The sequence below is a fragment of the Arthrobacter sp. zg-Y895 genome (assembly GCF_020731025.1).
Lineage (GTDB): Bacteria > Actinomycetota > Actinomycetes > Actinomycetales > Micrococcaceae > Arthrobacter_B.
In genome coordinates this window covers 57,042-113,990 of record NZ_JAJFZY010000008.1, presented here as the reverse complement: position 1 = coordinate 113,990, position 56,949 = coordinate 57,042, and the positions used below count along the sequence as shown (strand labels likewise).

General features: G+C 65.3%; 50 protein-coding genes and 4 tRNA genes (2 of these 54 running past the window's edge). 18 read left to right on the top strand and 36 right to left on the bottom strand.

Translation table 11 applies throughout. The features are described from left to right. The 6 genes from LJ760_RS13495 to LJ760_RS13470 form a co-directional block, all read left to right on the top strand. Positions 1 to 961, top strand: the 3' portion of a protein-coding gene (locus tag LJ760_RS13495) for a phosphate/phosphite/phosphonate ABC transporter substrate-binding protein (protein ID WP_227921130.1). The gene continues 44 nt to the left of window position 1, outside the view; only the last 961 of its 1,005 coding nucleotides appear in the window; its start codon lies off the left edge, out of view; the stop codon is at positions 959 to 961. 59 nt (positions 962 to 1,020) lie between these two features. Then, a complete protein-coding gene (gene phnC, locus LJ760_RS13490) occupies positions 1,021 to 1,809 on the top strand; it encodes a phosphonate ABC transporter ATP-binding protein (protein ID WP_227921129.1) in 789 nt (262 codons plus the stop codon). Beyond that, entirely contained in the window at positions 1,806 to 3,494 is a 1,689-nt protein-coding gene (gene phnE / locus LJ760_RS13485) for a phosphonate ABC transporter, permease protein PhnE (RefSeq protein ID WP_227921128.1), read from the top strand. The genes phnC and phnE overlap by 4 nt, the downstream gene beginning before the upstream one ends. Then, on the top strand, positions 3,494 to 4,774 hold the full coding sequence (locus LJ760_RS13480) for a cytochrome P450 (protein ID WP_227921127.1): 1,281 nt from the start codon (positions 3,494 to 3,496) through the stop codon (positions 4,772 to 4,774). Before phnE ends, LJ760_RS13480 begins: the two co-directional genes overlap by 1 nt. Positions 4,775 to 4,786: 12 nt before the next feature. Beyond that, a complete protein-coding gene (locus tag LJ760_RS13475) occupies positions 4,787 to 5,755 on the top strand; it encodes a PaaX family transcriptional regulator (RefSeq protein ID WP_227921126.1) in 969 nt (322 codons plus the stop codon). A gap of 90 nt (positions 5,756 to 5,845) precedes the next feature. Continuing rightward, positions 5,846 to 7,261, top strand: coding sequence for a hypothetical protein (locus LJ760_RS13470; protein ID WP_227921123.1), 1,416 nt, complete (start codon positions 5,846 to 5,848; stop codon positions 7,259 to 7,261). 96 nt (positions 7,262 to 7,357) lie between these two features. Here the strand turns inward: LJ760_RS13470 and nrdF are convergent, their stop codons facing one another. The 4 genes from nrdF to nrdH all read right to left on the bottom strand — a co-directional run bounded on the left by nrdF (position 7,358) and on the right by nrdH (position 11,363). Next, positions 7,358 to 8,332: a class 1b ribonucleoside-diphosphate reductase subunit beta gene (gene nrdF / locus LJ760_RS13465; protein WP_227921120.1), complete on the bottom strand. Its 975-nt coding sequence runs from the start codon at positions 8,330 to 8,332 to the stop codon at positions 7,358 to 7,360. A gap of 54 nt (positions 8,333 to 8,386) precedes the next feature. Continuing rightward, positions 8,387 to 10,525: a class 1b ribonucleoside-diphosphate reductase subunit alpha gene (nrdE, locus tag LJ760_RS13460; RefSeq protein WP_227922734.1), complete on the bottom strand. Its 2,139-nt coding sequence runs from the start codon at positions 10,523 to 10,525 to the stop codon at positions 8,387 to 8,389. Next, the gene (gene nrdI / locus LJ760_RS13455) at positions 10,522 to 11,019 is read right to left on the bottom strand and encodes a class Ib ribonucleoside-diphosphate reductase assembly flavoprotein NrdI (protein WP_227921118.1); all 498 of its coding nucleotides are present in this window, start codon (positions 11,017 to 11,019) and stop codon (positions 10,522 to 10,524) included. Before nrdI ends, nrdE begins: the two co-directional genes overlap by 4 nt. Positions 11,020 to 11,117: 98 nt before the next feature. Continuing rightward, entirely contained in the window at positions 11,118 to 11,363 is a 246-nt protein-coding gene (gene nrdH, locus LJ760_RS13450; protein ID WP_146361766.1) for a glutaredoxin-like protein NrdH, read from the bottom strand. A 450-nt stretch (positions 11,364 to 11,813) separates the two neighbouring features. Here nrdH and LJ760_RS13445 point away from each other — a divergent pair, with 450 nt between their 5' ends. The 4 genes from LJ760_RS13445 (at position 11,814) to LJ760_RS13430 (ending at position 15,629) form a co-directional block, all read left to right on the top strand. After that, a complete protein-coding gene (locus LJ760_RS13445; RefSeq protein WP_227921116.1) occupies positions 11,814 to 12,752 on the top strand; it encodes a LysR family transcriptional regulator in 939 nt (312 codons plus the stop codon). A 40-nt stretch (positions 12,753 to 12,792) separates the two neighbouring features. Next, entirely contained in the window at positions 12,793 to 13,893 is a 1,101-nt protein-coding gene (locus LJ760_RS13440) for an FUSC family protein (RefSeq protein ID WP_227921113.1), read from the top strand. Positions 13,894 to 14,003: 110 nt separating this feature from the next. Then, on the top strand, positions 14,004 to 14,882 hold the full coding sequence (locus LJ760_RS13435; RefSeq protein WP_227921111.1) for an NmrA family NAD(P)-binding protein: 879 nt from the start codon (positions 14,004 to 14,006) through the stop codon (positions 14,880 to 14,882). A gap of 321 nt (positions 14,883 to 15,203) precedes the next feature. Then, positions 15,204 to 15,629, top strand: a complete 426-nt coding sequence (locus tag LJ760_RS13430) for a hypothetical protein (RefSeq protein ID WP_227921109.1) — start codon at positions 15,204 to 15,206, stop codon at positions 15,627 to 15,629. 62 nt (positions 15,630 to 15,691) lie between these two features. Here LJ760_RS13430 and LJ760_RS13425 read toward each other — a convergent pair whose 3' ends face one another. Together LJ760_RS13425 and LJ760_RS13420 are read right to left on the bottom strand one after the other, a co-directional pair. After that, positions 15,692 to 16,765: an App1 family protein gene (locus tag LJ760_RS13425; RefSeq protein ID WP_227921107.1), complete on the bottom strand. Its 1,074-nt coding sequence runs from the start codon at positions 16,763 to 16,765 to the stop codon at positions 15,692 to 15,694. A gap of 62 nt (positions 16,766 to 16,827) precedes the next feature. Then, on the bottom strand, positions 16,828 to 17,925 hold the full coding sequence (locus LJ760_RS13420; protein WP_227921104.1) for a fatty acid desaturase family protein: 1,098 nt from the start codon (positions 17,923 to 17,925) through the stop codon (positions 16,828 to 16,830). Positions 17,926 to 18,201: 276 nt separating this feature from the next. Here LJ760_RS13420 and LJ760_RS13415 point away from each other — a divergent pair, with 276 nt between their 5' ends. The 3 genes from LJ760_RS13415 to LJ760_RS13405 are packed head-to-tail and all read left to right on the top strand — an operon-like array spanning position 18,202 to position 21,475. Beyond that, positions 18,202 to 19,410 carry an amino acid deaminase/aldolase gene (locus tag LJ760_RS13415; protein ID WP_227921102.1) on the top strand — a complete coding sequence of 403 codons (1,209 nt, stop codon included), beginning with the start codon at positions 18,202 to 18,204 and terminating at the stop codon, positions 19,408 to 19,410. Continuing rightward, complete coding sequence (locus LJ760_RS13410) at positions 19,407 to 20,714, top strand: D-arabinono-1,4-lactone oxidase (RefSeq protein ID WP_227921100.1); 1,308 nt, start codon at positions 19,407 to 19,409, stop codon at positions 20,712 to 20,714. The genes LJ760_RS13415 and LJ760_RS13410 overlap by 4 nt, the downstream gene beginning before the upstream one ends. 56 nt (positions 20,715 to 20,770) lie before the next feature. Next, a complete protein-coding gene (locus LJ760_RS13405; RefSeq protein WP_227921097.1) occupies positions 20,771 to 21,475 on the top strand; it encodes a lysoplasmalogenase in 705 nt (234 codons plus the stop codon). A 24-nt stretch (positions 21,476 to 21,499) separates the two neighbouring features. Here LJ760_RS13405 and LJ760_RS13400 read toward each other — a convergent pair whose 3' ends face one another. The 16 genes from LJ760_RS13400 to LJ760_RS13325 all read right to left on the bottom strand — a co-directional run bounded on the left by LJ760_RS13400 (position 21,500) and on the right by LJ760_RS13325 (position 36,584). Beyond that, on the bottom strand, positions 21,500 to 22,240 hold the full coding sequence (locus LJ760_RS13400) for an NUDIX hydrolase (protein WP_227921095.1): 741 nt from the start codon (positions 22,238 to 22,240) through the stop codon (positions 21,500 to 21,502). Continuing rightward, positions 22,240 to 23,346 (bottom strand): AAA family ATPase, encoded by a 1,107-nt coding sequence (locus tag LJ760_RS13395; RefSeq protein WP_227921094.1) that lies wholly within the window; start codon positions 23,344 to 23,346, stop codon positions 22,240 to 22,242. Before LJ760_RS13395 ends, LJ760_RS13400 begins: the two co-directional genes overlap by 1 nt. Beyond that, the gene (pnuC, locus tag LJ760_RS13390; RefSeq protein ID WP_227921093.1) at positions 23,343 to 24,005 is read right to left on the bottom strand and encodes a nicotinamide riboside transporter PnuC; all 663 of its coding nucleotides are present in this window, start codon (positions 24,003 to 24,005) and stop codon (positions 23,343 to 23,345) included. Before pnuC ends, LJ760_RS13395 begins: the two co-directional genes overlap by 4 nt. Positions 24,006 to 24,176: 171 nt before the next feature. Then, positions 24,177 to 24,252, bottom strand: a tRNA-Ala gene (locus LJ760_RS13385). 49 nt (positions 24,253 to 24,301) lie between these two features. Continuing rightward, positions 24,302 to 24,377 (bottom strand) — tRNA-Ala (locus tag LJ760_RS13380). Positions 24,378 to 24,503: 126 nt separating this feature from the next. Continuing rightward, positions 24,504 to 25,187 carry a histidine phosphatase family protein gene (locus LJ760_RS13375; RefSeq protein ID WP_227921092.1) on the bottom strand — a complete coding sequence of 228 codons (684 nt, stop codon included), beginning with the start codon at positions 25,185 to 25,187 and terminating at the stop codon, positions 24,504 to 24,506. Between the two features lie 9 nt (positions 25,188 to 25,196). Continuing rightward, positions 25,197 to 25,583 (bottom strand): ribosome silencing factor, encoded by a 387-nt coding sequence (rsfS, locus tag LJ760_RS13370; protein ID WP_227921091.1) that lies wholly within the window; start codon positions 25,581 to 25,583, stop codon positions 25,197 to 25,199. Positions 25,584 to 25,607: 24 nt separating this feature from the next. Further along, a complete protein-coding gene (locus LJ760_RS13365; RefSeq protein ID WP_227921088.1) occupies positions 25,608 to 26,903 on the bottom strand; it encodes a hypothetical protein in 1,296 nt (431 codons plus the stop codon). Positions 26,904 to 26,927: 24 nt separating this feature from the next. Then, positions 26,928 to 27,593: a nicotinate-nucleotide adenylyltransferase gene (gene nadD / locus LJ760_RS13360; RefSeq protein WP_227921086.1), complete on the bottom strand. Its 666-nt coding sequence runs from the start codon at positions 27,591 to 27,593 to the stop codon at positions 26,928 to 26,930. Between the two features lie 35 nt (positions 27,594 to 27,628). Continuing rightward, positions 27,629 to 27,862: a hypothetical protein gene (locus LJ760_RS13355; RefSeq protein ID WP_227921083.1), complete on the bottom strand. Its 234-nt coding sequence runs from the start codon at positions 27,860 to 27,862 to the stop codon at positions 27,629 to 27,631. Between the two features lie 120 nt (positions 27,863 to 27,982). Continuing rightward, positions 27,983 to 29,293, bottom strand: a complete 1,311-nt coding sequence (locus LJ760_RS13350; RefSeq protein ID WP_227921080.1) for a glutamate-5-semialdehyde dehydrogenase — start codon at positions 29,291 to 29,293, stop codon at positions 27,983 to 27,985. Further along, a complete protein-coding gene (gene proB, locus LJ760_RS13345; protein WP_227921078.1) occupies positions 29,290 to 30,504 on the bottom strand; it encodes a glutamate 5-kinase in 1,215 nt (404 codons plus the stop codon). Before proB ends, LJ760_RS13350 begins: the two co-directional genes overlap by 4 nt. A 52-nt stretch (positions 30,505 to 30,556) precedes the next feature. Next, the gene (gene obgE, locus LJ760_RS13340; protein WP_227921074.1) at positions 30,557 to 32,140 is read right to left on the bottom strand and encodes a GTPase ObgE; all 1,584 of its coding nucleotides are present in this window, start codon (positions 32,138 to 32,140) and stop codon (positions 30,557 to 30,559) included. A gap of 107 nt (positions 32,141 to 32,247) precedes the next feature. Further along, positions 32,248 to 32,511: a 50S ribosomal protein L27 gene (gene rpmA, locus LJ760_RS13335; protein ID WP_104053918.1), complete on the bottom strand. Its 264-nt coding sequence runs from the start codon at positions 32,509 to 32,511 to the stop codon at positions 32,248 to 32,250. An 84-nt stretch (positions 32,512 to 32,595) separates the two neighbouring features. After that, positions 32,596 to 32,907 (bottom strand): 50S ribosomal protein L21, encoded by a 312-nt coding sequence (rplU, locus tag LJ760_RS13330; RefSeq protein ID WP_146361875.1) that lies wholly within the window; start codon positions 32,905 to 32,907, stop codon positions 32,596 to 32,598. A 374-nt stretch (positions 32,908 to 33,281) separates the two neighbouring features. Continuing rightward, a complete protein-coding gene (locus tag LJ760_RS13325; protein ID WP_227921072.1) occupies positions 33,282 to 36,584 on the bottom strand; it encodes an Rne/Rng family ribonuclease in 3,303 nt (1,100 codons plus the stop codon). A gap of 441 nt (positions 36,585 to 37,025) precedes the next feature. On the opposite strand from LJ760_RS13325, the gene LJ760_RS13320 reads away from it, so the two are divergent. After that, positions 37,026 to 37,679 carry a vitamin K epoxide reductase family protein gene (locus tag LJ760_RS13320; protein WP_442860644.1) on the top strand — a complete coding sequence of 218 codons (654 nt, stop codon included), beginning with the start codon at positions 37,026 to 37,028 and terminating at the stop codon, positions 37,677 to 37,679. Positions 37,680 to 37,713: 34 nt separating this feature from the next. Here the strand turns inward: LJ760_RS13320 and LJ760_RS13315 are convergent, their stop codons facing one another. Then, on the bottom strand, positions 37,714 to 38,352 hold the full coding sequence (locus LJ760_RS13315) for a CG0192-related protein (protein ID WP_227921069.1): 639 nt from the start codon (positions 38,350 to 38,352) through the stop codon (positions 37,714 to 37,716). A 125-nt stretch (positions 38,353 to 38,477) separates the two neighbouring features. Between LJ760_RS13315 and LJ760_RS13310 the strand changes: the two genes are divergently transcribed. Next, on the top strand, positions 38,478 to 39,578 hold the full coding sequence (locus LJ760_RS13310; protein WP_227921067.1) for an SDR family oxidoreductase: 1,101 nt from the start codon (positions 38,478 to 38,480) through the stop codon (positions 39,576 to 39,578). 70 nt (positions 39,579 to 39,648) lie between these two features. On the opposite strand, the gene ndk is transcribed toward LJ760_RS13310, so the two are convergent. From ndk to LJ760_RS13280, 6 genes are all read right to left on the bottom strand, one after another. Then, positions 39,649 to 40,065 (bottom strand): nucleoside-diphosphate kinase, encoded by a 417-nt coding sequence (ndk, locus tag LJ760_RS13305; RefSeq protein ID WP_227921063.1) that lies wholly within the window; start codon positions 40,063 to 40,065, stop codon positions 39,649 to 39,651. 39 nt (positions 40,066 to 40,104) lie between these two features. Next, complete coding sequence (locus tag LJ760_RS13300) at positions 40,105 to 40,581, bottom strand: DUF4233 domain-containing protein (protein WP_227921061.1); 477 nt, start codon at positions 40,579 to 40,581, stop codon at positions 40,105 to 40,107. An 11-nt stretch (positions 40,582 to 40,592) separates the two neighbouring features. After that, positions 40,593 to 41,972 (bottom strand): bifunctional folylpolyglutamate synthase/dihydrofolate synthase, encoded by a 1,380-nt coding sequence (locus LJ760_RS13295; RefSeq protein ID WP_227921060.1) that lies wholly within the window; start codon positions 41,970 to 41,972, stop codon positions 40,593 to 40,595. Then, positions 41,972 to 45,271 (bottom strand): isoleucine--tRNA ligase, encoded by a 3,300-nt coding sequence (ileS, locus tag LJ760_RS13290; protein ID WP_227921059.1) that lies wholly within the window; start codon positions 45,269 to 45,271, stop codon positions 41,972 to 41,974. The genes LJ760_RS13295 and ileS overlap by 1 nt, the downstream gene beginning before the upstream one ends. A 327-nt stretch (positions 45,272 to 45,598) precedes the next feature. Then, entirely contained in the window at positions 45,599 to 46,369 is a 771-nt protein-coding gene (locus LJ760_RS13285; RefSeq protein ID WP_227921058.1) for an SDR family oxidoreductase, read from the bottom strand. A gap of 214 nt (positions 46,370 to 46,583) precedes the next feature. Further along, the gene (locus tag LJ760_RS13280; protein WP_227921055.1) at positions 46,584 to 47,426 is read right to left on the bottom strand and encodes a hypothetical protein; all 843 of its coding nucleotides are present in this window, start codon (positions 47,424 to 47,426) and stop codon (positions 46,584 to 46,586) included. Between the two features lie 613 nt (positions 47,427 to 48,039). Between LJ760_RS13280 and LJ760_RS13275 the strand changes: the two genes are divergently transcribed. Both LJ760_RS13275 and valS read left to right on the top strand, forming a co-directional pair. Beyond that, positions 48,040 to 48,363 carry a hypothetical protein gene (locus LJ760_RS13275; protein WP_227921053.1) on the top strand — a complete coding sequence of 108 codons (324 nt, stop codon included), beginning with the start codon at positions 48,040 to 48,042 and terminating at the stop codon, positions 48,361 to 48,363. A 47-nt stretch (positions 48,364 to 48,410) separates the two neighbouring features. Next, the gene (valS, locus tag LJ760_RS13270; protein WP_227921052.1) at positions 48,411 to 51,038 is read left to right on the top strand and encodes a valine--tRNA ligase; all 2,628 of its coding nucleotides are present in this window, start codon (positions 48,411 to 48,413) and stop codon (positions 51,036 to 51,038) included. 70 nt (positions 51,039 to 51,108) lie between these two features. On the opposite strand, the gene LJ760_RS13265 is transcribed toward valS, so the two are convergent. The 6 genes from LJ760_RS13265 to LJ760_RS13240 form a co-directional block, all read right to left on the bottom strand. Continuing rightward, positions 51,109 to 51,747 (bottom strand): mycothiol-dependent nitroreductase Rv2466c family protein, encoded by a 639-nt coding sequence (locus LJ760_RS13265; protein ID WP_227921051.1) that lies wholly within the window; start codon positions 51,745 to 51,747, stop codon positions 51,109 to 51,111. Between the two features lie 66 nt (positions 51,748 to 51,813). Then, a complete protein-coding gene (gene clpX, locus LJ760_RS13260; protein WP_227921050.1) occupies positions 51,814 to 53,106 on the bottom strand; it encodes an ATP-dependent Clp protease ATP-binding subunit ClpX in 1,293 nt (430 codons plus the stop codon). A 168-nt stretch (positions 53,107 to 53,274) separates the two neighbouring features. After that, positions 53,275 to 53,949: an ATP-dependent Clp protease proteolytic subunit gene (locus LJ760_RS13255; RefSeq protein ID WP_227921049.1), complete on the bottom strand. Its 675-nt coding sequence runs from the start codon at positions 53,947 to 53,949 to the stop codon at positions 53,275 to 53,277. 47 nt (positions 53,950 to 53,996) lie between these two features. Beyond that, positions 53,997 to 54,617, bottom strand: coding sequence for an ATP-dependent Clp protease proteolytic subunit (locus tag LJ760_RS13250; RefSeq protein ID WP_227922731.1), 621 nt, complete (start codon positions 54,615 to 54,617; stop codon positions 53,997 to 53,999). A gap of 280 nt (positions 54,618 to 54,897) precedes the next feature. Beyond that, positions 54,898 to 56,247 (bottom strand): trigger factor, encoded by a 1,350-nt coding sequence (tig, locus tag LJ760_RS13245; RefSeq protein ID WP_227921048.1) that lies wholly within the window; start codon positions 56,245 to 56,247, stop codon positions 54,898 to 54,900. Between the two features lie 54 nt (positions 56,248 to 56,301). After that, positions 56,302 to 56,375, bottom strand: a tRNA-Pro gene (locus LJ760_RS13240). 151 nt (positions 56,376 to 56,526) lie between these two features. Between LJ760_RS13240 and LJ760_RS13235 the strand changes: the two genes are divergently transcribed. After that, positions 56,527 to 56,600 (top strand) — tRNA-Gly (locus tag LJ760_RS13235). 88 nt (positions 56,601 to 56,688) lie between these two features. Here LJ760_RS13235 and LJ760_RS13230 read toward each other — a convergent pair. Next, positions 56,689 to 56,949, bottom strand: the 3' end of a protein-coding gene (locus LJ760_RS13230) for an Fpg/Nei family DNA glycosylase (protein ID WP_227921045.1). Its footprint extends 660 nt past the window's final position; 261 of the gene's 921 nt are visible here — the last part of the coding sequence; its start codon lies off the right edge, out of view — the gene reads right to left on this strand; it ends in the stop codon at positions 56,689 to 56,691.

Genomic DNA, 56,949 nt, shown 5'->3' with positions numbered 1-56,949 from the left:
TCTCCTGCTCAGTGCCTGCGGAGCCAGCCCCAACGCCAGACCCGCCGGCAACAACAACTCAGACGGTGCTTCCAGCGATGCACCGCAGTCGCTCGTTTTCGCGGTTGTACCCACCGATGACAGCAAAGAGCTCGAGGACAGCTTCAAACCAATCGTTGCGGCAATCGAAAAGGAAACCGGGCTCCCCACCAGCATCGAGGCCGTGAGCAGCAATGCCGGGGTCATCGAAGCGCAGGCTGCGGAGCGCGTAGACGTGGCCACCTATGGAGCATTCTCCTACTACCTTGCCCAGAATGTCGCGGACGTCACGCCGGTTGCCATGGACCAGCGGACTCCGGCAGCCGGATCCGGTGCAGTCCAATCCCTGGGCGTCGTCGCTGCCGGTTCGGACATCAAAACGCTTGAGGATGTCCAGGGGAAGGACGTCTGTTTCACCGATCCTGCGTCCAGCACCGGCTATCTGGCTGCAGCAGCAGGATTGATAAGCATCGGCTTGGATCCCAAGAGCGACATTAATCCGATTTTCGCAGGTTCCCATGACGTTGCAGTGACGCAGATGCTTGCCGGTGACTGCGATGTCGCTTTTGTTGCCGGCACTTTCATCACGGACATTCTTCCGGCTCGAGGAGTAATTAAGGACGGAGACGTCGAGACCCTGTGGACCTCCCCGGATATTCCAGGAACTCCCATGGTTATCGGCAACTGGCTGCCGGAAGATCTGCGCACCAAAATCAGCAATGCGGTGCTCAAATACAATGCCGTAACCGCCGCTGAAGCGGGTCTTTGCCCCGACGACCAACGCGAGGCGCAGCCGTCGTGGGGCGAGGAGTATGCCGGCAAGATGGCCTGTGAATGGGGCGGTACCGGGGCCTTCGCCTTTGAACCTGCCACCGATGAGGACTTCGCGACCATCCGTGAAATCTGCGAAACCACCCAGGCAGAAGTCTGCCGGAACGAATAGCCGGTAAGGAAGAAGCAATGCCTGCTCCCCTGCCCCCGCCTGAGTCAGGACATCACACCGTGGCCCCCCAGTCCCCGAACGACACCAACACCGCCCCCAGTCTGCTCCTCACGGATCTAAGCATGAGCTTCGGGGCCAAGACCGTCCTCCGAGAGGTAAACCTGGATGTGCATCCGGGGCAGTTTGTCGCCCTCGTCGGACCCTCCGGCGCCGGCAAGTCCACGCTTCTCCGGCTGATCAACGGCAGCCATAGCCCCACCGGGGGCAGTGTGACCGTCTTAGGCGTAAACCCGGCCACGTGCGGCCGAAAGAACCTGCGGAAGCTGCGGACGCGCGTCGGCTTTGTTTTTCAGCAATTCGGCTTGGTGGGCCGCCTCAGCGCAATGGAAAACGTGCTGATGGGGGCTTTGGGATCGCTCAAGATGCCCCGCTACGGGATTTCAACCTATCCCCGGCCGCTGCGGGAGAAAGCAGTAGCGAACCTGGAACGGGTTGGCTTGGCCGATCAGAGGTTCCAACGCTGTGACACGCTTTCGGGCGGGCAGCAGCAGCGGGTAGCCATAGCGCGGACACTGATGCAGGATGCCCGCATTGTCCTCGCCGACGAGCCGGTGGCGTCGCTGGACCCCAGTGCCAGCCTCTCGGTCCTGAACACCCTGAAGAAGGTCAGTGCAGAGGACGGATTTACGGTTATTTGTTCCCTGCATCAGGTTGACCTCGCCCTGCAGGTATCAGACCGGGTGGTGGCGGTCCGTGACGGCTCCCTCATCCTCGACACCCCCACCCCGGCTACCTCGGAGGCTGCTGTCCGCGCCATTTACGAGAAGGCGAAAGGCCGCACTGCATGAGTGCCTCCACGGACAGTATCGACGAAGCCGGCCGGGCAGTGGCGGGGGCGGAACGGCAGTTCGACCCCGGGAGCAACGGCACACCGAAGCCAACCCCCGGCGGGCGACCGCGCGTATCCGCAGCGACGCTCGGCATTCCGCTGGCTTACCTCGCTGTGACGGTCTTCGGCATCTGGTGGATCGACATCCGCCCTGCCGCGGTGGCCGCTGGACTCGGGGACATCGGCCGGCTGCTTCAAAGGATGGTTCCTCCCACCACGGGTCCCGTACCGGCTCTCCTGACCCTGCTGCTTGAAACACTTTGGATCGCCCTGGCTGGAACGGGGCTGGCGGCAATCGCGTCGGTTTTCCTGGCAGCGGCGGCATCACGGCACTTCACTGGCCCTCGGGCAGTCCGGTGGTTTGCCCAAGGCATCATTATCGTCACCAGAGCCGTCCCGTCACTGATCTTTGCCATCCTCTTCGTCCGTATTTTCGGTCTGGGACCGCTCGCCGGCGCACTGGCCATCGCGTTCCATTCCGTCGGCATGATCGGAAAGATGATGTCCGACGTCTTTGAAGAACAAACTCCGGCTCCGCATGAAGCAATTGCCGCCGTCGGCGCGAACCGCATGCAGAACTTTGTTTCCACCACGCTGACACGAGCCCTGCCGGCCGCTGCATCGCTAGTGATTTACCGCCTGGACATCAATGTCCGTGCCTCTGCCGTACTCGGGCTGGTCGGGGCCGGCGGTATCGGTGTTGCGCTGCAGACTGCCATCGGGTCCCTGAATTACCGCAGGGCAGCGGGCATCATCCTGGCCATCGTCGTCCTCCTCCTGATCCTTGAACTGATTGCCTACCTCGTTCAGCGTGCGGTGGCCGAGCACGCAGATGAACACACCGAGTCCCGGCTCTTTGCAGCCGGCAAAACAGCGGCCACGCCGGGATGGAACCGGTCAAGGCTGCTGCGCACCGGCGCCGGCGCGGCGGCCGCCTGCCTTTTCCTCTTCTCGCTGGGTCAGCTTTCCGTGAATCCTGCCCGGTTGGGACAGGCCTGGGGCAACGCCACTGCCCTACTCGCCGGTTTTGTCCCTCCCGTATTCACCCAGGACATCCTGCTTGGGATCTTCGAAAGCGTCATCATGGCGTTCACTGCCACGTTTTTCGGAGTGCTGATCGGCCTCGTTATCGCCGTACTGTCCACCCGGCATTTGGTGCGCTTCGCCCCGCTGGCATTTGCATTGCGCGGCCTGGTGGTTTTCGTCCGGGGCATCCCCGACATTATCTACGCCCTGATTTTCGTTGCCGCTTTGGGACTTGGACCGTTCGCCGGTTTCCTGGCTCTGACGATCTCCTGCACGGCTTTGGCGTCCAAGTTCTTCACGGATTCCCTGCATAACGTTGACCCTGCACCGCTAAGGGCCCTTGAGGCGACGGGAGCGAACCGGGTTCAGGTGTTCGTCAGCGGGGTCTGGCCGCAGTTTGTTCCCAGTTTCATTGGAAACAGCCTCTTTACTTCGGACCTGGCCCTGCGCGAGTCAGCCGTGCTGGGAATCGTTGGTGCCGGTGGCGTGGGTTTCCTGCTGGACGAATCCGTGGCGACCCTGCACTACCAGCAGACAGCCGGCATCCTTATCGGCCTCATTGTTGTGGTCATCGCTCTTGAATCGGTGGCCCGCTGGGCCCGCAGAAAGGTTATCTAATGTCCCCATGCCCTTATGGCAACGCTTCGCCGGCCTCGGCCGGCGCCCCCGCATCCGGGGGACGCGCCGCGGAGTGGTCTCCCGCCATGGACGAGACGTTCGGCAGTGCCCACCAGGATTACGCAGAGCTGCGCCGAAGCAATCCCTTCCCGTGGAGCGATGACTTCGGCGGCTTCTGGTCGGCAACAACCTACGAGGATATTGTCCGCATTACGCAGGACGATGAACTTTTCATCACCTCCGTGCAGAACGTGGTTCCTCATGTCCCCAGATCCTCCCGCAGGCCTCCCCTGCATTTCGATCCGCCGGAACACACCGCTTACCGTGAAGCAATTGACCCCGTCCTGCGCCGTTCAGTGGTCCGGGAGCACGAAGAAGCCTTTCGAGCGAGTGCACGGGAGCTGGTGCAGTCGCTCTTCCTCAGCGACGACGCCGACGGCGTCCGGGATTTTGCAGCCCCCTATGTCATGGACTGCTTCGCCGCTTTCCTGGCCGTGCCGGCCTCCCTCGCCCGGCGTATCCGGGACATCGGAGTCCGATACTCCTTCGCCATCCAGGACATGGATGACGACGTCATCGGGCAATGCAGTACTGAGCTCTACACGATAGCGGAGCAGGTGTACCGGGAGCGGGTGGAAGCCGGCGCCGACCCAGAGCGGGACCTCGTCTCCAGTCTTCACCAGGCTGCCCTGAATCCGGAGAACCATATCAGCGAGCGGACAGCAATAGCCACGATCCGGCAGATGATCGTAGCCGGCATGGGCGCACCACAGGCCGTTCTCGGCAGCTGTCTGGTGCATCTTGCACAGGACCAGGTCCTTCAGCAGCATCTGCGGGAGCACCCGGAAGACCTTGCTCCTGCCATAGAAGAGTTCCTCCGGCTCCACGCCCCCTACCGGGTCTTCGCGAGAACAGCCAGCCGAGACACGGAAGTCCACGGGCGGCCGGTCCGCGAAGGCGAGCCCATTGCCCTCATTTTCCCGTCCGGGAACAGGGATGAAGGGGTCTTTGCGAGTCCGGACGATTTTGTGCTGCGGAGACCGAACAACTCGCATTTGGCCTTTGGGCGCGGTGCGCACAAGTGTCCCGCGGCAACCATGGGACGGCTGGAACTGCTCATCGCATTGGAGGTGCTTCTCGAACACACGGAGGCCTTTGAACTGGCGGGTGATGTCGTGATGATGAACTGGCTGGAGTACGGACCCCGAGCCGTCCCGCTTCGACTGCGGGTCACACCGGACACGGGCAACGCCGACGCTTCCAGCGGGCCGGGCGAATGACAGAATCGTCCCATGCCCACGTCCACATCCGTGCCGGTTCTTCCACGCTTCCAGAACGGCGCCCGTTCGCAGCAGCTACTGACGGTCCTGTTGGGAGATTACTGGCACGCACGGAAAGAGCCCATCCCCTCGGCTGCGCTTGTCGAGTTGCTCCAGGTCTTCGGGATTACAGCAACAGGCGGACGAGCGGCGATTCAACGCCTGGCCCAGAGAGGGTTCCTGACCGGAACGAAGGCAGGACGCCAGACGGCATATGGGGTGTCACCCATGAGCCGCGAACGCATCAATTACCACGTCCGTGCCCTCTTCATGGGCCACGTCGCCCAGCCGTGGGACGGCACATGGACGCTGGTGGGATACTCGCTTCCGGAGGACGCCAGGGGTACGCGGCGGCTGCTGCGCGACCAGTTGCGCCAGCTTCACTTTGGAAATCTCTACGACGCACTATGGATCAGGCCCGGCAACCAGCTCGAATCCGTCGTCGAGCTCCAGGCGAACCTGGGAGCACAGCTGAACCAGGGCCACCTGACTGTTTTTACCGAAGCGAAGCTGCCCGAGGGCACGGGGCTGGACGCGATACACGCTGCCTTCGGCCTCCCGGAGCTGGCCGCGGACTACGCCGCTTTCATCGATCGGTGGGAGCCTTTCGCCCAGAAGCTGGAGCAGGGACCGGAAGCAGTGCTGGGGTTGCCGCCGGGTTCATCGGAACGGTCAGGGGACGAGGCCCTCCGGTTGCGGACCTCCCTGATGGCGGATTGGCGCACCCTCCGCAGGCAGGATCCCCACCTGCCTCATGAACTGCTGGGGGCCGGTTTTCCCCTGCACCGGGCCGTTGCTGCCTGCGCCGCCCTCTATGACAGCCTTGGTCCAGCGGCCGAGGCAGGTGTTCGCCGGATACTTCGTGTACACGACGAGCAGTTGGCTGAGCGGATCACGCACCATACGTTCGCTGCATCGGCTTCCCTTCTCTCGGAGGACTGATTCCCGGTCTATGCCCTGCGGTGCCGCCGTCCTCCCGTTATGCATCTCCATTGCCGCGCGCTGAACAGACGTGCTACTGGAAGGACGAACATGCCATACCGCACCCCAACCTCCCATTCCGCCCGACGCCCCGGCGCTGTCATAGCCGCCGGCGTCGCGTGCGCCCTCTGCCTTATCCCGGCGTCGACGGCCACCGCCTCGCCGAACCCAGCGACATCCCCGGCGGCCGCCGCCGGGACCGCCGAATTCCGCGGCGACTTGCCCCAGGGTGGCCGCTACGTCCTGTATGCACCAACCCACTGGAACGGCACCGCGCTGATCTGGAATCCCGGCTACGGTGGCGGTGCCGGTGCTGAACCCGCAGCCGCTCCGTCTGACGAGCTTCGGCGCTGGCTTCTGGACCAGGGGTATGCCCTCGCGGGAACCACCGCGGCGACGGGTGGATGGGCAGTAGAGGAGTTGATCGCCAACCAACCCGCAGTCGCTGCCGTGATAGAGGAGAATATGGGGGAACCCGGATCCGTCATCGCCTGGGGCGCATCCATGGGCGGACTCACGTCCGTGGCCAGTATGGAGGCCTATCCCGCAGAGGTTGATGCAGCACTGCCGCTGTGCGGATCCGTTGCCGGTGCGGTGCCTATGCTCAACGGCAGCCTCGACGGCGCCTTCATCCTGAAGATGCTCCTCGCCCCCGACGACCCACGCCTGGAACTCGTGAACGTCACTGATGAGCAAACGCGGCAGGCAGCCTTCCGCCAAGTGCTGGACGAAGCGCAGGCTACACCGGCTGGCCGGGCCAGAATCGCTTTGGCGGCCGCCGTCGCACAGATTCCGGGGTGGACCCAGCCGGAGGATCCGCGGCCGTCACCAAAGGACTATGCCGCTCAACAGCAGCAGATGTACTCAGCCTTTATGTTCGGCGTCATCTCTCCCCGGCAGCCGCTTGAAGGACGGGCGGGCGGAAACTTCTCCTGGAACACCGGGGTCGACTATGCCGGGTCACTGATTCATTCGGGGAACTCCAAGCTGGTCCGCGACCTCTATTCCCAGGCCGGCATCTCCCTGAAAGAAGACCTCAAGACCCTGGCGGCCAGTGACCGGATTACCGCCGATCCCGGCGCATTGGCCTACATGCAGGCCAACGCCACCCCTAGGGGAGAGCTTTCCGGACCGGTGCTGTCCCTCCATGAGACCGGGGATACGGCACCCACCGTTACGCAGGCGGGAACATATGCGTCCCGTGTCAGGGCCAATGGCGACAATCGGTTGCTCCGACAGGCCTTCGTCGACCGGCCGGGGCACTGCAATTACGCCGACTCGGAAGTTGCCGCCGCCGTCACTAGTCTCCAGCGCCGGCTCGAGACCGGAAGGTGGGCGAATGTGGCGCATCCAGCGGCACTTAACCGGCTGGCAGACACCATAGCGGAAGAGTCCGGTCTGGAGCGGGGCGGCACTTTTGCCACCTTCAAGCCCGATGAGATGCTGCGCGGCGAGAGGGGGAACTAAACGGTTTTCCGGCGGTCCCGGTGGCAGCAATACGGCCCTCCATCCGAGCGTTGCTCGGACGGAGGGCCGTAGTTGTTCAGGTGGATCAGACGCCCACTAGAAGTCCCAGTCGTCGTCTTCCGTGTTCACGGCCTTGCCGATCACGTAGGAAGATCCGGAGCCGGAGAAGAAGTCGTGGTTCTCGTCGGCATTCGGGGACAGGGCCGAGAGGATCGCCGGGTTCACGTCCGTCAGGGTGGACGGGAACATGGCCTCGTAGCCCAGGTTCATCAGCGCCTTGTTGGCGTTGTAGTGCAGGAACTTCTTGACGTCCTCGGCCAGGCCGACGCCGTCGTACAGGTCATGCGTGTACTGGACTTCGTTTTCGTACAGCTCGAAGAGCAGCTCGTACGTGTAGTCCTTCAGTTCCTCGCGGCGCTCCACGGGAACCGTCTCCAGGCCGCGCTGGTACTTGTAGCCGATGTAGTAGCCGTGTACTGCCTCGTCACGGATGATCAGGCGGATCAGGTCGGCCGTGTTTGTGAGCTTGGCCCGCGAGGACCAGTACATCGGCAGGTAGAAGCCCGAGTAGAAGAGGAAGGACTCCAGCAGGGTGGAAGCCACCTTGCGCTTCAGGGGATCATCGCCGCGGTAGTAATCCGTGATGATCTGCGCCTTCTTCTGCAGGTTCGGGTTCTCCGTGGACCAGCGGAAGGCCTCGTCAATCTCCTTGGTGGAAGCCAGGGTGGAGAAGATCGAGGAGTAGCTCTTGGCGTGCACGGACTCCATGAACGCAATGTTCGTGTAGACCGCTTCCTCGTGCGGGGTGAGCGCATCGGGGATCAGCGAGACGGCACCGACGGTGGCCTGCATGGTGTCCAGCAGGGTCAGCCCGGTGAACACACGCATGGTGAGCTGCTGCTCATCCGGAGTCAGCGTGGCCCAGGACTGGACGTCGTTGGACAGCGGCACCTTCTCCGGCAGCCAGAAGTTGTTGACCAGACGGTTCCAGACCTCAACGTCCTTCTCATCCTGGATCCGGTTCCAGTTGATCGCCTGGACGCCGTCGATCAGCTTCAGCTTCTCGGTCATGAATAATTCCTTGTCTTCAAAAGTTCGGGGAAGGGAATGCAGTTCGGGCAGGCCTTACAGCATGCAGGAAACGCAGCCCTCAACCTCGGTGCCTTCCAGCGCGAGCTGGCGCAGGCGGATGTAGTAGATGGTCTTGATGCCCTTGCGCCAGGCGTAGATCTGCGCCTTGTTGATGTCGCGGGTGGTTGCGGTGTCCTTGAAGAACAGCGTCAGGGACAGGCCCTGGTCCACGTGCTGGGTTGCAGCGGCGTAGGTGTCGATGATCTTCTCGTAGCCGATCTCGTACGCATCCTGGTAGTACTCCAGGTTGTCGTTCGTCAGGTACGGAGCCGGGTAGTAAACGCGTCCCAGCTTGCCTTCCTTGCGGATCTCGATCTTCGACGCCACCGGGTGAATGGAGGAGGTGGAGTTGTTGATGTAGGAGATCGAGCCGGTGGGCGGCACGGCCTGCAGGTTCTGGTTGTAGATGCCGTGTTCCATGACCGAAGCCTTCAACGCCTCCCAGTCAGCCTGGGTGGGGATGTGCACGCCGTCGAACAGTTCGCGGACCCGCTGGGTCTGCGGTGCCCATTCCTGGTTGGTGTACTTGTCGAAGTACTCCCCCGTGGCGTACTTGGAGCGTTCGAAGCCGGCGAACTTGCGGCCGGTCTCGATGGCCAGCAGGTTCGACGCCCGCACGGCGTGGTAGACCACCGTGTAGAAGTAGATGTTCGTGAAGTCGATGCCTTCTTCGGAACCGTAATAGACCCGCTCGCGAGCCAGGTAGCCGTGCAGGTTCATCTGGCCCAGGCCGATGGCGTGCGACATGTCATTGCCCTTGGCAATGGACGGAACCGAACCGATGTGGCTCATGTCCGAAACGGCGGTCAGCGCGCGGATAGCCGTCTCGATGGTCCGGCCGAAGTCCGGCGAGTCCATGGTCTTGGCAATGTTCAGCGAGCCGAGGTTGCAGGAGATGTCCTTGCCGGTCTCGTCGTAGGACAGGTCATCGTTGTACGTGGTGGGCTGGGAAACCTGGAGGATTTCCGAGCACAGGTTGGACATGATGATCTTGCCGTCGATCGGGTTCTCCCGGTTCACCGTGTCCTCGAACATGATGTACGGGTAGCCGGACTCGAACTGGATCTCGGCGAGGGTCTGGAAGAACTCGCGGGCACGGATCTTGGTTTTCTTGATCCGGGAATCGTCCACCATCTCGTAGTACTTCTCGGTGACCGAGATGTCGGAGAACGGCATGCCGTAGACCTTCTCGACGTCGTACGGCGAGAACAGGTACATGTCCTCGTCGCGCTTGGCCAGGTCGAAGGTGATGTCCGGGACGACGACGCCGAGGGAGAGGGTCTTGATGCGGATCTTCTCGTCGGCGTTCTCACGCTTGGTGTCGAGGAACCGGTTGATGTCCGGGTGGTGGGCGTGCAGGTATACGGCACCGGCACCCTGGCGGGCACCGAGCTGGTTCGCGTAGGAGAAGCTGTCCTCAAGGAGCTTCATCACGGGGATGACGCCCGAGGACTGGTTCTCGATCTGCTTGATCGGCGCGCCGACCTCGCGGATGTTGGTCAGCGCAAAGGCGACGCCGCCGCCGCGCTTGGAGAGCTGCAGCGCGGAGTTGATGGAGCGGCCGATGGACTCCATGTTGTCTTCGATACGCAGCAGGAAGCAGGAGACGAGCTCGCCGCGCTGGGCCTTGCCGGCGTTGAGGAACGTGGGGGTGGCCGGCTGGAAGCGGCCCTCGATGATTTCGTCCACCATCTGCGTGGCGAGCTGCTCGTCGCCGCGTGCCAGGTGCAGGGCAACCATGCAGACACGGTCTTCGTAGCGCTCCAGGTAACGCTTGCCGTCGAAGGTCTTCAGCGTGTACGAGGTGTAGAACTTGAACGCGCCGAGGAAGGTTTCGAAGCGGAACTTCTTCTTGTAGGCGCGGGTGTACAGCTCCTTGATGAAGGTCATGGAGTACTGGTCGAGCGTTTCCGGCTCGTAGTAGTCGTTCTTGACCAGGTATTCCAGCTTCTCTTCCAGGTCATGGAAGAAGACCGTGTTGTTGTTAACGTGCTGGAGGAAGTACTGGCGCGCAGCAGCGCGGTCGGCGTCGAACTGGATCTCTCCGTTCTTGCCGTACAGGTTCAGCATGGCGTTGAGCTCGTGGTAGCCCAGGTCCTTGTAAGCCTCCGGGAGCTCCTTGGAGTCCGTCATGCCGGCTTCTGCGACTGATGTGTCCAAAACTTTTCCAATCCTTCGTTAACCTTGGCAACGTCCTCGGACGTGCCCATGAGTTCAAATCGATACAGCACGGGGACCTGGCACTTCACGGCGATGATGTCCGCCGCGAGGCAATAGGAGTCCCCGAAGTTTGTGTTGCCCGCCCCGATCACACCCCGGATCAAGGAGCGGTTGCGCTCGTTGTTCAGGAACTTGATGACCTGCTTGGGAACGGCGCCCCGGGCCACGGCCCCCGGCTGTGCTGCCGTTCCACCGTAGGTGGGAAGCAGCAGTACGTAGGGCCGGGTAGCCAGCAGTGTGGGCTGGGAGGTGTGGAGCGGGAGAGCCGCCGCGAAGATCCCGAGCTTTTCCACAAAGCGGCGGGTATACCCGGAGGCTGAGGAGAAGTAAATCAGGGAGGCGTCCGTTTCCGGTTGTCCATCCCCTGCGGATGCCGATGCCGGCGCAAAGCCGGCTTGGTCTGCCATCCCCAGTGCCATGGTTGCTGCGCTCCTGACGGGTGTTGCGCGGGTGGTGCGTGATGCGAGGTGCTGCGGCGGGAAGCCGGACGGGGCCCGGCGGTTCCCTAGGCTACGGAGGAAACCTGTGCCTGGGCCAGCTCTTCGATCTTGTCGGGCCGGAAGCCGGACCAGGAGTCCTGCTCGGTGACGACAACGGGTGCCTGCATGTAGCCCATGGCACGGACGCGCTCGAGGGCCTCGGGGTCCTGCGACATGTCCACGCTCTGGTACACAATGCCCTTCTTGTCGAGGGCACGGTAAGTGGCGTTGCACTGTACGCAGGCGGGCTTGGTGTAAACCGTAACGGTCATGGCGTGGTCTCCCCTAGTGAAGCGTGAAGTCTGTTCTGTGATGCTGGATGGTGCCTGATGAAGCCGGCGATACTGGACGTTCGTCGTGTTCAAAAAGTTGCTTGTGGAGCTTGGTGAAGCTCTCGAAGTCTGTTCCTAGATACTACATCCAGTTCCATGCCCAGACACTACATCTAGTGCGCCCCCCAAGGTGGAACCCCTACATGATGTATTACAAGTATGTCATTACACGGGGCCGCCGTCCACAGTTTGTGCACAGGGGATGCCGCGTAAATAGGCGGGATTCCCGCGGCCCGGCGGGGGTTCTCCACAGCCTGTGCAGAACGCGATGCACATGTGACGAGGCAGGCAAGATTCACGCGTGTCGCGTACCGTGGGCGTGTCGGGTCTAGTACCCGCCAACACTAGATATTGTGGTCGGCCCCGCAGGGGCGAGGAAGGAGGGGCAGGATGGTGAACCCCGTGCACCTGAAGACGCTGCTGGAGGTCCTCCGCACCGGGTCGTTTGCCGGAGCCGCCCTGCGGCTGGGCTACACGGCCTCGGCAGTGTCCCAGCAGATGTCCGCCCTGGAGAAGGACACCGGTGCGCGCCTGTTCGAGCGTTCCGCCCGCACCGCCTCCCCCACGGAAGCCGCCGTCGTTATGGCCCGGCACGCCGTCAAGGTGCTCACCGACATGGATGCCCTCCTGGCGGCAGCGGCCCGTCCCGGACCGGGCAGCTCGGAGGTGCTCCGCCTGGGCATCTTCCCCAGCCTGGCCACCTTCGCCCTGCCGGAACTGCTGGCCTCGCCCCAGTGGCGGGATCTGGGAATTGACCTGCTGCTTTCCGTCGCCGAACCCGCACAGACCATCCAGGGCCTGCGCACGGGAGGGAACCTCGACGTCGCACTGGTGTACCAGGTGGGCCAGGGCGGACTGGCCTGGCCGTCCTCCATCAGCCGCCGCTGGCTGGGCGACGATAATTTCCGTGTGGTGCTGCCCGAGTCCTGGGGCATCCAAAGCGGTGCCGAGGTCTCGGCCGAGCAGCTGGCGGGGATGCCCTGGATCATGCATCATCCAGGTACCCCCGATGCCCTGGTGATTGAGCGGCTCTTCGCCAGCTGCAGCCTCCACCCGCAGGTGGCCGCATACTGCGATGACTTCAACGCCAGCCTGGCCATGGCTTCCGCGGGCCTTGGCGCGGCGCTGGTGCCGGAACTGGCGATGCTGAACCGGCCGGCCGGCACAGTGGTGCTGGATGTCCCCGAAATCCGGCTGGCACGCAGCATCTTTGCCCTGCTGATCCACGAACAAAACGTCCAGGTCCGGCTGTTCCTGGACCGGCTGGCCGATGTGCTGGGCCGCCGGAGCATAGTGCCGCTCCCCACATCCGGTGCCCGGCAGGGCTGAAAAGTCGTTTCCTGAGTTGGGCCCGGGCCATACTCGAAACATGACCACTGGCGAAAAAACCATCCCCAAACGGTCATTGAGTGCCGTTACCAACCGGGTAACCGGAGTCCTGCGCGTCACCCGCTTCCAGCTCGCCTTCAAGGCCACCCTCGCTGTCGGCATAGCCTGGACACTTGCCCCGCATGTGCCGGGGGTGGCTTCGCAGTACCCGTATTACGCTCCGCTGGGCGCCATTGTCAGCATGTACCCCACCGTCTCCGGTTCCTTCCGCACCGGCATGGAAACCCTCGCGGGCCTGGTGACCGGCATGCTTTTGGCGCTGGGGGCCCTGCTGATCGGCACCCCGAATGTCTGGACCATATCCGTGATCGTCGGCATTGGCGTGCTGCTCGGCGGGTTGTCCTTCCTGGGCGCGTCCGGCCGGGAATACGTGCCGATGGCTGCGCTGTTCGTGCTGCTCCTGGGCGGTGATGATCCGGACGGCTACTCGTTCGGCTACGGCGTGCAGATGCTGGTCGGCGTTATTGTCGGGCTGGCCGTAAACGCCCTCGTCTTCCCGCCCCTGCACCTGAACGGCGCCGTCAACGGGCTGGTGACGCTGCGGAAATCGCTGGCGCGGCAGCTGCGGGACATGGGGACGGCGCTGGAGGAAACCTGGCCGCCCAAACACGAGGACTGGTCCCAGCGCGAGAGCGAACTGGATACCCTGACCAAGGAGGTCCGGGAAGCCGTGGAGCTGGCGGACACCAGCCGGCACGGAAACATCCGCAGCCGCAAGTACAGCCGTGATTTCACTGCCGACTACCGGGCGCTGCGGGCCATGGAACGTGCCACCCGGCATGTGAAGGATATGACCGAAGTCCTCACTGACGCCATCTGGCGGAATCCGCAGAACGTCGCTGTCCCGGCCGCCCTGACCGTACCGCTGGCCAAGGCAGTGAACGGCTGCGCCGAAGCGGTGGAGGCCTGGGATCCGGAAAGCGAGGAGCACTCCACGGCAACCGAGGCGCTCGTGGAGCTGGTGCGCCTGGTCAACACCTCAGGCTCGGCCGACAGCCCCGTGGACGCGACGGCGGCCCTGGCCATGGACCTGCGCCGCATCCTGCGGATCATCAACACGGAGTCCGACGGCGACGCATAGCCCCGCGCCTCCCTTTCCTGCCGTGCGGGCGGACCGTTAGACTCCCCCGCAGCAGAGACCGCAACCAGGCCGCGCCGCACCAAGGATGCCGCCGGACAAGGGACAGCGCCATGAAGATTGTTGTCACCACGCCCACGGGGCACGTTGGTTCCCGGGTCCTAAGGCTGCTCATCCAGGCAGGCGTCCGGCCGACGACCCTGCTGCGGGATGCCTCCCGGCTGGAGCCCGGACTCCGGCGGTTCTGCGACCTGGTGGAGGGCAACCAGGACGATGAGGACGCCGTCCTGCGTGCCACCTTCGGCGCAGATGCCCTGTACTGGGTGGATCCGCCCAGCGATGACGACGACCCGCTGGACGGCTATGAGCGGTTCGGGGAAACGGCCGCCGCAGCGGTGACCGCCAATGCCGTTCCGCGCGTGGTGTTCCAGAGCAGTGTGGGAGCCGAGGTCCGCAGCGGGTTCGGCGAAGTGGACGGGCTGGCCCGCACCGAAGTACTGCTGAACGGTACGGGCGCACACGTGCCGCACCTGCGCTGCGGCTATTTCTTCACCAACCTGCTCGCTGACCTGGACTCCGTGCGCGCCGGCGTGCTGATCAGTATCCTCCCGGTGGGCCACCGGATGCCGTGGGTCGATCCGCGGGACATTGGTGACGTCGCAGCCGCGCGGCTGCTCGCCACGGACTGGCACGGCCGGCACACCCTGGGAGTCCTCGGTCCGCAGGACCTGTCGCTCCGGGAGATAGCCGCAATTGTTGGTGCCGCCGTCGGCCGCCCGCTGGCCGCGGAGCAGATATCCGAGACGGAGTATGCCGGCATGCTGCGCGGTGCCGGACTAACGGAGGTCCGGATTGAGGGGATCCTGGGGATGTCCCGCGGGCAGCTGGACTTCACCCCGGAGGACCCGCGCAGCCTGATGACCTCCACCCCCACCTCCCTGGCGGCGTGGGCTTACGATGTCCTTCGCCCGGCCCTGAATTCGCACCGTTAAACCAAGGGAAAATACCCCCGGAAACACCGTTGTCGGAAATTAGTTTAATCACCGCTAAAAGCGCGGAATAGCGCGTGACCAGGGCACAGGGGCACCCCTGGAATGGGCCCGTAAAGGTTGACACTGTCCGGCGGAAAAGCAAGACTCCACATAGAAACACCATTTGAACTGCGTACCGCTAAGCACCATCCGTAGGGGTCAGCCGCCCGGAAATCCGGGTTAGACAACATGGAGGGCCTCCCCACTAAAAAGGGGGAACCAATGTTAGTGAAAGAGCGCAGAATCGCACTGCCGGCAATTGCCGCATTTACTTTTGGCGCTATGTTCCTGTCCGGCTGTTCGGCAGCCGAAACGGCAGAAACAGCGGAAGGTTCCGCTGCCCCGGAGACCCCGGTAACCCAGAGCCCGCGGGCCCCGTCCGGATCGGCCTTCCCGGTCTCGGCGCCGGACCCGGGTGCAGCTGTCCTCGTTACCCAGATGGAGGACGCGGACGGCGGCAGTTTCGCCGTCCATGGTCTCCGCAGTGGTGCCGAGGCCCTTACCTTCCACGCAAATTGTGCCCAGGCCAGCACCGTCACCGTTGACGTTGCGAACATCGGCCCTGTGACGTTCTCCTGTGGGCAGGAGGGCGCAACCACCACCGCGACGGTGGATGTGCGGCCCGCCGCAGGCATCATTGACGTGGCGGTGACCGGGGCGGAAGGCGTTCCCTGGGGAATGACGATCACTGAGGCAGAACTGCCCTAAAACGCCAAACGGCCCGTGCCCTGGGACCTCCCAGGGCACGAGCCGATTCTTGAAAGCGGGAACTACCCCTCGTCGGTAAGCAGCCCGAGCTCCGCGAGCTGACGGGCCATCCCGGCGCCGTCGGGCGCGTAGATCCAGGGGACGTCCACCGGGGTCTCCCCCGGCTTGCCCGTCCGTCCACCGGCCAGCACCGCTTCGCCGGCTGACAGCTGGCGGATGGCAATGGCCCGGACGTTCTCCGGGTGGCGTTGGGCGAAGTCGGCGTAGATTTCTTCGTCGTGCTGGCCGTTATCGCCGATCAGCAGCCACTTGATGTCCGGGAATTCCTGGGCCAGCCGTTCCAGCTGGCTGCGCTTGTGCGCCTGGCCGCTGCGGAACCAGCGGTCCGTGGTGGGACCCCAGTCGGTCAGCAGCAGCGGACCGGCCGGATACAGGTTGCGGGTAATGAACCGGGTCAGCGTAGCGGCGACGTTCCAGGCGCCGGTCGAGAGGTAGAGCACCGGGCCCACGGGGTTTTCCCGTGCCAGGCGGTCCATCATCACAGCCATTCCCGGCGTGGGCGTTCGGGCGTGCTCATCGAGGACAAAGGTGTTCCAGGCTGCCAGCATCGGCCGTGGAAGGGCGGTGACCATGATGGTGTCGTCAATGTCCGACACCACGCCCACCTCGGCTGCGGGATCCACCACGTAGACCGGCGCGGTGGTTTCCTCGCCGTCTTCGGAACGGAGCAGGACGGTGGTCCAGCCCGGAGCAAGATCCGCAGGAAGGACGGCGTCAACCACTCCCCCTCGGTCCGCGGTGACCACATGCTTCTGGTCGCCCACAACCACGGTGACCGTGGCTTTGTTGACCGGCGGGCTCATGAAGTTCCGCCAGCCGCGGATCCCGTCGGCGATCGCCTTGGACGCCATCGACTTTTCAGCGCCGTCGAAATAACCGGGCTTGGCCAGGATGACCCGGCCAAGTACGCGCACCCATTCCGTGGAGCCGTATCCGGTGAAGGGAAGGACTATCTGCACGTCCCCCCGCTTCCGGGCACGTTCATCGCGCCACGCATGCAGGGAATCCTCCATGCGCATGCCGAGGTGGGCCGCCGGGGTTTTGTCTGCCGGACGGTCTGCGGGGTTTTTTGTCATATTCCTAGTCTGTCAGATGCTTCGATCGCAGGTATTTGCCGTTGCTCCGGAGGATCAGCACGCTAGATGCGGTACTTTGACCGGACCGGGCAGTCGAACGGATCCCGGGCGGAGAGCCCCACCTCGTTGAGGTACCGAACCACAATGGCGTAGGACTGCACGAGCGTGGTCTCGGTGTAAGGGATGGAATGCTTGGAGCAGTGTTCCTTCACCAGTTCGCTGGCCCGGGCCAGCGACGGCCGGGGCATGCTCGGGAACAGGTGGTGCTCCACCTGGTAGTTCAGTCCACCCATCAGGGTGTTCATGCCGCGGCCCACAATGTTCCGGGAAGTCAGAACCTGGCGGCTAAGGAAATCGACCTTGGAGTCCCTGGGGAGAATCGGCATGCCCTTGTGGTTCGGGGCGAACGAAGCACCCATGTACACGCCGAAGACTGCCAGCTGCACACCGATGAAGGCGAAGGCCATTCCCACCGGCAGGAAGAAGAACACGGCAGCCAGGTACAGGCCCAGGCGGGTGAAGACCATGACCAGTTCGGAAATGCGTCCCTTGACCTGCTTGTTCGCAAACAGGTGCTTGATGGACGTCGCATGCAGGTTGATGCCCTCCAGCATCAGCAGCGGGAAGAACAGCCATCCCTGGCGGCGTGCGAACCAGGCCATGAAGCCCTTCTGCCGTGCCGCCTGCTCCGGAAGGAAGGAAATGGTGTCCATGTCGATGTCCGGGTCCTTGCCCACCGTGTTGGGGTTGGCATGGTGCCGGCTGTGCTTGTTCATCCACCACTGGTAACTGATGCCGACGACGGCGTTTGCCACGAACTTGCCGGCCCGGTCATTAGCCGGCCCCGATTCGAAGACCTGCCGGTGCGAGGCCTCGTGCGCAATAAACGCGAGCTGCGTCAGGAGGATGCCCAGCGCCGCGGCGATGAGCAGCTGGAACCAGCTCTCCCCGATAAAGAAAGACCCTGTGGCAGCGGCAACCAGGCCGATGCACAGGAACACGAAAGTGGTGATGTAGAAAGAGCTCCGGCGCTTCAGCAGGCCTTCGTCGCGGACGGCTTTGAGCAGTCCGGAGTAGGTGCTGGTGACGTTATTCCGGCGCGGCTTCTTTTCGCTCGGGACTTCTTCAACGGGTGCAGTGGAGGATGCGGTTAAGCTCATGCGGCCTTCTGGTGGTGTACGACTTCCCAGTCGGCGTGGCGAGCGGTTTCGCTCTGCGGATGTGACCACCCTAACCCGGAAGTCTGGTGTTTGTCTGTGACATTGCGCTGCTGCTGCCGAGCGTTGCGTGCTGGAGGGTGCGGTGTTCCGCGTTTAGGGTGGGTGCAGACAACGGAGGTCACCATGGGTAACCGCAACGACGCCGGGACTCCGGCTCCCCCTCTGCAACTGTTCCCGCCCGGCTTTCCGGGAACACCGGATCCATCCGGAACAGCAGTGTCCCGTCCCTGGCTGACCCCCGAAACCTATTGGCCCGCATTGTCGGAGGCCACCGCGGCACTGCCCGCACCGGTGGCGGTGCTGGGGCTGGAGGCTCTTCGGTCCAACGCTGCGGACCTGCTCCGGCGCGCGGGCGGCGTGCCCCTGCGGGTTGCCAGCAAGTCCCTCCGCGTCCGCGGCGTCATAGAGGCACTGCTTCAGCTTCCCGGTTTTCGGGGCGTCTTCGGTTACACACTCTCCGAAGCCCTCTGGCTGGCGGAGCGGTGCACGGATGTTTTGGTGGGATATCCCAGCACGGACCGGGCGGCCCTCACCCGGCTCCTCGGCGACGAACGGCTGGCCTCCCGGGTAACCCTGATGGTCGACGACGAGTCCCAGCTGGACCTGGTGGATGCCCTGGCGCCGGCGGGGAAGCGCCCGGAAGTGCGTATCTGCCTGGATGCGGATGCCTCCTGGCAGGCGCCGGCGCTGGGCTTCATCGGCACCCGGCGGTCTCCCCTGCACACCCCGGACGACGCCGTCGGGCTGGGCCGCCGGATTGCCGCCCGGCCGGGCTTCGCGCTGGTGGGTTTGATGATGTACGAAGCCCAGGTGGCCGGCGTGGGCGATGCGGTTCCCGGGGCAGGCCCACGGAATGTCCTGATGCGGCACCTGCAGCCGCGGTCCATGGCCGAGCTCCTCGGCCGCAGGCAGCTCATTGCCGGGCGGCTGCGCGATCTGGCCCCGCTCGAATTCGTGAACGGCGGCGGCACCGGCTCCATCGAAGCCACGCGCGCGGACCCGGCGGTCACCGAGATTACGGCCGGTTCCGGACTCTTCGGCGGACACCTGTTCGACAACTACCGTGCGTTTACGCCGGCCCCCGCAGCAGCCTACGCGTTCGACGTCGTCCGCCGTCCGACGTCGGACACCGCTACCGTGCTGGGCGGCGGATGGATCGCTTCGGGGCCGCCGGGAGCCAGCCGCCTCCCGCGTCCGGTCTGGCCGCCGGACCTGCGTTTCCTCCCGCGTGAGGGGGCGGGAGAGATACAGACTCCCCTGCGCGGTGCGGCCGCCGGGACGCTGCATCCCGGTGACCGCGTCTGGTTCCGGCACGCCAAGAGCGGCGAGCCGGCCGAACACCTCAACGAGTACCAGGTCGTGGACGGCGGGAAGATCGTGGACACGTTGCCCACCTACCGCGGCGAGGGGAAGGCGTTCCTGTGAGGGCGGCGGGCCCCGGGTGGGAAAACTGGGGACGGAACGTTACTGCGGAACCGCTCCGCGTGGAGCGGCCGCTCGATACCGCCGGCCTCCAGCGGTGCGTGGCCGACGCGGCCGGTGCCGGGCAGCGGGTCAAGGCCGTGGGGGCAGGCCACAGCTTCACCGACATTGCCGCCACCGACGGCGTCCAGCTGGATCTCAGTGCCCTGCAGGGGGTAGTCGAAGCGGACACCGGAAGGTTCCGGGTGCGGTTACAGGCCGGCACATGGCTGCATCGGATTCCGGCGCTGCTGGAACCTTATGGACTGGCAATGCCGAACCTCGGCGACATTGACCGGCAGTCCATCGCCGGTGCAGTTTCCACCGGGACGCACGGAACGGGCGCCGGGTTCGGCGGGATGGCCACCCAAGTGGTGGGCGTGACCGTGGTCCAGCCCGACGGCGGCCTGCTCAGCGTGCGCGGCGACGATCCCCTGCTTCCGGCCGTCGCCCTCGGACTGGGCGCCCTGGGCGTCATCGCCGACGTCACCCTCCAGTGCGTACCCGCATTCGTACTCAAGGCCGAGGAGCGATCCGAACCCCTGGCGGATGTGCTCGAGGGACTAAACGACAGGGTGAAGGCAACCGACCATTTTGAGTTTTACTGGTTTCCGCACACCGGCCGCGCTGCCACCAAGGCGAACACCCGCCTGCCCGGCTCTGCCCGCTGCCGTCCGCCCGGTCCCGCTGCGCGCTGGATTAACGACTCCCTGCTGGCAAACACCGTGTTCCGGGGTACCTGTGCCGTGGGCAGTGCGGTCCCGGCGGTTGTCCCTGCCGTGAACGCCGCAGCGGCACGGCTGCTCGGCGGCCGGGACTATTCGGACGCCTCGGCGCGGGTCTTCACCACCCGGCGCAACGTGAGGTTCCGGGAGATGGAGTACGCCGTTCCGGCGGACAGCGTGGCCCCGGCCTTCTCCGCCCTGCGGGAGCTGATCGAGGAGCGCGGTTGGCGGATCTCGTTTCCCGTGGAGGTCCGCTGGGCGGCGGCTGATGACCGCTGGCTGTCCACCGCGTACGGCCGGGAGACAGCCTATATTGCCGTGCACCGCTATTACCGGGAGGACTTCGCCGAGTACTTCAACGCCGTCGAGGAACTTATGCTCGCCCACGGCGGGCGGCCGCATTGGGGCAAGCTGCATTCGCTGGAGGCGGCAGCACTGGCGGAGCGGTACCCGCGCTTCAAGGACTTCCTGGCGGTACGGGAGCAGCTGGATCCGGACCGGGTCTTCGCCAACGCCTATCTGGACCGGGTGCTGGGCGCCTAACGGCCATCGCGCCGGAGTCACCGTACGATGGTCTGCAGCCGACCCGAAGGAGTGCCGTGACCGCCGCGCCCGCCCAAAGCCAGACCACCGTCCTGCCCCGCTCGTGGTGGTGGGGTTTCCTGCCGTTCGCAGCAGCCTCTGCCGTTCATATCGGGGCGCGGGCGGTCGAAGCCACCGACATCGCCGAGCCCACCAAGCTCACCCTGATGCCGTTGCTTGCCATCGCCGCCCTGTGGGGCGCGCGCGGCGTCGTCCGCGGGCCTGCCGGCCGGATGCTGCCGGCGGCCCTATTGCTTACGGCCCTGTTCTTCTCCTGGATCGGTGACGGCGCGGCCGCGTTCTTCCCGTCGGCACCGGAACTGCCGGTAATGCTCGGCTCCTTCGGGCTCGCCCACGTCTGTTACATCTGGCTCCTGGCCCGGTACGCCGCTGCAGGGAGAATCCCGCGGTGGGCACTGGTCTTCCCGCTGTGGTGGGTGCTGATGCTCGTGGTGCTGTGGCCTGCGCTGGGCGGTCTGGCCCCGGCCGTGGCCGCGTACGGCATTGTCCTCGCCGGCACTGCGGCGACGGCGGCGCGGTGCCGGCCGATGGTGGCAGCCGGCGGCCTGCTGTTCCTGGCCTCGGACACGATCCTGTCCGGCCGGATCTTCCTGCCCGAGCAGATGCCTGACTGGACCAATCCCCTGGTCATGCTGACCTACTGTGCGGGGCAGGCCCTTATTGTTGCCGGGGTGCTTCGGACCTGGCGGGACGGACGCTGAGGGTCCAGTCCCGGCGGAAGCGCCTCATCCCTCCGCGGGCCGTATCATCGGCGGGCTGAGGTACTCGTCCTTGACGGTGAACACCGCTGCGGGGGCGCCCTTCCCGCGGACGACCTTGCGTCCGGTGTCGCGCAGGGCGCCGGTCATCTTGCGGGTGAAGTTCCCGGCGTCGAGCTTGTCCGTGTTCCACACGGCCTGGTACACCCGGCGCAGCTGGTAGAGGGCGAATTCCTCAGGCAGGAGCCTGGCTGCAGTGAGGGTGTATTCGATCTTGCCCGCAAGGCGGTCCAGGGCCGCGGTGAGGATCTCGCGGTGGTCGAAGGCCAGCGTCTCATTGGCGAGGACGTCATACACGGGCATCCACTGCGCGGCTGCGGTGTCGGTGCCCGGGTTCAGTGCCGGCAGGGCACTGCCGTCGGTTGCGAGCAGCGCCAGGTGGGCGACGGACACGACGCGCATGCGCGGGTCACGAACAGGTGAGCTGTAGGTGGCGAGCTGCTCGACGTAGGCGCGGTGCGCCCCCAGATCCAGCCCGGTTTCCTCCTGCAGCTCGCGCCAGGCGGCCGTGAGGGCATCCTCATCCGCCCCCACGAAGCCGCCGGGCAGCGCCAGGGCAGCCTTGAAGGGGTGCCCTCCGCGGCGGACGAATGCTGCATGGAGGGTGCTTCCTTTGACGGCGAAGACGACCAGATCCACGGTCAGCGCCACGGAGGGATACTCCCTGGGCGCGTAGTCCTGAAGGAACTGCTCTTCTTCGGTGGCCATCAGGCTCCTGTCAGTACCGTCCGCTTTGCCCAGGGCGGTGAGGTGAAGCGGTTCCGCTGGGCGATGATGAGGTCGATTATCCCAGTTGCCGTGGATATCCGCTCCTCCGGAGTGCCGGAAACGAGGATCCAGGAGTGCCCGGCTGCCGTGAGCTCCTCCTTGAACCACTCGGTCATCTCGGCGCGGGGGTGCTCGGCCTCGCGCCAGCCGTCGTCCTCGAACGCGACGCCGTCGTGGTCGGTAATGAGGTAGAGGTCGCGGCGGGGCAGCCGGTCGACGGCATGGTAGGAACCATAGCTTTGCTCACCGATGTACACCCGCTCAAAGAGGGAGGTGGTGATCACATCCGTGTCGGCGATGACCAGCGGACACCGCGCGGCGGCTTCGTTTTCCATCTCGTTCTGCCGTTCACCGATGACGGCAAAATCCTCCGCGGTCCAGACCATGTCCGACAGGACGGCGTCGGGCTTTGTTTCCTGCACTGCGGCGAACTTGTCGTAGGTGTACTGGCGGCCGAATTCGGGAACGTCGACGAGCTCGGGGAAGCTTGCCCGGTAGTGCTCGGTCAGGGCCCGGGCGAGGGTGGTGGTGCCGGTGGATTCGGCTCCCACGACGATGATGCGCACGGCCAGGTCCTGCCGGGCACCTTTGATGATGTTCCGCCAGGCTGCGCTGAGGTCATCCCGGCAGAGGGTGCCGCTGACGGGATAGGCGGTGCGGAGCCTGTCGACCATGACGTGGGCCGCGCCGAAGTCCTGCGCCAGTTCGCTGCCGTAATCCTCGGAGCTGAAGACGGCGTCGACGGTTGTGATTCCCTTCAGCTTGAGGGCGATGCGCAATGCCTCGTTATGCGCCTTCCAGATGGTCCGGGAGTTGTAGTCCACGGGGCAGTCATCAGGCATCCCGATCACGGATACGTTGGTCTCCGCGAACTCGGCGGCAAGCCACTTCACCCGGTCTTCAAGGGTGATGCTCTCAAACCTGCTGCTCAGGATGACGACTGCGAGCTTGGTGCACTGCTCCGCTGCCCGGGCAATGAGGTGCCGGTGGCCGACGTGCGGCGGATAGAACTTGCCGATCACGACACCCTGTCCAAACAGGTTCATGCCGGTATCTTTCCGGCTGCAGCAGCCGGGCTGGCGGCCGCGGTGCGCGTGCGCTTCCAGTCGATCAGACCGTAGACGCAAAGTGCGGTGAAACCGATGTAGAGGACGCCGGTGAGGTTGAGTCCGCGGGAGAAGTACAGCGGAACGCTGACGAGGTCGATGGCAATCCAGACGTACCAGTGCTGGAAAATCTTCTTGGCCTGCGCGTAAGTGGCCAGGAGCGACGCGGCCAGGACGAAGGCATCGGGCCAGGGAACCTCGGAGTCGGTTCCGTGGGTGAGGATCATGGCGATCCCCGCGGTGGCCAGGACGACGGCGGCGATGCCGGCGATCACCTCGTTCCGGCTGGCGTCACGGATGGGCAGGTCGCTTTTCTGCTCCGTGTTCTTGGCGCCGCGGACCCAGTTGTACCACCCGTAAACGGACACGGCGGCGAACACGGCCTGCAGGAGAGTCTCCCCGTAAAGCCCGGCGCCGAAGAAGAGGACCATAAACGCGATGTTGTTGATGATGCCCACGGGCCAGTTCCAGGCCTTCTGCCGGGCCACACCGTAGACGCAGGCTGCACCGGTGACGAACCCGATGACTTCGATCCAGCTGACGGGTGCTCCAAGCAGGGATGCTGCCGGCGAGTTCATCCAGTCCAGTACTGCATTCATGACGCTCTCCTGATTTATTGTCAGTGTGACAATGAGTAGCCTAGGGCCGATGGGGAGAGAACGGAAGACCTGGTGCGGACCAGTATTGAGAGCTACGTCACAACGAACCGGAGCATTCCGGGCACTAAAAAACCGCCGGACACAGGATTTCCCGTGTTCCAGCGGTCTTGTTGGTGGAGCTGAGGGGACTCGAACCCCTGACCCCCTGCATGCCATGCAGGTGCGCTACCAGCTGCGCCACAGCCCCAAACTTTCAGTGATTTTCCACCGCAAACCCTCCGGCTTCCCGAAGGTTTTGGTGGAGCTGAGGGGACTCGAACCCCTGACCCCCTGCATGCCATGCAGGTGCGCTACCAGCTGCGCCACAGCCCCAAAACTAAAGGTTGTTTACTTCACTTTTCCGTTCACCGGGGCGAAGCAACTCCTCTACCTTAGTACAAATCAACAGGAGCGCAAAATCCACTCAGTGCTCCCCTGCCGGGCAGGAAAGAGGGTCTTTCAGCCCTCCACCGGGCCGCTGGGGAGCGAGTCCAGGCCTACGTTGTGCTGGGCCAGGTGCCAGGCGGAATTCCCATGCCGGTCCGGGATTTCCTGAAGGACCGACCAGTGGCAGTTGGATACTCCCGAGATGACCGCCCAGGACTCCGTAGGCAGACCGAGCAAGGCGCAGATTCCGGCGCGGATGGCTCCTCCGTGGCTTACGGCCACAAGCGTGCCGCCGGCAGGCACTTCCCTGACGGCCTCCCCCACGGCTTCGGCGACTCGCCGGCCGACGTCGACGCGCGTTTCCCCGCCGCCCGCCCGGGCGCTGCCTACTCCCGCCGACCAGGCACTCAGCAGCGGTGCGTCCTGCTCCGCGATCTGTGTGAAGGTACGCCCTTCCCACGTGCCGGCAAACGTTTCCCGCAGGCGTTTGTCCTCCGCAACCTCAAGACCGGTCTCGGCGGCCAGGACCCTGCCTGTGCCCAGGGCACGGCTCAGGTCCGAGGAAACAATCGCGTCGGGTTCGAGGAACCGCAGCACTGCAGCCGCCTCGGCAGCCTGCCGAAGGCCGGTGGCGTCAAGGGCAATATCCTGCTGCCCTTGGAAGCGCCCCGCCCGGTTCCATTCCGTACGTCCGTGGCGCCAGAAAACCACCCGGCGCGACGCGGAATCCGGATCCCAAGGGGCAGGGGCGCTCATGGTCACAGGCTATTCGGACTCGGCGCCGGCAGGAGCGTCTTCGAGCTGAAGGTCAACCTCGGGGCAGTCCTTCCACAGACGCTCCAAGGCGTAGAACACGCGGTCCTCCTCGTGCTGGACGTGCACAACGACGTTGGCGTAGTCCAGCAGGACCCAACGGCCTTCGCTGCGTCCTTCACGGCGCACGGGCTTGAGGTCCATCTTGGACAGTTCCTCTTCGATGCCGTCAACAATGGCGTTGACCTGGCGCTCATTCGATGCCGAGGCAATGAGGAAGACATCGGTGATGGCGAGCCGTTCGCTCACGTCGATTGCGACGATATCGTCCGCAATCTTGGCCGAGGCCGCTTTGGCCGCCGCCCGTGCAATGTCGATGGAAGATTCGGTGGCGCTCAAAGTGTGTCTCCTTGGGGTAATCGGTCAGCCGCCAAGGCCGCCGACGATCATTAGTACTCCGACGATCAGGGCAAGTGTGCCCAGACCTGCAACACCGGCGGCCGCAAAACGCAGCCTCCGGGTACGGCCGAGTCCGGCCGTCATGACATCTAGGGGGTCAAGTCCGAAGGCACTGCGGGCACCGATGGGGGCGGCAGCTTCCTCGGATTCAACCGGTTTATTGACCAGCGCGTCCGCGCGGGCGAGGATCCGTGAATGGCGCACGTCGGTGGCGCCTACCGGTACCCGGCGCGGCACGGACGCCGGACGCTGGGCAGGAACCGCCGGCAGGGTCCGCGCGGCAGCAGCCTCCGGATCCACCACCGGCGTCGACGAGGTAACAATCGGAATGTGCGAGGTCTGCGGCGCCTTCATCACGGGATGTTCCATCCCGGGGACCTTCACGAACTCGAGCGGCGTCACCATCGCCAGGTTGTGGGCAGTACTCGGGTCGCTCGGCGACGGTTTGCGCTGCTCGTTTTCCTGCGACAGTTTCTCGATGGCACGGGTGCGGCGGTTCAGTACCTTGGCACGTTCGGCCAGCGCCTTCTGCTGGGCCAGCAGTTCCAGGTCCACGGCCTGCGGATCATCAACCTGCAGGGCCTCCATGGCCGCAACGTGGTTGCGGGCCTGTCCCTCCAGTGCCTGACGGGCAGCCAGGGCCTGTTCCACGCTCATACCCTCGACGTCGGCGTTGGGGTCGGTGCCGGCAGCCGTACCTTCCGCAACGGCCGGAGTTGCCGACGCCGGTGCGGCGCGGCGGCTCTGCTTTCGGGATGCCCGGGAGCCGGATTCCTGCTCGTGCTGCCTTTCCGGAGCGTGCGTTTCCGAAGCCTTCGGTTCCGAGGCCTGCGTTTCCAAAGCCCTCGGTTCCGACGTCGGGGACTCCGGTTCGGTGTCCGTGCCCGCCACTGACGATTGCCGGCGTCGTTCCCGACGCAGCGACGTCCCGGCAGGTGCCGTTGGAGACGGTTCGGAAGCGACCGGTCCGGTTGCGTCCGGCGAGGCCGGGACATCCGCGGGCAACTCAGCCGACCCGGTCCCGGTACCCGCCGCCGCAGCGCGCTGTTGCTGCTGCAGCCTCAGCTGCCGTCGGGTGGGCGGCGCGGTCTCAGGGTCAGGGCGCTCCGGCGTCTCTGCCAGGGCCTTGTACGCACGCAGCGCTTCCCGGTCCCGGGCGCGCTGCTGGGACTCACGTTCCCGCGGCCCGGCCGGGGAATCCACGGGTACGTCGGCCGCCCGGCGGCTGCGCCGCGGCGCGGACTCTGGACCGTTAGTCATTTCCTACCCATCCGGTATCTGTATTTACGCTACTGGTTCTGTTTCGGTTTCCGCGGAGTTCGGAGCCTGCCTGTCGGCGGCGTACAAACGGTGCTTCGCGATGTACTGCACTACCCCGTCCGGCACGAGGTACCACACGGGGTTGCCTTCGGCCACGCGGCGCCGGCAGTCGGTCGACGAAATCGCCATGGCCGGCACATCCAACAGGAAGACGTCATCCCGGCCCACGTTCTCCAGAACGTGTCCCGGCCGCGTGACCCCCACGAAACGCGCCAGTGACCACAGCTCCTGGATGTCTTTCCAGGACAGGATCTGCGCCATGGCATCGGCGCCGGTAATGAAGAACAGGTCAGCCTCGGGCCTCGCCGCCTTCAAATCGCGCAGTGTGTCGATGGTGTACGTAGGGCCGGGCCGGTCGATGTCGACCCGGCTCACCGTAAACCGCGGGTTCGATGCCGTAGCGATGACAGTCATCAGATACCGGTGCTCTGCCGGACTCACCTGCTGGGCGGCCGGTTTATGCCACGGGTCACCGGTGGGAACAAAAACCACTTCGTCCAGATCGAACGTGGACGCAACCTCACTCGCCGCAACCAGGTGGCCGTTGTGAATGGGGTCGAACGTTCCACCCATGACTCCGAGGCGGAATCTGCGCTTTCCGTTGCTTTGTGTCCGCTGCGGTTCACCCATGGGGAAGAACGCCTCCGCTGACTCCACGTACGGGGTCAGTCCCTGATGGCCTGGCCGTGGTCATGCTTGTCGGGGAACTGGCGCTGGGGGTCAACGTGCTCCGGCTCGGCCGTGTGGCGGTTGCCCACGTTGGAGAAGGACACCGTGATCAGCATCAGCAGCAGCAGTGCCGCAAAGATCACTCCGCCGTAGACGTACGGAGACGCCGGCAGTTCAACGTGGTGTTCTTCGGCAGCAGTAAACACGGCGCCCGTAAGCTGGATCAGCATGTATCTCCCCTAGAGATCGATAGGTTCCGCCGGGCAGCCGGCGGAACGGGTTCTTAGTCAATGGTACGCGTAACGGAGTGCACATCGCAGCCGGACCCGTCGCCGGGCCGCTGGACGGAACTAGTCGCGGATCTGCCCGTCGCCCTGGATGATCCATTTCGTAGTGGTCAGTTCCCTGAGCCCCATGGGACCGCGGGCATGCATTTTCTGCGTGGAAATGCCCACCTCGGCTCCCAGCCCGAGTTCGCCCCCGTCCGTGAACCTGGTGGAGGCATTGACAATCACCGCCGCGGAATCGATCTCCGCAATGAACCGCTCCGCATTGGCAAGGTCATTGGTGATAATCGCTTCAGTGTGTCCGGTGGTCCAGCGCCGGATGTGATCCAGCGCGTCATCGAGCGTGTCCACTACCGCCACGGCCAGGTCCAGGTCCATGTACTCACGCCCCCAGTCGCCGTCGTCGGCTTTTTCCGCGCTGACTCCGGCGGGCAGCAGTTCCATGGCGCGGGGGTCGGCGTGCAGGCGGACGCCGGCGGCGGCCAGCGCCGCCAGGACGTCGCGGGCAGCCGGCGCACCCTCGTGGATGAGCAGGGTCTCGACTGTATTGCAGACGCTGGGGCGCTGCGTCTTGGCGTTGAGCAGGATGTCCACAGCCATCTCCACCGGCGCCGTCCGGTCCAGGTAGATGTGGACGTTGCCCTCCCCCGTCTCAATGACGGGCACAGTGGCGTTGGTGACGACGGACTGGATCAGGGAGCGGCCGCCGCGCGGAATCAGCACGTCCACCCGGCCCCGGGCCTTCATCAGGACGTTGGCGCCTTCACGGCCGTACTGGTCAACGCTCTGCACGGCGTCGGCGGGCAGGCCCGCTTCCTCGAGGGAGTCACGGATGATTTCCACGAGGACGGCGTTGGTGTTCTCGGCGGCGCTGCCGCCGCGCAGGAGAACGGCGTTGCCGCTTTTCAGCGCCAGTCCGGCAATATCGAGGGTGACGTTGGGGCGGGCCTCGTAGATCGCGGCCACCACGCCCATCGGAACATGCACCTGGCGCAGCCGCAGGCCGTTGGGCAGCGTCTGGCCGCGGGCGACGGAACCCACCGGATCCGGCAGCCCGGCCAGGTTCTCCAGCGCTGCGGCCAGCGCGGTGATGCGTGCCGGCGTCAGCGACAGCCGGTCCAGCATGGCCGCAGAGGTCCCGTTGTCCCGGCCGGCCGCCACATCGCGGGCGTTGGCCGCGAGGATGGCGGCGTGTTTGGCGTTGACGTTCTGCGCGATCTGCCGCAGGGCGCGGTCCTTCCAGGCGCGGTTGGCCCGCGCCAGGCGCCGGGCGGCGGTGCGGGAACGGTCGGCAAGGGCATGGACCTGGGCTTCCACGCCGTTGTCCGTACCGGCATGTTCCAGCTCAGCCTCAGTTGTGTTCACGGAAGTCATGCTCCCAGTGTAGGTCCGGTGCCGGCTTCCGGCCCGGGTGCCGGTGCTTCGTTGGGGTGCAGGAGAACGAGGTCGTTTACATGGACCACCGCGCGTTCATATCCGCGCCCCAGCTCGCGGGACAGTTCCCGGGTGGAGCGGCCAAGCATGGAGGGCAGCTCGTCCGAACCGTAGTTCGTCAGGCCATGGGCAATCACGCGGCCCGCGGTATCGGCCAGGGCAACGGCGTCACCGGGCTCGAATTGCCCCTTCACAGCAGTGATGCCTGCCGGCAGCAGCGAACGGTGCCGGTCCCCCACTGCCTTCGCGGCGCCGTCGTCGAGCACCAGTGTGCCTTGAATGCGGGCGAGGTGGGCGAGCCACAGCAAGCGGATGGACCGGCGCCGGCCGCGGGTGGTGAACCAGGTGCCCACGTCTTCGCCGGCCAGCGCGGCGGCCGCGTTGGCCGTGGACGTGACCAGTGCCGGGATGCCCGATTCCGCGGCAATGGTGGCTGCTTCGACCTTGGTTGCCATGCCGCCCGTACCGACGCCGGCCTTGCCCACCCTGCCGATCCGCACGTCCGCCAGGTCCTTGGGACCGGTGACTTCGGGGATGCGGCGGGCGCCCTCGGACGGCGGACCGTCGTAGAGGGCGTCGACGTCGGAGAGCAGGATGAGCGCGTCGGCCTTCACAAGGTGCGCCACAAGCGCGGCCAGCCGGTCGTTGTCGCCGAACCGGATCTCGTGGCTGGCGACGGCGTCGTTCTCATTCACAATCGGCAGGACGCCGAAGTTCAGCAGCCGTTCCATGGCCCGGTGCGCGTTGGCATGATGGGCGCGGCGCATCAGGTCCTCAATGGTGAGCAGCACCTGGCTGACCGTGACACCGTGCGCACTGAACGCCTGCGTGTAACGCGCCATCAGCAGGCCCTGCCCCACGCTGGCTGCAGCCTGCTGGGAGGAAAGCTGTGCCGGACGCTTGGTGAGTCCCAGCGGCGCCAACCCGGCGCTGATAGCGCCGGATGAGACCAGGATGATCTCGGTGCCCTGCGCATGCCGGGCGGAAAGCACATCGGCCAGGGACCGCAGGGCAGAGTCGGAGATCCCGCCCGCCACGGAGGTCAGGGACGAGGACCCCACTTTGACGACCACCCGGCGGGCCCGGGCCAGCCCGGAACGGGACGTTAACGCACGGCGGGCAGGTGTGGCGAATTCGATGTGTTCACTCATAACCTGCCCAGCCTATGCGCTGCACCCCGTCCCTACCGGGAAGATGAAGGTGTTACGCCTCTTCGTTACCCTCGACGTCCGCAGGGCGGGTGGAGTGCTTGTAGTTCACGGACTCGGTCCAGATGCCTGCCTTGCGCTCTGCTTCGAGCTCGTCGCGGGCCGCGGCGCGGGCTTCCTTGCGCTTCTGGTGGTCGCCGCGCTTTTCCTCGCGGGTCGGGCGGGAGAAGTCTTCGACGCGGATATCGCTGCCACGCGGGGAAGCGGCAAGCAGTTCCGCTCCGCCGATCATCGTGGGCTCCCAGTCGAAGACGACGCCGTCGCCCTCGCCGATGACCACGGCGTCACCGGGCTTGGCGCCTTCCTTGAACAGTTTCTCCTCCACACCCAGCTTGGCCAGGCGGTCCGCCAGGTAGCCCACGGCTTCGTCATTGGTGAAGTCGGTCTGCTGCACCCAGCGAACCGGCTTCTCACCCAGGACGCGGAAGAGCGGCTCGAGGTTGCGCTCCTCGCGGCGGATCAGGAAGCCACCCTTGTAGTTGACGCCGCGCGGCTTCAGGACCGGCGGCTGGATACGCGGCGGAGCCTTCTCCACGGCGTCCCGGGCTTCCTTGACGATGGCAGCCATGGCGAACCCGAGTTCACGCAGGCCTTCATGGCTGGACGCGGAAACCTCGAACACGCGGTAGCCGCGCTTCTCCAGCTCCGGCCGGACGAATTCGGCCATGTCGCGGCCGTCAGGGACGTCCACCTTGTTCAGTGCGACAAGGCGGGGACGGCGGTTCAGCGGCACGACGTCACCGTCGGTGCCCGCGTAGCTCATGTCCACTTCGTACTTCTCGAGCTCACGCTCAATGACTTCCAGGTCCCCAATGGGGTCGCGGTCCGTTTCCAGTGCGGCACAGTCCAGCACGTGCACCAGGGCGGCGCAGCGTTCCACGTGGCGCAGGAAGTTGTGGCCCAGGCCCTTGCCCTCGGAAGCGCCCTCGATGAGGCCGGGAACATCGGCGACGGTGAAGCGCACGTCGCCGGACTGGACAACGCCCAGGTTCGGGATCAGCGTGGTGAAGGGGTAGTCGGCGATCTTCGGCCGGGCAGCGGAGATGGCCGCAATCAGCGAGGACTTGCCGGCCGACGGGAAGCCGACCAGTGCAATATCGGCAATGGACTTGAGCTCCAGGACAATGTCGGACTCTTCGCCGGGCACGCCCAGCAGCGCGAATCCGGGAGCCTTGCGCTTCTGTGAGGAAAGCGAGGAGTTGCCGAGGCCGCCCTGGCCGCCGGCGGCAGCGATGTACTCGCTGCCCTCGCCTACCAGGTCCGCCAGGACCTCGCCGGCCTTGTTCTTGACGACGGTGCCGTCCGGCACGGGGAGGATCAGCGTCTCGCCGGTCTTGCCCGCGCGCCAGTCGCCCATGCCGTTGCCGCCGTTGGTGGCGTGCCGGTGCGGGGCGTGGTGGTAGTCCAGCAGGGTGGTGGTATTCGAGTCAACGCGCAGGATGACGTCGCCGCCGTCGCCGCCGTTGCCGCCGTCGGGCCCACCCAGGGGCTTGAACTTTTCACGCTTGACGGACACGCAACCATGGCCGCCTGTACCGCCCGAAACGTGCAGCACTACGCGGTCTACAAAGCTGGCCATGGTTCTCCTTCAAAGGAACTTCTTGATCATGCCAATTCTACTTGGCTTAAAAAACGACGGGGCGGGCCATCAAGGCCCGCCCCGTCGGAAAAGCTAAATGCCGGTGATTACTCGGCGGCTGCAGCAGCCACGATGTTCACGACGCGGCGGCCACGACGGCTGCCGAATTCAACTGCGCCTGCTTCCAGGGCGAACAGGGTGTCGTCGCCTCCGCGGCCAACGCCCTCACCCGGGTGGAAGTGGGTGCCACGCTGGCGAACGATGATTTCGCCTGCCTTGACAACCTGGCCGCCGAAACGCTTTACGCCGAGGTACTGGGCGTTGGAGTCGCGACCGTTGCGAGTGGAACTCGCACCTTTCTTATGTGCCATTTCTTTGCCTGCCTTTGCTAACTGATATTGAAACCCTCAGGCGGGATCACACCCGCGTTCCCGGCCCTGGGGCCGGCAGGAGAATCAGGAGTTGATGGACGTAACCTTGACCTTGGTCAGCGAGGAGCGGTAGCCCTGACGCTTCTTGTAGCCGGTCTTGTTCTTGAACTTCTGGATGACAATCTTCGGACCCCGGAAGTTCTCGACGATTTCTGCAGTCACGGTAACCTTGGCCAGGTCCTGTGCAGCAGAGGTGACCTTGTCGCCATCAACCAAAAGCAGGGCAGGCAGCTCAAAGGTGCTACCGGCTCCACCGGGGACGCGGTCCAGGGTTACGAGGTCTCCGACGGAAACCTTTTCTTGGCGGCCGCCAGCGCGGACAATCGCGTACACCACTTGGGAACTCACTTCTCTCGACGTTTAATACTTGGATGCGCATTTAGCTGGGACCAGATTGGGCCTGCCTTGCGCCATGCAGTTCCGCCTAAGCCGATAAACGGTTGGAAGGCGTTCGCACCGAAGTTCAAGGCTACGCTAATGGTCCTATAACCCGCAAATGCGGTGCCTGCACACTGTACTCATAGAGCTGTACAGGTGCAGTCGGACCAAGGGCGCCACCGAACCGGTGCCACTGCTCGATCTCTACTTTATCCCATGATGCCGGTGTTCCGGGCATCGGCACCCCGGCGGGTCCATGGCACGGGCTTAAAAGCCTGCGGGCGGCCCGGCCCCTAAGGGACAGGCCGCCCGCAGGCAGTGGTACGAGGACGCTACAGCTCGGAGGCCGGTACGCCTACGCCAAGGATCACCGGAGCCGCAGCACCGGTCTTTTCCTCCCGGGCAACCGGCGGCTTGCCGGCAGCCGTGACCGTATGCCGCGCCGGCGTGGAGGAAGCGGATTCCCCTGCTGCCGGTGCCAGGACCTCGGCGGCACCCTGCGGGCTGCTGGCCGCCCTGCGGCGGCGTGCCGGACGGGCCGGTGCCTCCGGCGCGGATGCCTGCACTGCGGCCTGCCGGGTGGACTTCGGCTCCTGCACCTGCGCAGCAGGCTCCGCATCGGCGGCCGGCTGCACGGGCTGGGACACGGCCGAGGCAACCTCGTTGAAGGCTTCGGTCAGGCTTTCGAGGGTCAGGACGGGTTCTTCCTTCACCTGGCGGCGCCGCTGGCGGCGGGGAACCACTACGGTTTCCCCCTGGATGTTCAGCACGGCCCCCGGCTCGGTGTCGGACTCGTCATCGGCTGCCTCCTTCGCGGCCGGCGTCGAGGATCCCGCGTCGCCGTTGGCGGCTGCGTCAACCACCTCATGTGCGGCGGCGGTCGCAGCGGCAATGCTGGCCAAGGCTGCGCGGGCGGCTTCGGCCTTCGCCTGCCGCTCGGCATCTTCCTGCACCGGCTCGTCAGCCTGCGGCTGCTCTTCCGGTACCTGGACATTGCCGTTCTGTCCGCGGCTGCGGTTCCGCTTCCGGTCCCCGCGGGACTGCTTTTCCTGCTTGAGGTGCTGCTGGTGATTATCGTCGGCAACCGCGTGGCCGTTGGCGGCCGGCGTGTGGCTGGTGCTGCGGCGGTGCTCCACGGGTACGTCCTGCGTGACGACGCCGCGGCCGTCGCAGTGCTCGCACGTCTCGCCGAAGACTTCCAGCAGGCCGGTGCCCATGCGCTTGCGGGTCATCTGGACCAGGCCCAGCGAGGTAACCTCGGCGACCTGGTGCTTGGTACGGTCCCGGCCCAGGCACTCCACGAGACGGCGCAGCACCAGGTCACGGTTGGCTTCAAGGACCATGTCGATGAAGTCGATGACGATGATGCCGCCGATGTCGCGCAGACGCAGCTGGCGGACCACTTCTTCGGCCGCTTCGAGGTTGTTCTTGGTGACGGTCTCTTCCAGGTTGCCGCCGCTGCCGGTGAACTTGCCCGTGTTGACGTCCACCACGGTCATGGCTTCGGTGCGGTCAATCACCAGGGAGCCGCCCGAAGGCAGGAACACCTTGCGGTCCAGCGCCTTGGCGATCTGCTCGTCGATGCGGTGCGCCGAGAAGATGTCCTCGTCCTTGGTCCACTTCTCGAGGCGTCCCACCAGGTCCGGGGCCACGTACGTGACATAGGCCTCGATGGTGTCCCAGGCCTCTTCACCGGAGACCACGAGCTTGGAGAAGTCCTCGTTGAAGACGTCGCGGACCACCTTGATGGTCAGGTCCGGTTCGCCGTACAGGAGTTCCGGCGGCAGCGTCTTGGTGGACGTGGACTTGGCTTCGATGTTCTCCCACTGGGCGCGGAGGCGGTTGATGTCATTCATCAACTCTTCCTCGCTGGCACCTTCGGCGGCGGTGCGCACAATGACGCCGGCGTTTTCCGGCAGGTGGTCCTTGAGGATCTTCTTGAGCCGGTTGCGTTCGACGTCGGGCAGCTTGCGTGAGATGCCGGTCATCGAACCGCCGGGGACGTACACGAGGTAGCGGCCGGGCAGGGAAATCTGGCTGGTCAGGCGTGCACCCTTGTGGCCCACCGGATCCTTGGTGACCTGCACCAGGACCGAGTCGCCGGACTTCAGCGCCAGTTCAATACGGCGCGGCTGGCCGTCCAGGCCGGCGGCATCCCAGTTGACCTCTCCGGCGTACAGCACGGCATTGCGTCCGCGGCCAATGTCCACGAAGGCGGCCTCCATGCTGGGCAGCACGTTCTGGACCTTGCCGACGTAGACGTTGCCGATCAGGGAGTCCTGCTGGGTGTTGGAGACAAAGTGCTCGGCGAGGACGCCGTCTTCCAGCACGCCGATCTGGATCCGCTCGTCACGCTGGCGGACAATCATCTGGCGGTCCACGGACTCGCGGCGGGCCAGGAACTCAGCCTCGGTGATTACGTGGCGGCGCCGGCCCGACTCGCGGGACTCGCGGCGGCGCTGCTTCTTGGCTTCCAGCCGGGTTGACCCCTTGACGCTGGTGACGCGGTCCGAGACCGGAGCCTCGGCGTGGGCGCGCGGTGCACGCACCCGGGTGACGGTGTTGGGCGGATCATCGTCCGCTCCCCCGGTCAGTTCCAGATCGGCGTCCCCGCGGCGGCGCCGACGACGACGGCGGGAGGTTACGCCGTCGGACTCGGAGTCCTCGGGGCCGGTCGATGCTTCTTCCGCACCGGCTTCCTGCCCGTTTCCTGATTCCGAGCCCTGGCGGCTGCGGCCGCGGCGGGACCGGCGGCGGGAACGGCCGGAATCTTCGCTGCCCTCCGGCTCGTCCGTTTCTTCGGCTTCGGCGGGCTTGGCCACCGGCACGGAACGCACGGCGGTGAGGTCCGGGGCGTGGAACAGCACCGACGTGGGCGATTCCGGTACCGAGAACGGATCCAGTGCCGAGGTGGGCCCTGCGGCTTCAGCCTTGGCCGGCTCCTGGTTCTTGGCGGGGGACTCTTCCTTGGCGGGTGCTTCAGCCGCGGCGGGCAGCACCGGCTCGGCGGGGGTTTCGGCGGGTTCCGCAGCAGCGGACGCGGCCGACTCAGCCGATCGTGCCGGGCCGGTCGGCGTGCTGGCGCGGCGGCGCGTCCGGATTTTCGGTGCCGGGGCGGCCGTTTCGGCAGCGGGTTCGGCAGTGTTGGTGGACTCGGGACCGGCAGCCAGCGTCACTTCGTCGGCAGCAGCGTTCTCCGCGGCAGCGGCATCAACGGCAGGCTTCTTGGCCGGGGTGCGGCGCCGACGCACTGTCTTGGCGGGAGCTGCTTCAGCGGAAGCGGTTTCCACAGCTCCGTCGGCGGAAACCGAGTCCGTGGCAGCAGCCTCGGGGCTCTCCTCGCGCGGCGCGGCTGCTTCGGCAGCCGGTGCTGCCTTCTTACGGGGGGTGCGTGTGCGCTTGGGCTTCTCAGCGGCGGGCGCGGGGGTTTCCGGCTGGGTTTCCGCCGCGACGGTTTCGGCCTGCGGGGCGTCCGCCGCGGGCTGTCCTGCGGGGGACGCAGCGGGGACGGACTTGCGGCGGCTGCGGGTGGCCTTTTTTACGGGTGCCTGCTGCTCGGCCGGCTGCACGGGAAGATCCCCTGCCGCTGCGGTTTCCACAGGCAGTTCATTGGTTCCATTATTCTGATTAGTCATGTAGGCCTATGCTCCGGCCCTGCGGCACTGGCCACATTCCAATGCCCCAAGGCAATGTGTCGGCTGTGCGGTGGCATCGCAGCCTGCCCGCCAGCCGGAAGTCGTCTGGATGTCATTCGAGGTCGTGCCAGCTGTGGGGCGCGGTATCACTCGAAGACCAGCGGCGCTTTTCCTGCTACCCCTGCGGAACGGATAATTTTCGTTACGGCTGTTCTGGGTAGGTCTGGCCGGCGGATTCCCTGGTTCCCATCCGGATTGATGGGTCAACTACACGGGAAGCGTCACCGGCAGAACCGGAAGCCTGTCGCTGGACCGGCGACGGAATGTGGTTCCGTTGTCAGCCAAGCTTCATTATCGCATACGGCCGCCTTTTTGGCCCGTCCCTGCGCATAGACTCGACGCAGATAGTTACTTCCGACAGCTACTCCGTAAGGAGCTTCCGTGCCCTCCAGCGCAGCCCGTCCATCATCCGGCGCCACCCCGGACGAAGCCGATCCCCGGGACCAGGCAGCTGCCGTCCGTCCGGAACGCCGGTCCTTTGCCTGGACGCTCCTGGTCACCTCGGTAGTCGGTTGGGTCGCGTCCGGCATCCTGGTGATTGAACGCCTCCACGTGTACGCGGACGCCGACTACATCACCAGCTGCGACATCAGCCCGTGGGTCTCCTGCGGAACGGTGTTCCAGACCTGGCAGGCGGCCATCTTCGGCTTCCCCAACCCGCTGATCGGCATCGTGGCCTTCGCCGTCGTTATCACCACTGCCATGGGCCTGCTGGCGGGTGCCCGGTTCGCCCGCTGGTACTGGATCGGACTGCAGATCGGCGTCACCCTCGGCATGGTGTTCGTGGTCTGGCTGTGGAGCCAGGCACTGTTCGATATTTACGTACTGTGCATCTACTGCATCGTGGTGTGGGCTGCCATGATTCCGCTGTTCGTCTTCACGACCATCCGCAACCTGACGGCCGGCACCATTCCGGCGCCGGCCGGCCTGGTCCGCTTCCTGACCGACTGGGCGTGGCCGATCGTCGTTCTGCTCTGGGTCGCGACGGCGGCATCCATCTTCTTCCGGTTCCTGAACTCTTTCCTGGGCAGCTAGCCCTTCCCCGGAGTTTCAGCGGCCCGGGCGGGAACTACCGTTCCAGCGGAAGCCCCCAGGCGAGCACCACCGGTATTTCCTGGCCCTCCCAGGTGGCCGTCAGTGAGGGGTCCGGCGCCGTGCGTCCGTCCAGGTCCAGCAAGCGCACTACGGAGAACTCCCAGCCGCCCTCGGTCAGGACGGAGGTTGCCCAGCCCTCCGGATCGGAAGCGGGCGCATCAACCAGCCCGGCGCCGTCGGGCATCCCCGTGCTGCGGACCTGCATGGTTTCCGACAACAGCTCGCGTCCGCCGTCGTTATCCAGGTACTGGGCTGCCTGCGGCTGCCGGGCAAGGAGGGCCGCTTCCAGGGCCCGGGCGTAGACCGGATCGCCGAGGGCGTCGTAGACCCAGCGCCGTCCGAGCACCGAATGTTCCATTTCGTTGATCAGGAATTCCTCCGCGCCGGCCAGCGGCGCGCCGCGGTAGGTCAGGGGCACCTGCACCAGCAGCGAACCGGCTGCCACGATATGGGTTTCGATTCCCACCTCGCCCTCGGGGTCATCGAACCGGAAGGAAGCCACCTTCCGAGCGGTCACCGGTTCCGTGGAGGGAAACCACCAGGTGCCCGGCAACCAGCCGGAGATCAATTCCATTTTGCCGGGACGCAGCTCGGCGTCGTATATAAGTGCCATGGCCACAGCCTAGGCGACTTTCTCCGGAACCCGTGAGGAATTTCCCCCGCCGGTTCCCCGTTGGCCCAGAGGAAGGCGTGCGGAAGATTGCCCCGCACACCGCATTTCGATCCATGAGGAGAACCATGCTCAGAACCACGCCCGCCCGCCCGGAAACTCCGCGCACCGCACTCGTTGCCGGCGCCACCGGAATTGCCGGAGCGGCCCTGGTGGACCTGCTCTCGAACGAGGGCTGGACCGTCCTGGCCCTGTCGCGGAAGGCCGGAAACCCCGACCCGGCGCGTCCCGGCGTCGTTCCGGTTGCAGCGGACCTCGGTTCCCCCGACAGCCTGGCAAAGGCGCTGGAAGGCGCCCGCCCCACGCATGTCTTCTTTACGTCCTGGTCCCGGCAGGAGACGGAGGCGGAGAACATTGCCGTCAATTCGGCCATGGTCCGGAACCTGCTCACCGCTCTGGCGGACGCTCCCCTGGAGCATGTGGCCCTGATGACGGGGCTCAAGCATTACATGGGGCCGTTCGAGGCGTACGGCGAGGGTCCCATGCCGGACACTCCGTTCTCCGAAGACGAACCGCGCCTGCCGGTGGAGAACTTCTACTATGCGCAGGAAGACGAACTGATGGCAGCGGCCGAGCGGCAGAACTTCGCCTGGTCGGTCCACCGTGCCCACACCGTGATCGGCTTCGCCGTCGGAAACGCCATGAACATGGGCCAGACCCTTGCCGTGCAGGCGACACTGTGCCGCGAGCTGGGGATGCCGTTTATTTTCCCCGGCTCCGAAACCCAGTGGAATTCGGTCACCGACATGACCGACGCCGGCCTGCTTGCCGAGCACATGCTCTGGGCTGCGACGGATGAGCACACCGCCAATGAAGCCTTCAACGTGGTCAACGGCGACGTTTTCCGCTGGCGGTCCCTGTGGCCTCGGCTGGCCGCCGAGTTCGGCGTGGAGCCGGTCGGTTTTGAATCGGAGCCGCGCCCGCTGGAGGAGCAAATGGCCGGCATGTCCGAAGCCTGGGCCAAGATTGCCGCCGCTCACGGCCTGGCCGAGCCTGATCTGGGACGCCTGGCCTCCTGGTGGCACACCGATGCCGACCTCGGTCGGAAGGTCGAGGTACTCACGGATATGAGCAAGAGCCGGGTCGCCGGTTTCACGGGCTACCGTCGCACGGAGGATGCCTTCAAGGCGCTCTTTGTGCGGCTTCGGGCCGAAAACCTGATTCCGTAACCTCCCGTTGCACACGAAGGGCCGGCACCATCACTGGTGCCGGCCCTTCGTGTGTCCGTCCGGTCCGGTGCTAGTTGAACCAGATGCCGATTTCGCGGGCGGCCGATTCAGGCGAATCGGAGCCGTGGACCAGGTTCTGCTGGACGGCGGAACCCCAGTCGCGGCCGAAGTCGCCGCGGATGGTGCCCGGTGCCGCCGTGGTGGGATCGGTGGTGCCGGCCAGGGACCGGAAGCCTTCAATCACACGCTGTCCTTCAAGGACCACCGCAACAATCGGGCCGCTGAGCATGAACTCGACCAGCGGCTCGTAGAACGGCTTGCCCTGGTGCTCGGCGTAGTGCTCTTCGAGGATGCCGCGGGTGGCTTCGGTCTTCTTCAGCTCGGCCACGGTGTAACCCTTGGCTTCGATCCTGGCCAGGATGGCTCCGGTGAGCCGGCGCTCGACGCCGTCGGGCTTGATCAGGACAAGTGTGCGCTCGGTGCTCACGGTGTATCTCCTTGGAACGATCGGATATCGGATCTAAGCCTAGTCGGTGCCGGCGGCGGTTTCGGGGCCGGCTGCCGCATTGCCTTCTTCGGGATGGGCTTTCTCCCATTCGGCCTGCATCCGGTCCCGTTCGCGGTTTTCCCGGTCCAGGCGCATTCCCGCTTTGAGGCCGTACCACCAGGTCAGGGCGAAGAGCACGCCGACGAGGAACATCATGGGTTCCAGGAAACCGCTGGCAATGATCACCAGCTGCAGGATCCACCCGATCAGCGGACCCGCAGGTTTGGAGAGCAGCGCGCACGTTCCGATCAGCGCCGCCGCCAGCAGCAGTCCGCCGCTGAGCAGCAGCGGCGGGGAGATGCTGTCCCGGTGCAGCCCGAAGACGGCCAGCGTCCCGAACAGGACCACGAATGCTTCCAGTGTCAGCACCGTCGAAGCGAACATTACCTTGACGGAGCGGCGCTTCTTGGGCATTCCCGGACGCCATTCGCGCTGCGCTTTGGTCAGTTTAGCCATAGCTGCGAAGCCTACTTTCCGAGGAGGGTGCGCGCTTCGGCGACCACGGTGATGGAACCGACCACAAGCACGCCGCCGGAGAGATCGTTGTTCTCCTCGGCCTTGGCTACGGCCCATTCGAGGGCATTGTCCAGGCCGGCCTCGACCTGGATGTCTTCGTCGGCGAACCCGGCATCCACGGCGTCCTGGACCAGTTCCTCGGCAGGAATGGCCCGCGGAGAGGCGGACTGGGTCAGGACAACACCGCTGACCAGGTCGCCGAGCTGTTCGCGGAGTTCGCTCAGGATGCCGACGGCGTCCTTCTCCGCGAGGATGCCGACCACCAGGACGAGCGTGGTGAAGTTGAACGCCTCGCGCAGCGCCTCGGCGGTCGCCTTCGCGCCCGCCGGGTTGTGCGCGGCGTCGACAACGATGGTGGGTGCGGTCCGCACCACCTCAAGACGGCCGGGCGAGGTGACGGTCAGGAACCCGGTACGCAGCAGTTCGACGTCGAGCTCCTTGGTCCCGCCGCCGATGAAGGCTTCCAGCGCCGCCACGGCTACTGCGGCGTTTTCGGCCTGGTGGGCGCCGTGCAGGGGAACCTGCAGGTCCTCATAGCGGCCGGCGAGGCCGTTGATGGTGACCATCTGCCCGCCCACTGCCATCACCCGGGATTCGACGCCGAACTCGACGCCTTCGAACCGGAACGGAACGCCTGCCTCGTGGGCCTTTTCCAGCAGCACCTGCGCTGCCTCCATGGGCTGGGCGGCGCTGATGAGGAACCCGTCCTCCTTGATGATGCCGGCCTTTTCCCGGGCAATGTCGGCGACGTCGTCGCCCAGCAGCTCGGTATGGTCCAGGGAAATGGGTGTGACCACGGAAACGGTGCCGTCGCCGACGTTGGTGGCATCGGTGATGCCGCCGAGGCCGACCTCGATGACCGCCACGTCCACCGGTTCGTCCGCGAACACCGCGAACGCCAGGATGGTCACGGCTTCGAAGTACGTCAGCCGGGGCTCGCCCGCAGCCTCCAGCTCGGCGTCGACAATGTCCAGGTAGGGATGGATCTCGTCCCAGATCCGGACAAACGTTTCATCGCTGACGGGCTCGCCGTCAATGCTGATCCGCTCGGTGACGCTGGTCAGGTGCGGGCTGGTGTACCGGCCGGTACGCAGCCCGTAGGCCCGCAGCCCGGCTTCGATCATGCGGGCCGTGGACGTCTTGCCGTTGGTACCGGTGATGTGGATGATCGGGAACGCCTTGTTCGGCTCCCCCAGTACCTCCATTGCCCGGAACAGCGGAGCCATGCGCGGCTCCATCTTGTTCTCCGGCGCGCGGCTGAGCAGCTCGGCGTAGACGCTCTCCACGGAGAACCCGTCAATGGAACCGGACGGGCGGTCTGCTGAACTCATTAGATTTTCTCCACTGTGACGGTGTATTTCTCGGCGTCGGTGTCGGCGCCGTCGGTGACCAGGTCCCCGGTGATGATCAGGTCATCGGTGAGCGTTTCTGCCTTCACCAGGGCCACGTTGGCCTGGAGGGCGGCTGCCTCTTCCTCCCCCGTGCTGATGCGGGTGCGGATGCGGTCGCTGATATGCAGGTTCGCGTCGCGGCGGGCCTGCTGGACCGCGCGGATGGCGTCGCGGGCGGTGCCTTCGGCGGCCAGTTCCGGGGTGACCTCGGTGTTAAGCACCAGGAAGCCGCCGCCGGGCAGCACGGCAACCGCCTTGGCGGATTCCCCTTCATCCGATTCGACGACGGTTTCCAGAGTGTATTCCTGCGGCTCCAGGGCGAGGCCGCCGGCGGTGACCGTTCCGGCGTCGTTCACGGACCAGTCGCCGGACTTGGCGGCCTTGATGGCCGTCTGGACGTTCTTGCCCAGACGCGGTCCGGCTGCGCGCGCATTGACCACGAGCTTCTGGCTGATGCCGAATTCGGCCGGGTCGGCGTCGGCGGCCTCCACCAAGCGGACGTTCTTAAGGTTCAGCTCATCCGCGATGATTGCTGCGAACTGTCCGGTCAGGGACTGCGCCTCCGGAGCGACGACGGTCATTTCGGACAGCGGCAGGCGCACGCGCAGGTTGGCACCCTTGCGGAGCGAGGAACCGACGGAGGCAATCCGGCGGGTCGCTTCCATGCGTTCCACCAGTGCGGGGTCGCTCGGGAAGAGGTCCGCGTCCGGCCAGTCGGTCAGGTGCACGGAGCGCCCGCCGGTCAGGCCGCGCCAGATTTCCTCGCCGATCAGCGGCAGCAGCGGAGCTGCCACCCGGCACACGGTCTCCAGGCAGGTGTAGAGCACGTCGAAGGCCTGCGTGTCTTCTTCGAAGAAGCGCGTACGGCTGCGGCGGATGTACCAGTTGGTCAGCGTGTCCATGTAGGCGCGGAGGATCTCGCAGGCCACGGACACGTCATAGGTGTCCAGCGCCGTCGCCATGTCCCGCACCAGGTCGCCGGTGGCGGCGAGCAGGTAGCGGTCCAGAGGCTCGGTGGAGTCGTAGCAGGCCTTGGCCTCGTAGCCGTTGCCGTTGTTGGCGGCGTTGGTGTAGAGGCTGAAGAAGTGCCACACATTCCACAGCGGCAGGATGGCCTGGCGGACGCCGTCGCGGATTCCCTGCTCGGTGACGATCAGGTTTCCGCCGCGCAGGATCGGGGAGGCCATCAGGAACCAGCGCATCGCGTCGGAACCGTCGCGGTCCAGCACCTCCGAGACATTCGGATAGTTCTGCAGCGACTTGGACATTTTCTGCCCGTCGGAGCCCAGGACAATGCCGTGGCTGATGACGTTGCGGAAGGCCGGGCGGTCAAACAGCGCCGTGGCCAGGACATGCAGGGTGTAGAACCAGCCGCGGGTCTGGCCGATGTACTCGACAATGAAGTCACCGGGGTTGTGGTTCTCGAACCAGTCGGCATTCTCGTGCGGGTAGTGCACCTGGGCGTACGGCATGGACCCGGAGTCGAACCACACGTCCAGGACATCCTCCACGCGGCGCATGGTGGACTGCCCGGTGGGGTCGTCCGGGTTGGGCCTGGTCAGCTCGTCGATGAACGGGCGGTGCAGGTCCGGCTGGCCTTCCTTGTTCAGCGGCAGCCGGCCGAAGTCGGCTTCCATTTCAGCCAGCGAACCGTAGACATCGGTACGGGGGTAGTTGGGATCGTCCGAAACCCAGACCGGGATGGGGCTGCCCCAGTAGCGGTTGCGGCTGATGGACCAGTCACGGGCGTTTTCCAGCCACTTGCCGAACTGGCCGTCCTTGACGTTCTCGGGGATCCAGTTGATCTGCTGGTTCAGCTCGACCATGCGGTCCTTGATCTTGGTGACCTCGACGAACCAGGAGGAGACCGCCTTGTAGATCAGCGGGTTCCGGCAGCGCCAGCAGTGCGGGTAGCTGTGCTCGTAGCTGGCCTGGCGCAGCAGCCGGCCCTCCGCCTTCAGGACGCGGGTGATCGGCTTGTTGGCGTCGAAGACCTGCAGTCCGGCGATTTCGGCGAGTTCCCCGACGGCGAACATGGGCAGGAACTTGCCGCCCTCGTCCACGGAGAGGATCACGGGGATGCCGTATTCCTCGCAGACCTTCTGGTCGTCTTCACCGTAGGCGGGTGCCTGGTGGACGATGCCGGTGCCGTCGGTGGTGGTGACGTAATCCGCGGTGACGATCTGCCAGGCGTTGGCAGTGCCCCACTTGTCCGTGTCGGTGTAGTAGTTCCACAGCGGTGCGTAGCGCAGCCCGGCGAGGTCCTTGCCGAGGTGGACGGCGGTGACTGCCGCGCGGGCGGCCTCGGCGTCGTCGTACCCCAGGTCCTTCGCGTAGGAGCCCACGAGGTCCTCAGCCAGGAGGAAGCGTCCCTCGCCTGCCTGGGTGCCCTTCGGTCCTGCGGGCACGACGGCGTAGCGGACCTCGGGTCCGACGGCGAGGGCCATGTTGGTGGGCAGGGTCCAGGGGGTGGTGGTCCAGGCGATGGCCTGCACGCCTTCGAGCTCGGCGGAAAGCGCGTTGTCGCCGGCGGTGATGGGGAAGGTGACCGTGACCGTCTGGTCCTGGCGCATCTTGTAGACGTCGTCATCCATGCGCAGCTCATGGTTGGACAGCGGCGTCTCGTCCTTCCAGCAGTACGGAAGCACGCGGAAGCCGCTGTAGGTCAGGCCCTTTTCATGCAGGGTCTTGAACGCCCAGATGACCGATTCCATGTACTCGACGTTGAGCGTCTTGTAATCGTTCTCGAAGTCCACCCAGCGTGCCTGGCGGGTGACGTAGTCCTGCCAGTCGCCGGCGTACTTCATGACCGAGGCGCGGCAGGCATCGTTGAACTTGTCGATGCCCATCTTCTCGATCTGGACCTTGTCGCTCATCCCGAGCTGCTTCATGGCCTCGAGTTCGGCGGGCAGGCCGTGGGTGTCCCACCCGAAGCGGCGTTCCACGCGGCGGCCGCGCTGGGTCTGGTAGCGGGCCACCAGGTCCTTCACGTAGCCGGTGAGCAGGTGGCCGTAGTGCGGCAGGCCGTTGGCGAAGGGCGGGCCGTCGTAGAAGACGAACTCGTTCTCGCCGTCGTTTCCGGCCGGCCGGGCGTCAATGGATGCCTGGAAGGTGCCGTCCTGGTCCCAGTACTTCAGAACGCGTTCTTCGAGTTCCGGAAACCGGGGGGAGGAGGGAACGGCAGCAGAAGCTGCGTCGCCGGTGCTGGCTTTGGGGTATACAGAGGGCATATTCGTCATCCTGATAGCGGCAAGTGAATCTGGCTGTGGAACAGGATGCGAGGGCGGCCTCTACCGGCCCCGAAAGGCCGGCGGTAACCGCGGTACCACCTCGCTTGCCGCCGTGCGTTCCCGCTGGTGCTGGGTTCGCGCGGCTGCCGCTCATTGACTGCTGTGACGGGCTTACCCGTCCGGTTCTACTGGGCTGCCCCTATTAACGAGGTAGTTAACGAGGTAGCTGTTCTTCCGGAAGCTCACCGGTGATGGCCGGGTCAGTGCTGTTCCGGTCAAGTTTAGGCCACGCCCGCGCCGGTTGTCGAAGCACCGTCCCCGGCGGGGCGTCCGGGACTACCTGCCGGCCTGCAATGCGGTGCGTATGACCTTGTGCTGGGCAGCCTGCGCCAGCGGGCGCAGGACCACCTGGTCCAGGTTAACGTGGTGCGGCACATTCAAAGCGAACGCGATGACCTCGGCAACATCTTCCGCCGTCAGCGGCTTTTCGACGCCGGCGTACACCTTGTCCGCGGCCTCCTTGTCCCCCACCCGGTTCAGGGAAAATTCCTCCGTTTTCACCATGCCGGGCGCAATCTCGATGACACGGACATTGTGTTCGGCTTCCTCCAGGCGCAGCGTCCGGGCCAGCATCTCTTCACCGGACTTCGCCGCACTGTAGCCTGCACCGCCCTCGTAGGCGGTGAAGGCCGCCGTCGATGTCAGCAGCAGGACCGATCCCCGGCCGTTCGCCCGCAGCGCGGGCAGGAATGCCTGCGTTGTCCGCAGCGCACCCAGGACATTGACGTCGTACATGCGCTGCCAGTCGCTGATGCTTCCGCTGGCGACCGGGTCCAGCCCGAAGGCACCGCCGGCGTTGTTTATCAGGGCATCCACTCCCCCGCCGGCCAGCACCTGCTCCGCGAGCCGTGCCACCGAAGCATCATCGGTGACGTCCGCTGCGATGGCTTCAGCACCGGTTTCCTCTGCGAGCGCCTCCAGCTTCTCCCGGCGGCGGGCGACGGCGACGACGTCCCAGCCCGAGGCGCGCAGCGCACGTACCGCCGCTGCCCCGATCCCTGAACTTGCTCCGGTAACAACGGCCCGCTTCGGTGTGATCTCAGTCATGGAATCACTTTAGCCAGCGTTTGGTTCCGTCCCGGTTTTTCGGCACGGGGCAGCCGGGCTTTGTTACGACGGTCGATGTTGCGGCCGGGTTTGTTGCGGCTGCTCTGTCTTACTGCTGCTGGTCTCTTTCTGCGGCTGCAGCCGTCGCACACGGAGGCTCCACATGTCCCGCGTCTTTTTCACCAGGTCCACTAAGTCCTCCGGCCGCTTTCCCTTACTGCTGCTGCAGCCGTCGCACACGGAGGCTCCACATGTCCCGCGTCTTTTTCACCAGATCCACAAACTCTTCCGGCCGGTGCAGGACAAGTTCCGCGGTGATCCGCAGCGTGATCCACCCGCCCGCTGCCGACGCGTTCCAGCGTCGCCGGTCCGCGCGGTAGTGCTCCCGGCTGCTGTGGAACGCGAACCCGTCGATCTCGATGATCAGCCACCCGTCAACAAGCAGATCCACCCGTCCGAGACCGGGCAAGGCCACCTCTGTCTCAACCCGCAGTCCGGCGTTCAGCAAGTGGAACCGCGCGCAGACCTCCAGCGGTGATGCCGTGGTGCGCCGAACGGTCCCCAACAGGGCCCGGACCTGCCAGTCCTGCTGCCCGGAGAATTCCTTCTGCAGGCTCTGCAGTCCCACGGCACCCGTTACGACTGCGGATTCCGCCATCACCAGTGCGTCCAGCCGGGGAAGGCAGCGGAAGGCATCCCGGAGGATCTGCCGGGGCGGCGCTATCAGCCGGTGTGCCGACCGCTCTCCCCGGTGGAGGACCGTGCCGGGTATTGTTCGGGCCGCGTCGCACCGGACATGTACGGTTTCGGATGGGGTCAGCAACCACCAGCCAAGAATGCCTGCCGCCGAGATGCATGTCAGCGAGGACTGGTTGCGTGCGGCATGGACCAACCGGGCGTCTGCCTGGGGCAGCGCAAACGTTCCGCGGGCTACGCGCCGGACGATCCCGGTGCGCAGGGCCTGATCGATCGTCCGCCGCGGGAACCCGTTGGCGGTCAACGTCCCGTAGCTTGCTACTCCGTAACGTGTGAGCAGGAATGCCTCCAGTTGCTGCATCCCCCACATAGTGGAGTGTCTCCGGCCGATTGTTGCTCTTCCGGGCTGCGGGGTGGAGTGCATCAGGCCGCTCGGTGCGGTTCGGGCCCCTGTGGAGGGATAGAAGCCGCTGCTGCCCGCACAGGGCCCCACGACCTGGGGCTGCTGATATCTCCTGAAGCCCCACCAGCACCAACAGCACCACCCAGTGGGATGCTGTGCTCGCTGACGGACCCAACCCGCACGGGGTCCCACGACCTGGGGCTCCTGACATCTCCCGAGATCCCACCCGCACCAACAGCACCACCCGGTGGGACGCTGTGCTGCCAGGGAGCCGATCCCGCACAGGGCCCCACGACCTGGGGCTCCTGACATCTCCCGAGATCCCACCCGCACCAACAGCACCACCCGGTGGGACGCTGTGCTGCCAGGGAGCCGATCCCGCACGGGGTCCCACGATTTGGGGCTCCTGACTTCTCCCGAGGCCCCACCCGCACCAACAGCACCACCCAGTGGGACGCTGTGCCCGCAGGGGCCCAGCCACCCCACACGAGCGCAGGGCCAAGCTGTAGGCTCTCGGTACGCCACCCCCGCTGGCTGCCCCGACCCTCCGCGGCCCGAACAGGACCTATCCATGCCTCTTGTCACCAGATTCCTCGCCGGAGTACTCCTCGCCAACGCAGTCCCGCACGGGGTCAGCGCCGTCCAGGGCCGAAAATTCCCCACGCCGTTTGCCAATCCGCCCGGCGTCGGGCTCTCGGGCCCCCTGGCCAACGCCGTATGGAGCGCCCTGAACGCAGCGGGCGGCGTCGCCCTTCTGGGCCGGACCCCGGCCGGTCCACGTGAACGCGTCTCGCTGCTCACCGGAGCAGTGGCCATGACCTTCTTCCTGGCCCATTACTTCGGCAAGTCACCGCAGGACGGGAAGCAGGCGGCAACACCCGGGACAGCCCGGTAAACCCGGCAGTGCCTCAGACCATAGGCCTGCATGGAAGAATGGAAACCATGGCTGAACATATCCCGGGCACAGACACGCCCGACAACGAACCCCAGACCGTTTCCGTCCCCGACAAGCCCGCCCTTGAGGGGCTTGAGTCCAAGCTGAGCGCCCGCTGGCGCGAGGAGGGAACGTACGCGTTCGATCCGGACACGGTCCGCGACGAGGTCTACTCCATCGACACTCCCCCGCCCACGGCCTCCGGCTCGCTGCACGTGGGGCACATGTTCTCCTACACGCAGACCGACGTGATGGCCCGCTACAAGCGGATGACCGGCAAGAACGTCTTCTACCCGATGGGTTGGGACGACAACGGCCTGCCCACCGAGCGCCGCGTGCAGAATTATTACGGTGTGCGGTGCGATCCCACCAAGCCGTACGACGCCGACTACCGCCCGCCGGCCAAGGCCGCGAAGAACCAGCGTGATTTCGACGTCGTCTCCCGCCGCAATTTCATCGAGCTGTGCGAGGAACTGGCAGTGGAGGACGAGAAGGTCTTCGAGGACCTCTTCTCCACCCTCGGCCTGTCCGTGGACTGGAACCGCACTTACCGCACCATCGACGACCACTCACGTGCCGTCAGCCAGCGCGCCTTCCTGGACAACCTGCGGGCCGGCGACGCCTACATGGCCGAAGCCCCCACCCTCTGGGACGTCACCTTCCGCACCGCCGTGGCCCAGGCAGAGCTTGAGGACCGCGAGCAGCCCGGCGCCTACCACCGGGTGAGCTTCCACGCCCCCGACGGCGAGAAGATCTACATTGAGACCACCCGCCCGGAACTGCTGCCGGCCTGCGTTGCCCTCGTTGCGCATCCCGACGACGAGCGGTACCAGCGACTCTTCGGCACCACGGTGAAGTCGCCGCTGTTCGACGTCGAGGTGGAAGTGAAGGCGCATCCGCTGGCCAAGCCCGACAAGGGCTCCGGCATCGCCATGATCTGCACCTTCGGCGACCTGACCGACGTGACCTGGTGGCGCGAGCTGAACCTGCCCACCCGTGCCGTGATCGGCCGCGACGGGCGTATCCTCGCTGATACTCCGGAGTGGATTGCCACCGAGACGGCCAAGGAAAACTACGCGGCCATCGCCACGAAGACCGTCTTCAGCGCCAAAGAGACCGTGGTGGAAATGCTGCGCGAAAGCGGCGACCTCGACGGCGAACCGAAGAAGATCACCCACCCGGTCAACTTCTTCGAAAAGGGCGACAAGCCCCTCGAAGTGGTCACCAGCCGCCAGTGGTACATCCGCAACGGCGGCCGCGACGAGGAACGCCGCGAACGCCTGATTGCCCGGGGCAAGGAAATCGACTTCCACCCGGCGTTTATGCGCTCCCGCTACGAGAACTGGATCGAGGGCCTCAACGGTGACTGGCTGGTCTCCCGTCAGCGCTTCTTCGGCGTGCCCGTTCCGGTGTGGTACCCCCTGGATGCCGCCGGCAACCCGGATTACGACCACCCGGTACTGCCCGATTCCGCATCCCTCCCCGTGGACCCGGCCGCCGAACCGGCTCCGGGCTACGAAGAGTCTGCCCGCAACCAGCCGAACGGCTTCATCGGTGACGCGGATGTGCTCGACACCTGGGCCACCTCCTCGCTGACCCCGCAGATTGTGGGCGGCTGGAGCGTGGACGAGGACCTCTTCGCGAAGGTCTTCCCGTTCGACCTTCGGCCGCAGGGCCACGACATCATCCGGACCTGGCTGTTCTCGTCAGTGGTCCGTGCCGATGCGTTGAACGCCGCCGCGCCGTGGAAGCACGCCGCGATTTCGGGCTGGATCCTGGATCCGGACCGGAAGAAGATGTCCAAGTCCAAGGGCAACGTGGTGGTGCCCACCGACGTGCTGAACGAGTTCGGTTCCGACGCCGTGCGCTACTGGGCCGCTTCGGCGAAGCTCGGTGCGGATACTGCGTACGAAATTGCGCAGATGAAGATCGGCCGCCGGCTGGCCATCAAGCTGCTCAATGCGTCAAAGTTCGTCCTGAACCTGGGCGCTACGGAGAAGAACGTGGCCCTGGCGGACACCTCGGTGATCACCAACGCACTGGACCTGGCGCTGCTGGCCCAGCTGACCGACGTCGTCAACGCCGCCACGAGTGCTTTCGAACGCTACGACTACGCCAAGGCACTGCAGCTGACCGAGTCCTTCTTCTGGTCCTTCACTGATGACTATGTGGAGCTGATCAAGGACCGCGCCTACGGGGCTGCCGGAGACGCGGAGCAGGCCTCCGTGCTCGCTACGCTGGCCACCACCCTGGATGCGCTGCTGCGCCTGTTCGCGCCGTTCCTGCCGTTCGCGACCGAAGAGGTCTGGGGCTGGTGGCGCGCCGGGTCTGTGCACCGCGCGCCGTGGCCGAACGTGGACGGCCTTGCGGCCGCCGTGGTGGATGCCGACGCCGGCATCCTCGGTACGGTTGCCGCCGCCCTGGGCGGTATCCGCAAGGCGAAGTCCGAGGCCAAGGTGAAGCAGCGGACCGAGGTCCTCAAGGCCACGGTCACCGCGCCTGAGGGTGCAGTTGCCCGGCTCCGCGCCGGGCAGGCGGATCTGAAGGCCGCCGGCAACGTCCGCGAACTCAACCTGGCCGTCGGTGAGGGCGAGCTGAGCGTTTCCGACGTCGAGCTGGCACCGCCGGCGGAGTAACCGCCGCAGGACAGCAGAACGCCCGGCCGGGTTACCCGGCCGGGCGTTCTGGTTTATGGAAGCAAAGTAATCAGTCGAACTGCGGGCTCTCGGTGCGGCTGCGCTTGAGTTCGAAGAACGCCGGGTTGGAGGCCAGCATTACGGCGCCGTCGAACATCGCGCCGGCCTCTTCGCCGCGCGGAATGCGGGTCAGGACCGGGCCGAAGAAGGCCGTCCCGTTGAAGGCCACGATGGGGGTGCCGACGTCGTCGCCCACCTTTGCGATGCCTTCCTTGTGTGAGGCGCGCAGCTGGGAGTCATACTCTTCCGTTTCGGCGTACTGCGCGAGCTCGGCGGGCAGGCCGACCTCGGCCAGGGCCTCACGGATCACCGTCGGGAAGTCGGAGTTTCCGCCGATGTGGATTCTTGTTCCCATGGCGTCGTACAGCTTCTTGATGTACTCGCTGCCGTGCAGTTCCTGCGCTGCGATGATGACGCGCACCGGCCCCCAGGCCGCGTCCATCCGCTTCCGGTAGTCCTCCGGGAGGTGGTCGCGGCCCTCGTTCAGCACGGACAGGCTCATGACGTGCCAGTTGGTGCGGACGTCGCGGACCTTTTCCACCTCGTCCATCCAACGGGAGGTGACCCAGGCGAACGGGCACATCGGGTCAAACCAGAAATCGGCAGTCGATGCGGAACTGGCAGGCGACGCAGAACCATTAACGGTCATGGAAACTCCTTCGAAGCGGTCGATGGCGCATACGGCGCCGAACGTACTACTCCTCCCAACCCCGTCCTACGCGGATTTGTTCCGGCGCTTGGTGGCGACAGCGTGGGAGATGAGGGTCGGTTCGGCTTTCTTCTCCACGGTATCCGCGGTGATGACGACCGTGGCGACGTCCTCCTGGCTGGGCAGGTCGAACATGACCGGCAGCAGCACTTCTTCGAGGATGGCACGCAGGCCGCGGGCTCCGGTGCCGCGGTCCAGCGCCTGCTCCGCGATTGCATCCAGCGCGCCCTGCTCAAAGGTGAGTTCGACGCCGTCGAGCTGGAACATCTTCTGGTACTGCTTCACCAGGGCGTTCTTCGGCTCGGTGAGGATGCGGATCAAAGCTGTGCGGTCCAGGTTGGACACGGTGGTGATGACGGGCAACCGTCCGATGAATTCGGGAATCAGGCCGAATTTGAGCAGGTCCTCGGGCATTACCTCGGCGTACGAGTCCGTGCCCTTGGTGGTTTCGATCAGCGGCGCACCGAACCCGATGCCCTTGCGGCCGGACCGCGAACCGATGATTTCTTCCAGGCCGGCGAAGGCGCCGGCAACGATGAAGAGGACATTGGTGGTGTCGATCTGGATGAATTCCTGGTGCGGATGCTTGCGCCCGCCCTGCGGCGGCACGGAGGCAACCGTTCCTTCGAGGATCTTCAGCAGGGCCTGCTGTACGCCTTCACCCGATACGTCCCGGGTGATCGAGGGGTTCTCGCTCTTGCGGGAAATCTTGTCGATCTCGTCGATGTAGATGATGCCCTGCTCGGCCTTCTTGACGTCGTAGTCCGCCGCCTGGATGAGCTTGAGCAGGATGTTTTCCACGTCTTCACCGACATACCCGGCTTCGGTGAGCGCGGTGGCATCAGCGACGGCGAAGGGGACGTTGAGCCGGCGGGCCAGGGTCTGCGCCAGATACGTCTTGCCGCAGCCGGTGGGACCGATCAGGAGGATATTGGACTTGCCGATTTCGACGTCGTCGGCAGCTACCGCATCGGCGAGGTTGCCGGCGCCGCGCGGGGCGTGCCCTGCCTGGATGCGCTTGTAGTGGTTGTAGACCGCAACGGCGAGCGACCGCTTGGCGGGTTCCTGGCCGATGACGTATTCCTGCAGCGAGTCGAAGATTTCCCGCGGCTTGGGCAGCTCGAAGGTGCCCAGATCTGCAACCTCGGAAAGCTCTTCCTCGATGATCTCGTTGCAGAGGTCGATGCACTCGTCGCAGATGTACACGCCGGGGCCGGCAATGAGTTTGCGTACCTGCTTCTGGCTCTTTCCGCAGAAAGAGCACTTGAGCAGATCCGTGCTCTCACCAATGCGAGCCATAGTTCAGTCCCCTTAGATGGTCCATCAAAAACGGTTCCGCAGCATGGGCTGAGCCAACCATGATCCACTCTAGGACACTTGGAGGAGCTATTCAGCAACCAAACGGCCCGTGGTGCGATATTACGCGCCACGGGCCGGCTGGACATGCCATTATTTCGGCGAAGCAGGTTACATCTTGTTGATGGCCGGCGTCTTGAGCTTGCGGGAATCAAGCACCTGGTCGATCAGCCCGTATTCCAGGGCCGAATCGGCGGTCAGGATCTTGTCGCGCTCGATGTCCGTGTTGACCTGCTCGGAGGTGCGGTTGGAGTGCAGCGCCAAGGTGTCCTCCAGCCAGGTACGCATCCGCATGACCTCGGCGGCCTGGATTTCCAGGTCGGAGGCCTGGCCGCCCTGGCCGCCGGACAGTGACGGCTGGTGGATGAGCACGCGGGCGTTCGGCAGTGCCAGGCGCTTGCCCGGGGTACCGGCGGCCAGCAGCACGGCGGCCGCGCTGGCAGCCTGGCCGAGGCAGACCGTCTGGATCTCCGGACGGATGTACTGCATGGTGTCGTAGATGGCCGTCATGGCCGTGAACGAGCCGCCCGGGGAGTTGATGTACAGGGTGATGTCGCGGTCCGGATCCGTGGACTCAAGCACCAGCAGCTGGGCCATGACGTCGTCAGCGGACGCGTCATCAACCTGGACGCCCAGGAAGATGATGCGGTCTTCGAACAGCTTGGTGTACGGATCCTGGCGCTTGAAGCCGTAGGGCGTGCGCTCTTCGAACTGCGGCAGGACGTAGCGGCTGGTGGGCATCTGCGGGGCGACGGCGGAGCCGGCGGTGCCGAAATTATGGTTCATGAATTACTCCTGAAGTCTGCAAATGGAGGGGTGGCTGGCCGGGGACCCTAGTCCTCGTCCTTGCCCTCTGCCTGGTCCTGGTTGGTTCCGCCGCCGCCGGTCACTCCGCCTGCGTGCGCGGAGATCTTGTCGAAGAAGCCGTATTCCAGGGCTTCCTGCGCGGTGAACCACTTGTCGCGGTCATTGTCCTTGAGGATGGTTTCGACGGTCTGGCCGGTCTGCTCGGCGGTCAGCTCAGCCATCACGCGCTTCATGTTCAGGATCAGCTCGGCCTGGATCTTGATGTCCGAAGCCGTGCCGCCGATTCCGCCGGAGGGCTGGTGCATCAGGATGCGGGCGTGCGGCGTTGCGTAGCGCTTGCCCTTGGTGCCGGAGGAGAGCAGGAACTGGCCCATGGAGGCGGCCAGGCCGGTGGCGACGGTGACCACGTCGTTCGGGATGAACTGCATGGTGTCGTAGATCGCCATGCCCGCGGTCACGGAGCCGCCGGGAGAGTTAATGTAAAGGTAGATGTCCTTCTCGGGATCTTCCGCGGAAAGCAGCAGAAGCTGGGAGCAGATCGCGTTGGCATTCTCGTCCCGGACTTCCGAGCCCAACCAGATGATCCGCTCTTTGAGCAGGCGGTTGTAGATGTAGTCGTCCCGGCCGGCCGGGTCCACCGTAGCCATGGTGGGTGTGTTCGGTGCAGTTGCCATACTGAGTGACCTCTCGCTCTGGCAGGAACGCGTGCTGGCCGTGCCAGCGGCTCCTGCCGTTTGTCTCTTCTAGGACACTAGCCTGTTGCGGCGACGATCTGCTTCGGTTTGGCCGACTGTTCGCTGACGGCGCACGATGCGCGTCACATCGGTCTGTGGCGCGGGCCGGCCCGTGAAAGGAACGCTTAAACCACTGTGCCGCCGGCCCTTTCGGACCGACGGCACAACGGACGGTTTAGAAAACCGGGACAGGCTAGGCCTTGTCTTCGTTCTGCTGCTCTTCTGCTTCTGCTGCCTCGACCTCTTCGCCGGCGGGCCGGACGAATTCGGTGAGGTCGATCTCGGCACCGGTGGTGTCGGTGACCTTGGCCAGCTCGAGGACCTTGGCCAGTGCCTTGCGGCGGCGGACTTCGCCGACCATCATCGGAACCTGGCCGCTCTGGTCGATCAGCTGGGCGAACTGGTTCGGATCCATGCCGTACTGCGAAGCGGAGGAAACGATGTAGTCGATCAGCTCGTTCTGGTTGACCCCTACTTCTTCCTTCTCGGCTACCGCGTCAAGGATGATTTCGTTCTTGAACGCCTGCTCGGTGTTGGAACGAACCTCGGCGCGGTGCTCTTCGGTGTCGTGGTCCGGACCGGAGGTCTGGGCGCTCTCGGAGTTGAAGTGCTGTTCGATCTGCTCTTCGATGACGGATTCCGGTACCGGAACCTCAACGAGCTCGAGCAGCTTCTCCAGGACCTTGTCGCGGGCCTCGACGCCCTGCTCCATCAGCTTGGACTCGGCGGCACGCTTGGTGAGGTCTTCGCGGAGCTCGGCGATGGTGTCGAACTCGCTTGCCAGCTGGGCGAAGTCGTCGTTGGCCTCGGGGAGCTCGCGCTCCTTGACTGCCTTGACGGTAACGGTGACCACGGCGTCGGAACCGGCGTGCTCACCGCCGGCCAGCTTGGTGTTGAAGGTGGCGGATTCGCCGCTGCTCAGGCCGGTGACGGCCTCGTCCATGCCTTCGAGCATGGTGCCGGCGCCTACCTGGTAGGACAGGTCAGCGGCGGAATCCACCTCTTCACCGTCTACCTTGGCGATCAGGTCCATGGTCAGGAAGTCATCGGCGGCGGCGGGGCGGTCCACGGACTTCAGCGTGCCGAAGCGGCTGCGCAGCTCGTCCAGGGCCTTGTCGACGTCGGCGTCGGAAGCCTCGGCGGGCTCGACGGTGACCTCGAGGCCGGCGTAGTCCGGGAGCTCGATTTCGGGGCGGATGTCCAGCTCGACGGTGAAGACCAGCTGGCCTTCGTCGGTGGTCGGGTCCGGCACTTCGGTGATCTCAACTTCGGGCCGGCTCAGGGGGCTGATTCCGGTTTCCTGGACGGCTTCGGCGTAGAAGCCGTTGAGTCCGTCGTTGATCGCCGTCTCGAGGACGTAGCCGCGGCCAACGCGCTGATCGATGAGGCGGTTGGGAACCTTGCCCTTGCGGAAGCCCGGGACCTGCACCTGAGTGGCGATGGTCTTGTAGGCCTCTTCGATGCTCGGCTTCAGTTCCTCGAACGGAACTTCGACGTTGAGCTTTACCCGCGTGGGTGTGAGGTTTTCTACGGCGCTCTTCACAGCGTAAGTTCTCCTGAGGGTTCTGGGATTGGTCTGCACCATGGTTATACAGAGTCGGGGTGACAGGATTTGAACCTGCGACTTCCTGCTCCCAAAGCAGGCGCTCTTCCAAGCTGAGCTACACCCCGTCAGTGCACCTGACAGCCTACCTGCCCCGAAGCTGGTATGACGAATTTTCCCTGCGCCAGGATCGATTCCGCGCCCGGTTGGGAGCCGGATACGGGCCGATTACTCACGGCCGGTTTTCGCGTGCTAAGGTAAAACCTGCCTTACGGCGCCGGGGATGTAGCTCAATGGTAGAGCCTCAGTCTTCCAAACTGATTACGCGGGTTCGATTCCCGTCATCCCCTCCACCTTAGAAGGGCCTTCCGCCGCGCGGAAGGCCCTTCTTGCTTTTCGGTCCGTGCAGGGCGCCGGCAATGGCAGTGCCTGGGCCCGTGTTCAGTCGGCCTGGCAGGACGGGCACCAGTACAGCTTGCGGGCGCCCATCTCGGTTCCCGCCACCGGTGTTCCACAGCGCCGGCACGGCAGTCCGGTCCGCTTATAGACATAGTGGGCCTCGGCCACGGGGACCGGTTCGCCGGCGTCGTCCCGGTCCTGCGGGTTTGTGGTGATGATCCTGCCCTGCCGCACTCCGTCGTTCATCAGGCGTACGACGTCGTCCCACAGCTCCCCTGCCTCGGCCTCACCTACGCTGCGGCC

Coding starts and splice junctions, on each gene's coding strand:
- phnE (WP_227921128.1), top strand. CDS start 1,806: ATGAGTGCCTCCACGGACAGTATCGACGAAGCCGGCCGGGCAGTGGCG.
- LJ760_RS13480 (WP_227921127.1), top strand. CDS start 3,494: ATGTCCCCATGCCCTTATGGCAACGCTTCGCCGGCCTCGGCCGGCGCC.
- LJ760_RS13475 (WP_227921126.1), top strand. CDS start 4,787: ATGCCCACGTCCACATCCGTGCCGGTTCTTCCACGCTTCCAGAACGGC.
- LJ760_RS13470 (WP_227921123.1), top strand. CDS start 5,846: ATGCCATACCGCACCCCAACCTCCCATTCCGCCCGACGCCCCGGCGCT.
- nrdF (WP_227921120.1), bottom strand. CDS start 8,332: ATGACCGAGAAGCTGAAGCTGATCGACGGCGTCCAGGCGATCAACTGG.
- nrdE (WP_227922734.1), bottom strand. CDS start 10,525: ATGACGGACTCCAAGGAGCTCCCGGAGGCTTACAAGGACCTGGGCTAC.
- nrdI (WP_227921118.1), bottom strand. CDS start 11,019: ATGGCAGACCAAGCCGGCTTTGCGCCGGCATCGGCATCCGCAGGGGAT.
- nrdH (WP_146361766.1), bottom strand. CDS start 11,363: ATGACCGTTACGGTTTACACCAAGCCCGCCTGCGTACAGTGCAACGCC.
- LJ760_RS13445 (WP_227921116.1), top strand. CDS start 11,814: ATGGTGAACCCCGTGCACCTGAAGACGCTGCTGGAGGTCCTCCGCACC.
- LJ760_RS13440 (WP_227921113.1), top strand. CDS start 12,793: ATGACCACTGGCGAAAAAACCATCCCCAAACGGTCATTGAGTGCCGTT.
- LJ760_RS13435 (WP_227921111.1), top strand. CDS start 14,004: ATGAAGATTGTTGTCACCACGCCCACGGGGCACGTTGGTTCCCGGGTC.
- LJ760_RS13430 (WP_227921109.1), top strand. CDS start 15,204: ATGTTCCTGTCCGGCTGTTCGGCAGCCGAAACGGCAGAAACAGCGGAA.
- LJ760_RS13425 (WP_227921107.1), bottom strand. CDS start 16,765: ATGACAAAAAACCCCGCAGACCGTCCGGCAGACAAAACCCCGGCGGCC.
- LJ760_RS13420 (WP_227921104.1), bottom strand. CDS start 17,925: ATGAGCTTAACCGCATCCTCCACTGCACCCGTTGAAGAAGTCCCGAGC.
- LJ760_RS13400 (WP_227921095.1), bottom strand. CDS start 22,240: ATGGCCACCGAAGAAGAGCAGTTCCTTCAGGACTACGCGCCCAGGGAG.
- LJ760_RS13395 (WP_227921094.1), bottom strand. CDS start 23,346: ATGAACCTGTTTGGACAGGGTGTCGTGATCGGCAAGTTCTATCCGCCG.
- pnuC (WP_227921093.1), bottom strand. CDS start 24,005: ATGAATGCAGTACTGGACTGGATGAACTCGCCGGCAGCATCCCTGCTT.
- LJ760_RS13375 (WP_227921092.1), bottom strand. CDS start 25,187: ATGAGCGCCCCTGCCCCTTGGGATCCGGATTCCGCGTCGCGCCGGGTG.
- LJ760_RS13365 (WP_227921088.1), bottom strand. CDS start 26,903: ATGACTAACGGTCCAGAGTCCGCGCCGCGGCGCAGCCGCCGGGCGGCC.
- nadD (WP_227921086.1), bottom strand. CDS start 27,593: ATGGGTGAACCGCAGCGGACACAAAGCAACGGAAAGCGCAGATTCCGC.
- LJ760_RS13355 (WP_227921083.1), bottom strand. CDS start 27,862: ATGCTGATCCAGCTTACGGGCGCCGTGTTTACTGCTGCCGAAGAACAC.
- LJ760_RS13350 (WP_227921080.1), bottom strand. CDS start 29,293: ATGACTTCCGTGAACACAACTGAGGCTGAGCTGGAACATGCCGGTACG.
- proB (WP_227921078.1), bottom strand. CDS start 30,504: ATGAGTGAACACATCGAATTCGCCACACCTGCCCGCCGTGCGTTAACG.
- obgE (WP_227921074.1), bottom strand. CDS start 32,140: ATGGCCAGCTTTGTAGACCGCGTAGTGCTGCACGTTTCGGGCGGTACA.
- rpmA (WP_104053918.1), bottom strand. CDS start 32,511: ATGGCACATAAGAAAGGTGCGAGTTCCACTCGCAACGGTCGCGACTCC.
- LJ760_RS13325 (WP_227921072.1), bottom strand. CDS start 36,584: ATGACTAATCAGAATAATGGAACCAATGAACTGCCTGTGGAAACCGCA.
- LJ760_RS13315 (WP_227921069.1), bottom strand. CDS start 38,352: ATGGCACTTATATACGACGCCGAGCTGCGTCCCGGCAAAATGGAATTG.
- LJ760_RS13310 (WP_227921067.1), top strand. CDS start 38,478: ATGCTCAGAACCACGCCCGCCCGCCCGGAAACTCCGCGCACCGCACTC.
- LJ760_RS13300 (WP_227921061.1), bottom strand. CDS start 40,581: ATGGCTAAACTGACCAAAGCGCAGCGCGAATGGCGTCCGGGAATGCCC.
- LJ760_RS13295 (WP_227921060.1), bottom strand. CDS start 41,972: ATGAGTTCAGCAGACCGCCCGTCCGGTTCCATTGACGGGTTCTCCGTG.
- ileS (WP_227921059.1), bottom strand. CDS start 45,271: ATGACGAATATGCCCTCTGTATACCCCAAAGCCAGCACCGGCGACGCA.
- LJ760_RS13285 (WP_227921058.1), bottom strand. CDS start 46,369: ATGACTGAGATCACACCGAAGCGGGCCGTTGTTACCGGAGCAAGTTCA.
- LJ760_RS13280 (WP_227921055.1), bottom strand. CDS start 47,426: ATGCAGCAACTGGAGGCATTCCTGCTCACACGTTACGGAGTAGCAAGC.
- LJ760_RS13275 (WP_227921053.1), top strand. CDS start 48,040: ATGCCTCTTGTCACCAGATTCCTCGCCGGAGTACTCCTCGCCAACGCA.
- valS (WP_227921052.1), top strand. CDS start 48,411: ATGGCTGAACATATCCCGGGCACAGACACGCCCGACAACGAACCCCAG.
- LJ760_RS13265 (WP_227921051.1), bottom strand. CDS start 51,747: ATGACCGTTAATGGTTCTGCGTCGCCTGCCAGTTCCGCATCGACTGCC.
- clpX (WP_227921050.1), bottom strand. CDS start 53,106: ATGGCTCGCATTGGTGAGAGCACGGATCTGCTCAAGTGCTCTTTCTGC.
- LJ760_RS13255 (WP_227921049.1), bottom strand. CDS start 53,949: ATGAACCATAATTTCGGCACCGCCGGCTCCGCCGTCGCCCCGCAGATG.
- LJ760_RS13250 (WP_227922731.1), bottom strand. CDS start 54,617: ATGGCTACGGTGGACCCGGCCGGCCGGGACGACTACATCTACAACCGC.